The sequence below is a fragment of the Spirosoma fluminis genome (assembly GCF_054778895.1).
In genome coordinates this window covers 747,453-805,123 of sequence record NZ_BAAGZD010000041.1, presented here as the reverse complement: position 1 = coordinate 805,123, position 57,671 = coordinate 747,453, and the positions used below count along the sequence as shown (strand labels likewise).

General features: G+C 51.7%; 42 protein-coding genes and 1 tRNA gene (2 of these 43 cut by a window edge). 23 read left to right on the top strand and 20 right to left on the bottom strand.

Annotated features, from left to right (window positions below; all coding sequences use genetic code 11):
- Window positions 1-642: the start of a gliding motility-associated C-terminal domain-containing protein gene (locus tag ACYVBJ_RS25275; RefSeq protein ID WP_460985069.1), read on the bottom strand. It extends 1,686 nt beyond the left edge of the window; the window shows 642 of its 2,328 coding nt (coding positions 1-642); its start codon is at window positions 640-642; its stop codon lies off the left edge, out of view.
- A gap of 536 nt (window positions 643-1,178) precedes the next feature.
- Complete coding sequence (locus ACYVBJ_RS25270; protein ID WP_460985068.1) at window positions 1,179-2,672, bottom strand: S41 family peptidase; 1,494 nt, start codon at window positions 2,670-2,672, stop codon at window positions 1,179-1,181.
- A 624-nt stretch (window positions 2,673-3,296) separates the two neighbouring features.
- On the opposite strand from ACYVBJ_RS25270, the gene ACYVBJ_RS25265 reads away from it, so the two are divergent.
- From ACYVBJ_RS25265 to ACYVBJ_RS25190, 16 genes are all read left to right on the top strand, one after another.
- The gene (locus tag ACYVBJ_RS25265) at window positions 3,297-3,644 is read left to right on the top strand and encodes a LytR/AlgR family response regulator transcription factor (protein ID WP_460985067.1); all 348 of its coding nucleotides are present in this window, start codon (window positions 3,297-3,299) and stop codon (window positions 3,642-3,644) included.
- 334 nt (window positions 3,645-3,978) lie between these two features.
- On the top strand, window positions 3,979-4,875 hold the full coding sequence (locus ACYVBJ_RS25260; protein ID WP_460985066.1) for a glycosyltransferase: 897 nt from the start codon (window positions 3,979-3,981) through the stop codon (window positions 4,873-4,875).
- A 121-nt stretch (window positions 4,876-4,996) separates the two neighbouring features.
- Window positions 4,997-6,457 (top strand): right-handed parallel beta-helix repeat-containing protein, encoded by a 1,461-nt coding sequence (locus tag ACYVBJ_RS25255; protein ID WP_460985065.1) that lies wholly within the window; start codon window positions 4,997-4,999, stop codon window positions 6,455-6,457.
- Between the two features lie 992 nt (window positions 6,458-7,449).
- On the top strand, window positions 7,450-8,253 hold the full coding sequence (locus ACYVBJ_RS25250; protein WP_460985064.1) for a polysaccharide biosynthesis/export family protein: 804 nt from the start codon (window positions 7,450-7,452) through the stop codon (window positions 8,251-8,253).
- Window positions 8,254-8,286: 33 nt separating this feature from the next.
- Window positions 8,287-10,584 carry a GumC family protein gene (locus tag ACYVBJ_RS25245; RefSeq protein ID WP_460985063.1) on the top strand — a complete coding sequence of 766 codons (2,298 nt, stop codon included), beginning with the start codon at window positions 8,287-8,289 and terminating at the stop codon, window positions 10,582-10,584.
- A 74-nt stretch (window positions 10,585-10,658) separates the two neighbouring features.
- Window positions 10,659-11,336 (top strand): sugar transferase, encoded by a 678-nt coding sequence (locus ACYVBJ_RS25240; protein WP_460985062.1) that lies wholly within the window; start codon window positions 10,659-10,661, stop codon window positions 11,334-11,336.
- A 29-nt stretch (window positions 11,337-11,365) separates the two neighbouring features.
- Entirely contained in the window at window positions 11,366-12,139 is a 774-nt protein-coding gene (locus tag ACYVBJ_RS25235) for a WecB/TagA/CpsF family glycosyltransferase (RefSeq protein WP_460985061.1), read from the top strand.
- Between the two features lie 70 nt (window positions 12,140-12,209).
- Window positions 12,210-13,568: a flippase gene (locus ACYVBJ_RS25230; RefSeq protein ID WP_460985060.1), complete on the top strand. Its 1,359-nt coding sequence runs from the start codon at window positions 12,210-12,212 to the stop codon at window positions 13,566-13,568.
- Window positions 13,569-13,639: 71 nt separating this feature from the next.
- Window positions 13,640-14,830, top strand: a complete 1,191-nt coding sequence (locus tag ACYVBJ_RS25225; RefSeq protein WP_460985059.1) for a glycosyltransferase family 4 protein — start codon at window positions 13,640-13,642, stop codon at window positions 14,828-14,830.
- Window positions 14,827-16,086: an O-antigen ligase family protein gene (locus ACYVBJ_RS25220; RefSeq protein WP_460985058.1), complete on the top strand. Its 1,260-nt coding sequence runs from the start codon at window positions 14,827-14,829 to the stop codon at window positions 16,084-16,086. Before ACYVBJ_RS25225 ends, ACYVBJ_RS25220 begins: the two co-directional genes overlap by 4 nt.
- Window positions 16,083-16,967 (top strand): glycosyltransferase family 2 protein, encoded by an 885-nt coding sequence (locus ACYVBJ_RS25215; RefSeq protein WP_460985057.1) that lies wholly within the window; start codon window positions 16,083-16,085, stop codon window positions 16,965-16,967. Before ACYVBJ_RS25220 ends, ACYVBJ_RS25215 begins: the two co-directional genes overlap by 4 nt.
- A gap of 3 nt (window positions 16,968-16,970) precedes the next feature.
- On the top strand, window positions 16,971-18,233 hold the full coding sequence (locus tag ACYVBJ_RS25210; protein ID WP_460985056.1) for a glycosyltransferase family 4 protein: 1,263 nt from the start codon (window positions 16,971-16,973) through the stop codon (window positions 18,231-18,233).
- A gap of 22 nt (window positions 18,234-18,255) precedes the next feature.
- Window positions 18,256-19,440: a glycosyltransferase family 4 protein gene (locus ACYVBJ_RS25205; protein ID WP_460985055.1), complete on the top strand. Its 1,185-nt coding sequence runs from the start codon at window positions 18,256-18,258 to the stop codon at window positions 19,438-19,440.
- Between the two features lie 150 nt (window positions 19,441-19,590).
- A complete protein-coding gene (locus tag ACYVBJ_RS25200; protein ID WP_460985054.1) occupies window positions 19,591-20,508 on the top strand; it encodes a glycosyltransferase family 2 protein in 918 nt (305 codons plus the stop codon).
- A 134-nt stretch (window positions 20,509-20,642) separates the two neighbouring features.
- Window positions 20,643-21,788: an acyltransferase family protein gene (locus ACYVBJ_RS25195; RefSeq protein ID WP_460985053.1), complete on the top strand. Its 1,146-nt coding sequence runs from the start codon at window positions 20,643-20,645 to the stop codon at window positions 21,786-21,788.
- A gap of 137 nt (window positions 21,789-21,925) precedes the next feature.
- Entirely contained in the window at window positions 21,926-23,623 is a 1,698-nt protein-coding gene (locus tag ACYVBJ_RS25190; protein ID WP_460985052.1) for an IPT/TIG domain-containing protein, read from the top strand.
- A gap of 98 nt (window positions 23,624-23,721) precedes the next feature.
- On the opposite strand, the gene ACYVBJ_RS25185 is transcribed toward ACYVBJ_RS25190, so the two are convergent.
- The 10 genes from ACYVBJ_RS25185 to rpe all read right to left on the bottom strand — a co-directional run bounded on the left by ACYVBJ_RS25185 (window position 23,722) and on the right by rpe (window position 39,329).
- A complete protein-coding gene (locus ACYVBJ_RS25185; RefSeq protein WP_460985051.1) occupies window positions 23,722-24,720 on the bottom strand; it encodes a hypothetical protein in 999 nt (332 codons plus the stop codon).
- 35 nt (window positions 24,721-24,755) lie between these two features.
- Entirely contained in the window at window positions 24,756-27,521 is a 2,766-nt protein-coding gene (locus tag ACYVBJ_RS25180; RefSeq protein WP_460985050.1) for a hypothetical protein, read from the bottom strand.
- 75 nt (window positions 27,522-27,596) lie between these two features.
- On the bottom strand, window positions 27,597-28,988 hold the full coding sequence (locus tag ACYVBJ_RS25175) for a protoporphyrinogen/coproporphyrinogen oxidase (protein ID WP_460985049.1): 1,392 nt from the start codon (window positions 28,986-28,988) through the stop codon (window positions 27,597-27,599).
- A 72-nt stretch (window positions 28,989-29,060) separates the two neighbouring features.
- A complete protein-coding gene (locus ACYVBJ_RS25170) occupies window positions 29,061-29,822 on the bottom strand; it encodes a glycosyltransferase family 2 protein (RefSeq protein WP_460985048.1) in 762 nt (253 codons plus the stop codon).
- A gap of 337 nt (window positions 29,823-30,159) precedes the next feature.
- On the bottom strand, window positions 30,160-31,323 hold the full coding sequence (locus ACYVBJ_RS25165) for an acyltransferase family protein (protein WP_460985047.1): 1,164 nt from the start codon (window positions 31,321-31,323) through the stop codon (window positions 30,160-30,162).
- An 83-nt stretch (window positions 31,324-31,406) separates the two neighbouring features.
- Window positions 31,407-33,200: a hypothetical protein gene (locus ACYVBJ_RS25160; RefSeq protein WP_460985046.1), complete on the bottom strand. Its 1,794-nt coding sequence runs from the start codon at window positions 33,198-33,200 to the stop codon at window positions 31,407-31,409.
- Window positions 33,201-33,215: 15 nt separating this feature from the next.
- Window positions 33,216-35,009 carry a glycosyltransferase family 39 protein gene (locus tag ACYVBJ_RS25155; protein ID WP_460985045.1) on the bottom strand — a complete coding sequence of 598 codons (1,794 nt, stop codon included), beginning with the start codon at window positions 35,007-35,009 and terminating at the stop codon, window positions 33,216-33,218.
- Between the two features lie 62 nt (window positions 35,010-35,071).
- On the bottom strand, window positions 35,072-37,111 hold the full coding sequence (locus ACYVBJ_RS25150; protein WP_460985044.1) for an OmpA family protein: 2,040 nt from the start codon (window positions 37,109-37,111) through the stop codon (window positions 35,072-35,074).
- Window positions 37,112-37,201: 90 nt separating this feature from the next.
- Entirely contained in the window at window positions 37,202-38,611 is a 1,410-nt protein-coding gene (locus ACYVBJ_RS25145; protein WP_460985043.1) for an alpha-amylase family glycosyl hydrolase, read from the bottom strand.
- A 46-nt stretch (window positions 38,612-38,657) separates the two neighbouring features.
- Complete coding sequence (rpe, locus tag ACYVBJ_RS25140) at window positions 38,658-39,329, bottom strand: ribulose-phosphate 3-epimerase (RefSeq protein ID WP_460985042.1); 672 nt, start codon at window positions 39,327-39,329, stop codon at window positions 38,658-38,660.
- 209 nt (window positions 39,330-39,538) lie between these two features.
- On the opposite strand from rpe, the gene ligA reads away from it, so the two are divergent.
- Complete coding sequence (gene ligA, locus ACYVBJ_RS25135; RefSeq protein ID WP_460985041.1) at window positions 39,539-41,626, top strand: NAD-dependent DNA ligase LigA; 2,088 nt, start codon at window positions 39,539-39,541, stop codon at window positions 41,624-41,626.
- A 2-nt stretch (window positions 41,627-41,628) separates the two neighbouring features.
- Here the strand turns inward: ligA and ACYVBJ_RS25130 are convergent, their stop codons facing one another.
- A complete protein-coding gene (locus ACYVBJ_RS25130; protein ID WP_460985040.1) occupies window positions 41,629-42,231 on the bottom strand; it encodes a hypothetical protein in 603 nt (200 codons plus the stop codon).
- Between the two features lie 64 nt (window positions 42,232-42,295).
- Here ACYVBJ_RS25130 and dapA point away from each other — a divergent pair, with 64 nt between their 5' ends.
- Window positions 42,296-43,192, top strand: a complete 897-nt coding sequence (dapA, locus tag ACYVBJ_RS25125) for a 4-hydroxy-tetrahydrodipicolinate synthase (RefSeq protein ID WP_460985039.1) — start codon at window positions 42,296-42,298, stop codon at window positions 43,190-43,192.
- A 63-nt stretch (window positions 43,193-43,255) separates the two neighbouring features.
- Here the strand turns inward: dapA and ACYVBJ_RS25120 are convergent, their stop codons facing one another.
- From ACYVBJ_RS25120 to ACYVBJ_RS25110, 3 genes are all read right to left on the bottom strand, one after another.
- Window positions 43,256-43,447 carry a hypothetical protein gene (locus ACYVBJ_RS25120; RefSeq protein WP_460985038.1) on the bottom strand — a complete coding sequence of 64 codons (192 nt, stop codon included), beginning with the start codon at window positions 43,445-43,447 and terminating at the stop codon, window positions 43,256-43,258.
- A 99-nt stretch (window positions 43,448-43,546) separates the two neighbouring features.
- Window positions 43,547-45,808 carry a carbohydrate binding family 9 domain-containing protein gene (locus tag ACYVBJ_RS25115; RefSeq protein WP_460985037.1) on the bottom strand — a complete coding sequence of 754 codons (2,262 nt, stop codon included), beginning with the start codon at window positions 45,806-45,808 and terminating at the stop codon, window positions 43,547-43,549.
- Window positions 45,809-45,959: 151 nt separating this feature from the next.
- A complete protein-coding gene (locus tag ACYVBJ_RS25110) occupies window positions 45,960-48,533 on the bottom strand; it encodes a M14 family metallopeptidase (protein ID WP_460985036.1) in 2,574 nt (857 codons plus the stop codon).
- A gap of 182 nt (window positions 48,534-48,715) precedes the next feature.
- On the opposite strand from ACYVBJ_RS25110, the gene ACYVBJ_RS25105 reads away from it, so the two are divergent.
- Window positions 48,716-48,787, top strand: a tRNA-Glu gene (locus tag ACYVBJ_RS25105).
- Window positions 48,788-49,252: 465 nt separating this feature from the next.
- Window positions 49,253-50,023 carry a YciE/YciF ferroxidase family protein gene (locus ACYVBJ_RS25100; RefSeq protein ID WP_460985035.1) on the top strand — a complete coding sequence of 257 codons (771 nt, stop codon included), beginning with the start codon at window positions 49,253-49,255 and terminating at the stop codon, window positions 50,021-50,023.
- A 78-nt stretch (window positions 50,024-50,101) separates the two neighbouring features.
- Here ACYVBJ_RS25100 and ACYVBJ_RS25095 read toward each other — a convergent pair whose 3' ends face one another.
- Genes ACYVBJ_RS25095 through ACYVBJ_RS25085 form a run of 3 tightly spaced genes read right to left on the bottom strand, consistent with a single transcriptional unit; the run spans window position 50,102 to window position 51,702 of the window.
- Window positions 50,102-50,434 (bottom strand): hypothetical protein, encoded by a 333-nt coding sequence (locus ACYVBJ_RS25095; RefSeq protein ID WP_460985034.1) that lies wholly within the window; start codon window positions 50,432-50,434, stop codon window positions 50,102-50,104.
- A 17-nt stretch (window positions 50,435-50,451) separates the two neighbouring features.
- Entirely contained in the window at window positions 50,452-50,892 is a 441-nt protein-coding gene (locus ACYVBJ_RS25090; protein WP_460985033.1) for a hypothetical protein, read from the bottom strand.
- Between the two features lie 60 nt (window positions 50,893-50,952).
- On the bottom strand, window positions 50,953-51,702 hold the full coding sequence (locus ACYVBJ_RS25085) for an SDR family oxidoreductase (RefSeq protein WP_460985032.1): 750 nt from the start codon (window positions 51,700-51,702) through the stop codon (window positions 50,953-50,955).
- Between the two features lie 228 nt (window positions 51,703-51,930).
- Here ACYVBJ_RS25085 and ACYVBJ_RS25080 point away from each other — a divergent pair, with 228 nt between their 5' ends.
- Window positions 51,931-52,833, top strand: coding sequence for a histone deacetylase family protein (locus tag ACYVBJ_RS25080; protein WP_460985031.1), 903 nt, complete (start codon window positions 51,931-51,933; stop codon window positions 52,831-52,833).
- A 225-nt stretch (window positions 52,834-53,058) separates the two neighbouring features.
- Here the strand turns inward: ACYVBJ_RS25080 and ACYVBJ_RS25075 are convergent, their stop codons facing one another.
- Window positions 53,059-53,286, bottom strand: a complete 228-nt coding sequence (locus tag ACYVBJ_RS25075; RefSeq protein WP_460985030.1) for a DUF892 family protein — start codon at window positions 53,284-53,286, stop codon at window positions 53,059-53,061.
- Between the two features lie 367 nt (window positions 53,287-53,653).
- On the opposite strand from ACYVBJ_RS25075, the gene ACYVBJ_RS25070 reads away from it, so the two are divergent.
- Together ACYVBJ_RS25070 and ACYVBJ_RS25065 are read left to right on the top strand one after the other, a co-directional pair.
- Entirely contained in the window at window positions 53,654-54,415 is a 762-nt protein-coding gene (locus ACYVBJ_RS25070) for an HpcH/HpaI aldolase family protein (protein ID WP_460985029.1), read from the top strand.
- Window positions 54,416-55,850: 1,435 nt separating this feature from the next.
- Window positions 55,851-57,671 carry the 5' portion of a hypothetical protein gene (locus tag ACYVBJ_RS25065; RefSeq protein ID WP_460985281.1) on the top strand. 192 nt of this gene lie beyond the right edge of the window, so the window shows 1,821 of its 2,013 coding nt (coding positions 1-1,821); the start codon lies at window positions 55,851-55,853; its stop codon lies beyond the right edge, outside the window.

Here is a 57,671-nt window from a genome sequence, read left to right as displayed (position 1 = left end):
ATAGGGGGCAGGCGATACGGCGTTTACATCCCGGCTATTGCCTTTTTGGTCGAGCGGGGTCACCAGCGAGTACCGCAGTTCGTCGCCGTCGGGATCGGTTGCCCCGAAGGGATACGAGAAGGGCTCACCGAGGCAAACGTATTCGCCATTGATCGGACCAAAGCGAGGGGATGAGTTTTCGAATAATCGACCGTTTTGGAGGAGCGCCGGGAATTCAAGATAAAACGTAAAACCCGTCTGGCTGGGATTACTGACATTGTTGATACCCCCGTTGCGATTGCGGGTCTGGTAGGAGATATAGTACCCCTGCGGATCGTCGTAGGCGGTCGGGTCGAGCTGAATATCGGTCTCGAACGTAGCGACAATAAACCTCAGGTTCCGTTGTTCGGCGCAGTACTCATTTGCGTAGATGATGGGCTGGCGCTGGCCAGTCTCCTGAAGCAGATAGCTGCGCATCAACGTATTGTCGCGTTTGCGAAAAATACCAAATTGCCCGCCCCGCTGGTTATCGGCCCGCGGTCCACTCTCCATGTAATTGGTGGCAATAATCCGGAAATGACCTGGTCTGTCGCCAACGGCCCGCATTTCAATTTGCCCGCCTACGTGGTGGGTCGCTTGCGCACGGACGGAAATTGCCAACATTCCAATCAGGAATAGCCTGGTAAAAACGCGCATAGGCCAATACGGTTACTGCTGTTAGAAGTCTCTACAAATCAATTTCAGGTATGCGTGGCTTGGTACTGTATCGTGTGCTGGGTGGGTAATCTGAGCAGAATTCAGGGGCTGCTGATTCGCTTTTATTTAGCTAATACGGGTAAAGAGCAGCCTTCGTTGCGTCGCTTTTAAAGATACTACCTTATTACTTAACTATAGTAAGTAAGCCGCTTAAATTTAGGCAGTTGCGGGGAGGGTTTGGACTGGCGCCCCGAAAGATAAAGTGCTGGTACGTTGCCAGGCGATAATACCGCAATCCGTGGCCCCGCACCAACGCCGGTCTGTTCCCCACCTGCTTCCAGTGGGGTTTGGCGAAGTCGGGAACGACTGCAGAAACAGTACAGGGTGTTCAAATCAATTCGGGGAATACCGTTCAACAGATTGGCAGCCCACAACTCTCCTGATCATACACCGGAGAATTGTGAGCTACGCGTTTTTGGTTATGAGGAGGGTATTGGTAATGCTTACAGGTGAAACGACTTAAGGGCTTTAACCATACGGCCACCGCCCGCTTTCCGCTGGATCGAGGAGCCTACAGCTAGTAAAGGGTTGCTGTTGATCGCACCTTGCCGCCCTACCGAAGTGCTGCCGGTGATCTGACCGATCGCTGTACCCAACAAGGCTTCGCGAGTATCGCCAAGGGGTAATAAATTAATCGGCTCTTCTACTTCGATCGTTGGCGTAAAGCCAGTTGAGTAGTCAGATTGATCAGCGCTGTTGTACGACCTGAACACAATCGGCTGCATACCCCAGTTAATTTTGCCGGTGTCATCCGTGATCGTGATTGATCCTACGTTTTTGCCGTACGTGGTCGTGCCAATGGTGATTACGTTCATGTACGGACGTAGACCATTGATGATCAGCTCGCTGGCAGAAGCCGTGTGTTCGGTGGTCAGCACAAAGACCCGCGACAGGTTCGCGCCGATGTTCTGCGATTTGTCGACGAAGTTCTGGATGAAAAAGTTGTTGCCGTACTCCTGGCGCAGGGCGGGGGTAATCGTCGCGTTCCATTCCTCGCGGAAGTACAGTTTACCGGAACTAATACCTTTACCGATCAGGCTGGCCAGGTTCGCCGATGACGACGTATAGCCGCCGGGATTGTAGCGCAGATCGAGGACCAGTTCATTGACGCCCTTCGCTTTGAAATTGCTGAAGATGGCATCCAGCTGCGCATCATATTCGTTGGCCTGACTGCCGTTCGCGCCCGGTACAAACTGATTATACACCAGGTAGCCAATTGTTTTGCCGCTAACGGTATACACCGAGTCGAGGAACACCGGATTTTCCTGGAATACCGTTGCCGTTACGCTGCGGGTCTGGTCGGTGTCGACAATAGATTGAGCGCCTGGAGTGGCCAGTCCGAACGTAAAGGAAGTGCGGCCCGAATACAGAAGACTCTCTACATTCGTACGGGTGAGCGCCTGACCATTCACCTTCGAGATGATGTCGCCCCGTTTAATACCGGCTTTCTGGGCGGGCGAACCCGGCAATACGTAAAGGACCTGCGCGATGACATCATCGGAGCCCGACGAGCGGAGATACAAATCATATTCCATACCCGTGGTAGTCGTCTGGCCACTTAAACTGGCTTCCAGTTCCTGACCGCTTTCTTCAATCCACGAAAACCGGTCGCCGTTCGGATTGGTAGTCGCGTCGTACTTATTCAGGATAGACTCAAAGAAATCCGCGGGCTTCAACGTTTTGTCGGGATTGGCCGGAATCTTGTCATTCCAGTAATAGAGGTCCTTCATATTGGACAGAATCCAGTCGTTCACCGTCTGGTTTTCGTTGGTTGCCGTCGCCGTGTTTGGCTGGGGAGCCACTACGTCGGTATCTTTCTTACAGGCTGATAGCGATACGATGAACCCTGCCAGCAGCAATCCTGTCAACGAGCTCTTCCCCAGTCGTCGCTGACGAGAGAAGCCCCGAAGCGCATCGTTCATAACGTGTTTTTCCATGTTAATCTAGCTGATAAGACGGTTTGTTGATCCGTCTATACTTGTTACGTATTTAGGAAGCTGAATGTTGCAGATTGACACCTATATTATCTTGATTTAATAGGCATTTAATGGGCTTTTCCGCAACACTTTTTCTGGGTTAACCCCATCGATATAAAGAAGATGTAAAAGCAGAAAAATGCCTGATTTGACTGGGGCAAAAAAAAAGGTACGTCCGGGTACCTGTAAACCCCCACAACAAAAGAATAAAGGTCTGGCTGCAGCCACTTCGGAGGAGGAGCCAGCTTTTGAAAGATCTGTCTGATTCGGGCGCTCGCTCCAGGACGCAGGCAATTTTACGGGCCGAACTGTTAAACTGGGTAAATCAATTAAATAGTACTATTCTTAGAAATAGCAAAAAAAATTCCATAGCCGTATTATAGGTTTTACGGGCCATTGAATAAGTAAGCCGGCTCTGTAATTACCGGATAGGGCCTATACGACTCGAAATGGTCGTTTACCGTCTAATCGGTTTATACACAAGTTACCAAAACAAATAACATTTAAAATAATGCATTGTAGATTCAGGTATTGTATCGTACTAAGAGCGTACGACAAGTCCAACTACATCCTATGATTATTCCGATGAGTACTATTAATCTGCCGGGGCACCGTTACCCAGTTCCAATCGACTCGGTCGTGTGGCTGGAGGGGGACGCGAATTATACGCGGGTGCATTATCAGGATGACTCTTTTTCGCTGGTTTCGCAGCCTTTACAGTGGTTCGAAACCCAGTTGAATTTTGTTCGGGTGCATAAGTCAGCCATTATAAATCCCCTGTACATCCGTGAGTTCCGGCAGAAAAAAAGCCGGGCGGGGTGGGTGCAGTTACAAAATGGGCTGATCCTACCCGTATCCCGCAGTCGACTGGAGCAAACCGCTACGCAGTTAAGTGTAACCAATAATTCCTACCACCTGAGCGCCGATTTATAAAAATGAGTGCTTCATCTATCAATCACCTGGCTATAGCTGCTACCAAAAGCGACCGGGTATCAAACAAACTTATAGGCTAAGGGTAGACGTACTATCGATCAATTCTTTCTTTAATATATACTAATTCTACAGACATAAGCTAGGATTATAGAAAAATGATTTATTCGTGCACCAGTTGTCCTTACGTTTAGCCGCCTTCACAAGCCACACGAACCCGAACCGGCTGACTATCTCGTTTGCATTTGCGCGGCCAAACGAGAGTCTATCTGAACGCAGTTTGTGACCCATTCCTTCGATCAGGGGCCTGCATAACGCCCTGCCTAATCACTCAACAATGAACGCACCCGTTATTCTCTTTGCTTTCAAACGTCCGAACGAGTTGAAAGCCACCCTCGACGCCTTACGGGCAAATCACCTGGCGCCCGAAAGCGACCTGTACATTTTTGTCGACGCTCCCAAACGCCCCGAAGATGCACCCAAAGTAGCGGAGGTGCACAAATTACTCGATGACTTCAGCGGGTTCAGAACCATCCACCGGACGTATGCCAAATCGAACATTGGGTGCGCCGACTCCATTATCCGGGGTATATCGTCTGTACTGGGGCAGCATCCGGCAGCCATCATTGTGGAGGACGATTTAATTACTGCCCCGAACTTTCTGGATTATATGAACCAATGTCTGCGCACGTATGCGTCCAATCAGAAGGTATACTCGATTGCAGGATACACCTTTCCGTTCGAGCGCCCGGCCGGATACACTTACGACGCTTATTTCGTGCCCCGGCATAGTCCGTGGGGCTGGGCGACCTGGGCTGATCGCTGGCAGGCTATCGACTGGACGATTGCTGACTACGAACGGTTCCGGGCGGATAGTCGGCGGCAGAAGGCGTTTATGCAGGGCGGCTCAGATCTGTATGGCATGCTGCGGAAGCAGATGGAAGGAAAAATCGACGCCTGGGATATTCGGTTCTGTTACAACCGCTTCAACGCCAACGCCCTGACGATCTATCCCGCCGTATCAAAAGTGCAGAACATTGGCTTTGGAGCCGAAGCCACGCACACTAATATTTTCAATCGTTACCAAACCCAGCTCGATAGCGGACTGATACGCGAATTTCAACTGCCCAGCGTCGTGGAAACTACCGACTATTATCACCAGCAAACATTACGGCGTTATAGCGTTCCTACCCGAATCTATAATAAGTTAAAAACGTATGCTGGTCTACGTTAATGACCGACTCTCAGTTGCAGGTTAATCCGGGCAATCGGGAGCAACATCTGCTTACCTCGGACCTCGGTTCAGGGCTATCCACGTACAACTAGTTTTTATATCTGAATTGATTCGCATAGCTATGAACGATTCCATTTTGCTTCGAGTAAGCGCGTTATTGTTTTTTTTAGTCTTTACTACGTATTGCAAGTCGACCGACGATCCGGTACCGGAGGTGATTGTGCAGCGGGAAGATGCAATGAGTATCTCCCAGGTCCGGCAGTTCACTACGTCATCTATTCCGACGAGTATCCGCATCACCGACCCCGGTCTGGAAGGCGTATTTCGGTTGGATAGGAGCGACCGCCAGACGGCCGACAATATGGGAACCGTTCTGGTAACCGGCAACGGAAAACGCTACAAACGGGAGTATACAGGTCCGGCCATGCTAACCTGGTTTGGGGCAACCCCAACAAACCCGGACATTGGGCCCCGGCTGCAGGCTGCCGTAGACGCCGTGAGCAGTATTCTGATCCCCGCGGGAACCTACACGCAACTGACGCCCGTTCGGCTGCGGAGCGGATTAACCATCAGAGGGGAAGCGAATACGGTGATTACCCTCGGCGATTCGCACGTATCGCTCCAGTCGTTATCGAGCGCCAGCGACACCACTTCGCTGCATAACGTTATAATCGACGGGCTGAGCTGGAACGTAACGACGGCCAAGAACAGCCAGTACGGAGTCATTTCGATTGACGGGCCAACAGTCGCCAACCTGACCGTTCAGAACTGCAAAAGTACCGACCGGACCGGAGCCAATACAAACTGGTTCACGTTGAATATTGCCGCCGGGAAAGCCGCCAGCAACGTAGTGGTAAAAGGAAACAGTATTCAGTCAAAACGTACAGGCTGCGAGATTCTTAATCACGATAACGGCGATAAATACACTGCGACCAGCATCCTGGTTGAAGACAATACCTTCTTGGATTGTGGCCGTTCGGGCATCTCCTTATCCGGCACCATGGACGGCCTAACGGTCAACCGCAATACGTTGAAAAATTGCGCTGAATATGGCGTAGAAATTGCAGATGCGGCCCGGAACGTGAAGGTGACCAACAATACGTTCGAGGGTAAATTCGACAAGTTCATTGCCGGAACCGACGGCGACAAACGGAGTCCGGTAATTGGCGGGATGCTGATTTCGGGCAACACAACGGTGGGCCGGGTAACGGGTGGGGTTCAGTTGTTCAACGGTGGCCAGATTACGTTTACGAAAAACAACCTGAGTATGACGGGAATGCTGGAAATCGCACACGCGACTCAGGGCGGCATGTTCTCCGAAAATACAATCGACGGTCTTACCAACAAGGCCGTTATCTGCGATAATTCACCCAACAACACGTTCTCGAACAACACGATCTCCAACAAAGAGAGTCTGGAAAATCAGGCTACGTTTATGGCTTACGGCAGCCAGGCAACGAATAATGTGCTTACGAACAACCGAATTAGTAAAGGGCGGGGAGGGAAGTACTACGAGGCCGTATTGGGCGGCAGCTATACGGCCAGCAAGAATGTTGACGAAGCTGGAAACCCACTTCCTTAACAAACAGCACGGATCCAAGCTCCCGTAGCTTTTCGTGCGTACAGACACGTAGCGCCGATAAGTAATGACAACCTGGTCATCACTTATCGGCGCTACGTGTCTGTAAAAAGGTCGGCCTGGGTTGCGTAGGTTTGCAGGAGATCGCAAGCCGGACAGGCAAGTCACTTCATGGACGAGAATGGATCGTTGTTGCACGATGCAGCTGGTATACATACCAGACAAGCTGTAAACTTAAGTCGTTTATACGTTTTCTTTAATTAAATCTTGGTTCCTCCAGGGATCTACACTGAGTGTGATTACTACGTCATTTTATGGGATAATTAAGCGATTGGGAAAATTGCAGAAACTACCTTTCAATCAACATTGAATTGGTTAAGTAATAGGATTTATTGAAAATAGATAAATTTTTTGGTTTAAAAAGCTGCCTATTGACTACTGCACCCTGCTACTTATCCATTGATTAATTGGATATAATTGAGCTTATGGCCTTAAGTAGATTTGCATAAATGAGGCTAAAAATTGAACTATTCATATTACCTATTTAACTCATAGAGTAATTGTATAAGCTGGTATTTATTAGGAGCAGTATATTTTATACCTGAAGAGTGCAAGAGCTAATTTAGTGATATAATAAAAATTATTACTAAGAGTTTATAAAAATAAAATATAGTTACTTTAAAAGTACATTAAGTTAACTATACGATTTGCGATCAGCTTCCTTCCTATTGTATAGCGGCAAGCTAAATACATACCTTTCATAGTTAATTTTCTGGCCGGAATGGGCTGTAAGCAGATACCTCGCTCGGCAGAAATACTCCTCCGTAACGACTTCATAAAATTACCACGCTGACGTTAAAACGCCGTTTGGCCAGTATAGTAAGCCGTCAGGTCTGTTGTCACTATCAACTAAAAACTGATAACCAATTTGCAGCTTCATGACAAAAGCATGGGACTTGATGTCGGCAACAAGAAGCAAGAATACAATACGTAAAATGACAACTAACAAGACAAGTGAACGCCTGAAGTTCGGGTTAATGCTGGGAGTAATCGTGATCTGGGCTGCATCACTGGAAGGCTGTACGTCGGCGAAACGGCTGGCGTATTTTCAGGGGGCTGAAGTCGGCGACGATACCGTAGCGATACCCGAACCCTTTATTCCTACTATCAAAAAAGGTGATGTTTTATCAGTTCAGGTCAGCAGTTTAAATCCCGAAGCGTCGGTGTTCTTCAATCCGGTCTCTATGGCTGACAACAGTACGGTTGCCAGCCAGAACAATCCGCTCGTCCGGACGTCGGGCTACTTGGTCGCCAATGACGGAACTATTAAAGTGCCCTTGATTGGTCAGGTGAATGTGCTGGATATGACCACCGCTCAGGCAGGTGATTTTATCAGCAGTAAACTCAAAACCTTCCTGAAAGAACCCACCGTTACGGTACGTAATCTGAACTTCAGAATTTCCGTACTGGGCGAAGTCTCGCGTCCGGCCCTGTTCACGATCCCTAATGAGCGGATCACCATTCCCGAAGCGCTGGGACTGGCTGGTGATCTGACCGTGTACGGCCGTCGCGACAACGTACTCGTGATCCGGGAAGAAGGGGGTAAGCGCATCTTTAGCCGCATTGACCTGACGCGCCGGGATGCGTTTCGGTCGCCTTATTACTCGCTTCACCCCAACGACATTATTTACGTGGAACCGGGTAAAGCGCGGGCTACGAGTGTCGATCGGGCGTATCAGTTTGCGCCGATTGTCACCGGAATCCTCTCACTGGTCGCCATCATCGTAACTCGTCGGTAAACATCTCAACTCTCAACGTTATCCTTAATTGATATGGCTGCAAAATCTGCCTCTTCTTACGTCCCCTATCAGGTTATCGAGCCGGGTACGCCTACCGTAAAGGCTCATATCGTGCCTTATCTGCAAAAGTGGCCGTGGTACGTGCTCTGCCTGATCCTGTCGCTGGCGGGCGCTTATGTGTATCTGCTGTATAAACAGCCCATCTACCGGATTCAGGCCAGCCTGATGCTCCAGGATGAAAAGAAAGGTACTGGGCAAACCAATCCGCTGAAGGAACTGGAAGTATACACCCCCAAAAAGATGGTGGAAAACGAACTTGAAGTGCTTCGTTCGTCGACACTGATGAAGCGGGTGGTTCGGAACCTCCATCTGGAAACGCGTTATTTCCAGCAGACCGAATACGGAAAACGGGAAATCTACACGGAATCGCCGGTTATCCTTCTCGTTGAAGAAGCCAACCGGGAGTTGTACAAAAAGCCGCTCGAACTCGCTTTTGTAAACAGCCAGACCGCGCGGATCAACGGCATAGCGTATCCGCTCAACAAAAGCATTCACACGCCCTACGGCAAGTTACGGGTACTGACGCGCAAAGAAGTTGGGGCGAAGTCGGAGCCGTTGATTGTGCAGGCGATGCCCGAATCGGCAGCGGTAGGTACGTATCTCGGTAATCTGAAAGCCGAGCCGACCAGCAAAACCTCGACCGTGGTGCACCTGACCCTCGATGATGCCGTGCCCGAAAAAGGCGAAGCCATCCTGAACAGCCTGATTAACGAATACAATCAGGCCGCCATTCTGGATAAGAACAAAGTAGCTGCCAATACGCTGCGGTTTATCGAAGATCGGCTGCGGATGGTTTCCGGTGAACTGGCTTCGGTTGAGCGAAACGTAGAAACGTACAAGTCGAGCCAGGGCATTACCAATCTGGGCGAACAGGCGCAGGCTTTCCTGCAAACGACGCAGCAAAACGACGCTCAGCTCAACCAGGTGACGATTCAGCTGGCCGTTCTGGACGATTTGCAGCGGTTCATTACCGACCAGTCCGATAAGCGCGGCAGCACGCCAGCTACCGTCGGACTCAATGATCCGGGCTTACTGAACCAAATCGACAAACTGTCGCAGCTGGAGTTACAGCGCGATCAACTGGCGCAGACGACCTCGGAAGAAAACCCCCTGCTTCTGTCACTGGATAAGCAGATCCGGGCGACAAAGAGCAACATCGGGTTGAATATTAAGACGATGAAGTCGATGCTGACCAGTTCACAGAAACACTATACGGCTCAGAACGAGAAACTGGAAGGCATCATCCGGACTATTCCGCGGCAGGAGCGGTCACTGATGGACATTACGCGCCAGCAATCGATCAAAAACAATCTGTATACATATCTGCTTCAGAAACGCGAAGAAATGGCGGTAACCTTCGCAGCGGCCATCTCAGACAGTCGCACGATTGATGCGGCTCAGAGCAGCATTGCTCCGGTGAAGCCCGTGGGCGTGGTCATCTATGCCTTGTTTGCCCTGGTAGGTCTGCTGATTCCGACCGGTGCCATAGCGGGTAAGGGGGCGCTGAATACGCGGGTTATGCGTCGTCATGATGTGGAGGAAGTAACCCAGGTGCCTATTTTGGGAGAGGTGATGAACAAACGGCAGCGCGACGTACTGGTGGTGGCTCCGCAGAGTCGTTCGGTCATTGCCGAGCAGATCCGAACCATCCGCACCAATCTACATACGGGTATGATCGACGGTGAGCAAAGTCAGGTGATTTTGTTTACCTCAAGCATCAGTGGCGAAGGCAAGTCGTTCCTGGCCCAGAACCTGGGTGCCAGTCTGGCTCTGTTACGTCAGCCGACGGTCATCCTGGAAATGGACCTGCGTATGCCGAAGCTGCACCAGGCCTTTAAAGTCGACAATTCCGTTGGACTGAGTGATTACCTGAACGACGAAGCTACATTGAGCGACATTCTTAAACCGATTCCGGGGCAGCCTAACTATTTCCTGATTCCGAGCGGACCATTGCCCGAAAATCCTTCGGAGCTGCTCAGCGGGGCTAACGTAAAAAACCTGATTCAGACATTACGTGAACAATTCCGGTACATCATTATCGATGCCCCTCCGGTCGGTATTGTAACGGATGCGCAGGTCGTTGCTCCGCTGGCCGACTCAACGTTGTTCGTTGTGCGGCATGGCGTTACGCCCAAAAACTGCCTCAAGATGCTGGACACCCTGCACCGCGAACAGCGCTTCCAGAACCTGAACGTCATTCTGAATGCCGTGGGAGGAAATGATGCCTATCATTTCAATACTAGCTACAAAAACAGCTACTCGTACAAATAACCGCTCACGTAATGAGACTGGGTAGTATCGTCGTAGCAAAGTCGTACGATTTGCCGCCCATAACTGGTAATCCAATGCAAGTATCTACTAATAATGAAACGGTTCAGTTTTACCTGAGCCATGAGACCGAAGCAAGGCCGTTTGCGGCTAAGCGTAGCGTTTCGGATTGGCGGAAGCGGGCGTTCGATCTGGCGGTATCTGGTTTGGTAACGGTCACTGTTTTAGTATGGTTAATTCCAATACTAGGTCTATTGATTGTAGCTAGCTCGCCGGGTCCGATCTTGTTTGTTCAGCTCCGTACAGGCCGGAACGGGCGCCCGTTCCGCTGCCTGAAGTTTCGCACCATGACCTACGACCGCAACGCCGAATTTCGGCAGGCGGTCAGAAACGATATGCGCATTACGCGCATCGGCCGGTTTCTCCGGAAAACGAATCTCGATGAGATGCCCCAGTTCCTGAACGTCCTGACGGGGCACATGAGCGTTGTGGGCCCGCGTCCGCATCCGCTTCCGCTCGATGCGCAGCACTGGCACACCTTGCCTGGCTACAAAGAACGGTACGTGGTCAAGCCGGGCATTACGGGCCTGGCGCAGGCCCGCGGAGCCAGGGGCGAAACGGGGGAAGTGTATAAGATGGTACAGCGCGTTCGCTACGATCACCTGTACATCCGTCGGCAGTCGACGCGGCTCGATGCTACCATCTGCTGGTGGACGGTCAAGGCCGCGTTAAATGGCAACAAAAACGCCTGGTAATCTTCTCAACGACTCATAAACTCAACGCCATGACTAAAGTATTGCAAGTCGAACTCTTCGATCAGGGGCTGGATGCCGCCGTTCAGGGCATAATCAGGCAGTGTGCATTACCTGTTGCGCAGCAAAGCAAATGCATCAGCGCGACTGACGCTCACGGTCTGGTTACGGCCACCCGAAATCCGGAGTTCAAACAGTTGCTGGATTCCTTTTACTGGGTGTTGCCGGATGGCATGCCCAGTGTCTGGCTCGGTCGCCTGAAGGGAGCTAAAGCTATGACCCGCTGCTACGGTCCCGATCTGTTCAAGCAGGTATTTCAGGCCAGTGTCCCGACCAGCATCAAGCATTTTTTATGCGGGGGGAATGAAGGCGTCGCCGATCAGTTAAAGGCTGCCGTAGGCCATAAATTTGGCAACTACCAGGTTGTCGGTACGTATTGCCCGCCGTTTCGGGAGCTGTCGGACGAAGAGGTCAGGGCTCTGGCCGATCAAATCAACCGCTCCGGTGCCGACATCGTCTGGCTGGGGCTCGGCTCCCCAAAGCAGGAGCGGTTTGCCCGTCGGCTGGCGAAATGGACGAAGACGCACTTCATTATCACCGTAGGGGCCGCCTTCGATTTCCATACCGACCGGGTAGCGCAGGCACCGGCCTGGATGCAGAAGCTGTCGCTGGAATGGTGTTTTCGACTGATGGTGGAGCCCCGGCGGCTTTACAAACGGTACCTGAAGGTCGTGCCGCTGTTCATTCTGTTCAACCTGAAAGAAGCGCTGTTGCCCGTCCGGCACTCGGCGCAGGCCCGGGCTTGAACCCGCGGTCGGATATATACCGACATGTTACCAGCCGGGAAACAATCTTAACGTAACACGACGAATTTACATGGTCAGCAAAAATACTCTTTCGGGTCCATCACCGATTTTATCCCGGTCGGTGATGAAACGGTTCGCCATCAACGTAGCCTCCCTGTTCAGCGTCCACGTAGCCAATATGCTCCTGCCGCTGCTGACGGTGCCTTACGTGGTGCGGATCATTGGACCCGAGCGATTAGGGCTGCTTAATTTTTCGCAGGCCTACATTGCGTATTTCACTCTACTGATCAACTACGGATTCGATACCGCAGCGGTACGGATCATTGCGGCCAATCGGGACGATAAACAACTGGTAGACAAGGTGTTCAGCGAAGTCGTCGCGGGTAAAGCGTTACTGTGGGTAGTGTCGACGCTGCTGTTCAGTGGACTGTCATTTGCTATTCCTGAGTTTCGGGCCAACCTGTGGCTGCATATCTGCACGTATATCAGTTGCATTGGCGTCGTGCTGTTTCCGGTCTGGCTGTACCAGGCGATGGAAGACCTGGGGCGGGTGGCGGTTTTTAATACGGTCGTTAAAGTCCTGTTTACGCTGACTGTGTTTGTCGTAATCCGGCAGCCTCAGGATTACGTCTACCAAAATCTGTCGCTTAGTATCGCGCAGGTGCTGGTGAGCGTTGTCGCGTTCGTTGTGGCTATCCGACGCTTTTCGCTGACGTTTCGCTGGCCGAGCGCCGGGCAACTGATCACTCGATTTCGGGATGACAGTACGTTGTTCTTTACCTCGGTCGTAGCAACGGTGTATGCTGGTTCCAATATCTTTCTGCTGGGCTTGTTTTCGACTGCCTACAGCGTCGGCATTTTCGCGGCCGGGACCCGAATTGCCGGTATTGTGCAGGCGTTTGTTTCGCTCGCGATTAACCAGGCCTTTTTTCCAATTGTCGCCAATGCGTTCGGGCAGAGTCGGGAGCAGGGGCTGAAGATCGTCCGGACCATCTTTTTCCCGGTCGTCTTTTGCATGACCATCGTTTCCGTCGGTCTGTGGATTATCGCGCCATACTTCATTGCGCTTTTTTACGGAGATAAGTTTCAGGAAGCGGTTCTGGTGCTGCGCATTGTATCGCTTTTACCCATCACGCTGGGACTCAACAATCTGCTGGGCGTGCACACCATGCTAAGCCTGCGCATGGACAAGGCGTTTTTCCGGATTTCGGCGGTGGCTTCAGTGCTGAGCCTGCTGCTCAATATGCTGCTGATTCAAAAGCTCGGCCACGTTGGCGTTGCCTGCTCCTGGATTATCACCGAAGTCTACGTCATCATCGCCTTTTACGTATACCTGCGCTCGAAAGGTATAGAAATTATAAAACGAGACAGTTTACGAGAGGCCGTCGCCTTCAGCAAAGAGCGGTTCTCAATGCTGATCAATCGATAAAATAGCCGGCAACTACGTACTGGAACAGCATCCGGGACGTAACACTCGGCAACTAACACGAGATTAAGACCATGAAAATTCTGATTGCAACCTTTCTGGTACCAACGTCGCCCTCTGGGGTCGTCACGGCCTACAAAGCGCTGGCGAACGATCTGGTAGGCGAGGGGCAGGATGTGCATGTCGTCGACTCCTCCGATACGCCTGCGCTCTGGCGGAAAGCACTGGGCGTGCTGAAACGGATCATGCGCCCGCTGGGCGGAGCCGCTTCAGTTATCTACGACGAGTTTGCCTATTTCACGGGTTTGTATCTGGCCGTACGGAAGCGTAAAGCAATTGGGTTCGATGTGATTCATGCGCAGGACGTTCGGTCGGGCGTGGCTGCCTATCTGGCTTTGGGTCGGCAAGTGCCTGTGGTACTGACCTGCCATTATAACGGCGATCCGGTAACCGAATTAGTGACTCATTTTAACCTGAAACCCTGGTTTACGCGGCAACTGACGGCCTGGTATGCGTACCTGTTCGCGCACATTGAGCATTACGTATTTCCGTCGAATTATTCGTATGTAAAGTCAAAACACTTATTGCCCGGCTCCATCCATAAGCTGGTTCTGTACAACACAATCAACCGGAAGATGCTGACCGGCCTGAAAAGCCGGGAGGCTTCCGATCGGGTGCTGATCAGTAATGTAGGGTACATTGACGAGCGTAAGAATCAAAAGCTGCTGATTCAGATAGGTCATGAGCTTCGCAGGCGGGGTATTGTCAACTTCGCCATCTGGCTGATTGGCGACGGACCCAAACGGGCCGAATACGAGGGGCTGGTCGAGGAGTATGGATTGACGGAACAGGTCAAATTCTACGGTCGCCAGGCGACTCCCTGGCAGTTGGTCGCGCAGTCGGATCTGTACGTCCATACGTCTCTGAACGACAACTGCCCCTATTCGATCGTCGAGGCCATGGCGGTTAAAACACCCGTGCTGGCTCTGCCGGTGGGCGGAATCCCCGAAATGCTGCCGGAACAGTATGGCCCCCTGCGGGGAACGGACGTAAGTGACATTACGAGCGAGGTCATCGGGTATTTCGATCCGGAAAAGCGGACTGGCCTAATGAGGGCGCAATCCGTCCATGCCGATCAGCTATTCAATCACCGGAAAGCACTTGACCAACTGATGTCTTTTTATCAATACGCCTTACAACGTACCACCGAACCGGCAACCGCCTACCAGGGCCAGCCAACCGGCGACATGCTCAACCCGTTATGATAGCCTGGATCTACCGCATACTCCTGTTCGTTCTGCTGTTTGGCATCAGCCCAATTGCGTTTGGGGGAAACCAGACCCACGCCCTGCTCGACAAAGTCGTTAATCTGGCGGCCCTGGTCGGCATGCCCGCGCTGGTGCTGTGCTACTTCCGGTTTCCGGGCTTATACAAAGTGGTGAGCTGGCTGTTGCTGCTGGGTGTCATTCTGCTGGTGCTGGAGTCGAAATACGAATACAATCAATACGTGTACTCGTACTTTGTCATCAAGCGCTTCGTGTATTGCGGGCTGGCCATGAGTGCGTTCTTCGTGGCCGCCCGCGCCGAGCCCTTTAAGCTGAAATACATTGTATACCTCATTTTCGCGTTCTACTTCCTTAATCAGATTGTACTGGGCAATATTTTCAGTTACAACCTGACGTCCGAGAGTCGCACAACCAGCGCGTTCGAAGCCCTGTACCTGGTTATTCCGTTTTTGTATTACCTGGTTAACTACCTAAAAGAGCACAAGATTGTCGACCTGTTGATTGGCTTGGCCACCTTCGGGTTCATCGTGTTTCTGCTGCACCGCTCGGTCATTACAGCCGCCGTTGGGGCGGCTGGCATCGTGGTCGGTCTGTCGATGGTCGGTAAGCTTTCGGCAACGAGCCTGCCGATTGGCCGCACCCTCGTTACGTTGACGCTGCTGGCTCTGATCATCGCGCCGACGTTTGGCCTGCTGCCTCAGAAGAAGATGGAGGCTTTCCTGGAGAATATCGGCGGTATTGTGTCGCCGAAAGAAGACGAAACGGGCAGCTGGCGCTACGAGCAATCCCAGTTTTACCTCAGTCTTATTCCCGACCGGCCCGTGCTGGGGTGGCGCTACGAAGGCTACGATCGGGGCGAAATTATGGAGAACGAAGATTTTCCGGAGAAGGGCACCATCATCCATTCGCAGTACATCGACATGCTCTACAACTACGGAGCTGTCGGTCTGGGGATTAACCTGCTGATTATTCTGGGTACGCTTATCACGATCTATCGCCGGAACCAGGCATTAACGACCGAACAAGTGGTGCTCTTTGGCTTTATCACCAGCGGCCTGGTGTTCGCGATTTCCTACCAGCTGCCTCCGTTTTTCTGGGGCTTCGTTGGGCTGGGTATGTATTACGGGCTCAACCCGCAGGCCAGTCAGGCGGAGCCGATCGAGACCGAGGACGCAGATAAACTTATCTATTCACTAGAGCCCGATGGGCTGTATAAACACCAAGCTGACGTATGATTACCATTGTTATTCCGGTTCACAATCGGTTAGCCTTCACCCGCCAGTGTCTGGGGTGTCTGTCGGTGCAGACGTACCGTAACTTTCAGATCATTATCGTCGACGACGGTTCCACGGATGGCACCGACGCCATGATCCGGGCCGAGTTTCCGGAAGTTATTGTTCTGAAAGGCGACGGAAATCTGTGGTGGACAGAAGCCACCAACTGGGGTGTCCGGTACGCGCTCGAGAGGCAGGACCGTCGGCAGGAGAACTTTGTCCTGACGTTGAACGACGATACGCGGGTTGAGCCTGATTACCTGCAAACCATGCTGGACGCCTATCAGCAGCACCAGCCATGTTTGGTCGGGTCGGTGAGTGTCAACAGCGACGAGCCAACCAAGCTGGAGTACGCCGGTACATCGCATGAACTTTATACGGCCAGCGGCAAGCACCTGGCCGCAGCCTACAACTTCAGTTACCCGCAACTCCTCCGGCAGACCGACTATGTCGAGTCCGATTCGCTGCCCGGCCGGGGAACGCTGATTCCAGTACGTGTATTCGAGGAAGTGGGGCTGTTCGATTCCAAAAACTACATTCATTACATGGCTGACATTGAGTTTTCGGTGCGAGCCCACAAGGCTGGGTACCGCCTGATCGTCAATGCGCGGAGTTTGGTATACGAATACATCACCGCCACCGGGATTCAGGTGGAGCGGAAGATTACGCTGAAAGAGTTTATCAATGGCTTTACGTCGGTGAAATCGCCGACGAACCTGCGGGTTCGCTACAACTTCGCCATTGATCACTCCAAAACGAAGATCATTTACTTCTTCTTTGATGTCGCTCGCATCTGCGCTGGCTTTATGCTGCGTAAGGCCCGGCTGATGAAACCCCTTTAGGTTATGAAAAAAGTCTTGCTGTCGGCTTACGCCTGTATTCCTAACCACGGTTCCGAGCAACGTACCGGATGGACATTCGCGACTACACTAAGCCGGAACGGGCTTGAGGTGCATTGCCTGACACTGATTGATGGCAAAGAAGCCATTGAGCCGGTGCTGGACGATGGTTTCTATCCGAACCTGACCGTTCATTACGTTACGGTGCCGGAATGGGTAGATCGTTTTTGCCACAAAGGGCTGATCGGTATGTATTTTCATTACCTGTACTGGCAGTGGAAAGCATATCTGGCAGCCCGTCAGCTCGACCGTACGCACCGCTTCGATCTGGTACACCACGTTACGTATGGCAGTATTCAGCTGGGCAGTTTCATGTATAAGCTGGGCAAACCCTTCATCTTCGGCCCCGTTGGCGGAGGGCAGCGGGCACCTAAAGTTCTGAAACGATACTTCGGAAAACACTGGACCCGGGAGTGGATGCGCGACTGGGTCAGTATTTTGTTGCAATACACGAATCCGGGTTTCTATAAGGCGGTCAGCACGGCCGATCGAGTGGTCGTAACGAATACCGATACGTATAAACTGGCGCGTCGCCTGCGGCCTACGCTGCCCATTGATCGAATCTGGGATGCTGGGCTGGGCGCTGCTTTTCTACCCCCACACCCCATCGATCACCCCGCTGGCGATACCCTGAAACTCTTGTGGGTAGGGCGTTTGCTGCCCCGCAAGGCCCTCGAACTAACCATCCAGGCGCTGGGTAAGGTTGATCGTCGCATTCCGGTAACGTTGACGGTTGTTGGCGGGCAGGGTGAAATGGCCGAACACGTACCGCAGTACATCGAACGCTACCAGGTTGCCGACCGGGTGAACTGGGCAGGCCACGTCACCTTTCAGGAGACAAAGGCTTTTTATGAGCAATCGGATGTCTTTTTCTTTACCAGCCTCCGCGATTCCTGCCCGCACCAGTTACTTGAAGCCATGGCTTATTCGCTGCCGGTGGTAACGCTGGATCTGCACGGACAAGCGGAATTGGTCTCCGAACAAAGGGGCATTAAAGTGCCCGTAGCGGACGAAGAACGAGTTGTGGCCGATTTAGCAAAAGCGATTGAGTGGATGTACACGCATCCCGAGGAACGGCAGACAATGGGGAAAGCAGGCTATGCCTTCGCCAAATCGCTGGTGTGGGAAACGAAGATCAAAACGTTCATCGATGAGCTGTATCCGGCTCTGTTGACCGAAGTCCCCGACGAAGCCGTCGTTAAAGCGTAATCCAAAACATAAATCAGACATAATGTATATTGGTGTATTAGCTTCGATTGCAACCGACGATCTGCTCCCCGACCTATCCCGGCAGCGGGTCGGCCGCTGTCCTAAAGGGCGGGGCGGAGCGCCCTTGATCAGTAATCTGGTTAAGGAATACGTTGCCCGCGGTCATCGGGTGCTTGCCATCACTATGGATGATGAGCTGGCTGATGACGAACCTCCGTTTGTCCATCAGGAAGGGCTGCTCACGTATATTGTGATCCCCTGCCGAAAACACACCTTTCGATTTAATGGCAAACGGCCCGGCCGCACGGCTGATTTCTACCAGTTTGAGCGGAAGCAGATTTCAGCGCTCCTGCAGCAGTATAAGCCCGACGTTGTACACGCTCACTGGACGTATGAGTTCGCCGTAGCCGCTCTGGCGTATAATCCGAATGCCCTCATTACGGTGCACGATAATGCGCTGACGATTCTGAAATATGTACGGACGCTGAACCGGCTGTTTCTGACGATTATGGCCCATTACGTATTCAGGAAAGGACGCCGGTTTACGGCCGTTTCGCCGTACATGGCGGAGTCGATTGGCAACTGGGCTTCCCAACGGGCGCTGGTTGTGCCGAATCCGGTGGAAATACCCGAGCAGTCGAGCGTGCGGTCGCTATCGGCCCGGCCTGTTATTACTACCGTAGTCAATGGATGGGACGACCGGAAAAACTGCATCAATGCGCTGCTGGCATTCAGGCGAATTCAGCAACTGCATCCCGAGGCCGTTCTGTGGGGTATCGGAACCGCTTTTGTTCCCGACGGAGAAGCGGCCGCGTTTTGCGAGAAGTATCAAATCGAAAACGTCATTTTTTACGGCACCATGCCGCACGCTGATGTTCTCCGGAAAATCGCCCAGAGTACCGTATTGCTCCACACCTCGCTGGAAGAGTCGTTTGGCATGGTGCTGGTAGAAGCTATGAGTTACGGCGTACCCGTGGTGGCAGGCATATACAGTGGTGCCGTGCCCTGGGTAGTGCAGGATGCCGGCCTGCTGGTGGACGTAACAAATGTGGATGACATCGTCAAGGCTACCCATCGGCTGCTGGCCAGTCCGGAGCTTTACGAGCAGCTCTCGGAAAAGTCGATACAACTCGTTGCCGAACGGTTTCCGATTCAGGTCGTGGCCGATCAATACCTCGAACTTTATCAGATGCAGAACGTGGCCTGATCAACCACCGGCATCGCTCCCTGATTGAAATCTGAGCGCCTGTGTCGCTTAGTGCTTAGTGACGAAGACCGCTTTTACCGCGGTTGCTTACTGCCCAGGTCGGCACCCGTAAAATACAGCTCTCAGACAACCTGATATCAACGTTAAATTATGAAAACTAAGGAAACCGTAGCCGCTGTAGTCGTTACGTATAATCGGCTTGCCGATTTAAAGCTGTGCCTGGATAGTCTACTGCGACAGACGCACAAGCTGGACGGTATCGTCGTTGTCAACAATGGCAGCACCGACGGAACGGATACATGGCTGGCTCAACAGCCCGACCTGACGGTGATGACGCAGGCGAATCTGGGCGGTGCAGGGGGCTTTGCAACCGGTATCGACACGGCCGCGCAAGCTGGTTATGACTGGCTATGGTGCATGGACGACGATTGTCTGGCTACGCCCACTGCTCTTGAGGAATTAATGAACTCGCCGAATATTGGCCCCTGCATTAAGAACTCCGTATCCATCAGCAGCAAGGACAGCGACGAGCTGGCTTTTTACGTCGACCGGCCCAATCGCCAGTACCGGAAGGTGACCGACATGACTTCGGTCGATCTGGTATACGGCGTAGCCTCCTTCTTCAATGGTACGCTCATCAGTTCGGAAGTCGTTAAACACATTGGCATACCCGACAAGAAACTATTTATCTGGGGCGATGAGGTTGAATACATGACGCGGGCCCAGAAAATGCATTATCCCGTCGTGACGGTGCCCCGATCGGTGTTTTACCATCCGCCCTCCTTCGATCGGAATGGTATTCCGTGGCCGGGTGCCTGGAAACAGTACTACGCCGTACGTAACCAGCGCCGGGTGTTTCAGAACATCCACGGCAGTAAATACGGCATATTCGTGTTTCTGCGCTGGTCGGTACGTGCTACACTGGAACAGATCATTGCCCGGCGAAAAAATCGGTTCTACAACTTCCTGATTTTTAGCGAGGCTTCACTCGACAGCCTGTTCAACAACTTCCGGAAACGGCCGGAGAGTATTTACACGGTGCGGCTGTACAAGCTGCTGAATAAGTAAGCGCAGGATTGCCGCGCTGAACAGGCTGGCCGAATGCGGGCCGTTCTGGGGACAGATCCGCCCGTTCCTTATAAATACCGAGGCCGGAAAATCAACGGGTAAGGTAACTCCACCTTCATCATTACGCTACATGTATGGAAGCCGTTATTGAAACACCACCACAAACCCAGAAATCGAACCGGCGCCATGATCTGGATTGGCTCCGGGTGATTGCGTTTGGGTTACTGATTCTGTTTCACGCGGGCCTATTCTTCAGCCATTGGGATTGGTTTATCAAGAACAATGTAGTCAGCTATTCGATCAATTACCCGCTGATGTTCCTGATTCAATGGCGTATGCCGTTGCTGTTCATGATCTCCGGGGCAGGCGTGTACTGGTCGCTGGGCAAACGATCGGCGGAAACCTTCGTGAGTGACCGTACTAGTCGGCTTCTGCTTCCGCTGGTGTTTGGCGTGTTTGTTCTGGTGCCTCCGCAGATCTACATCGAGCGGCTTACGCAGGGCAATACGTACTCGTACGCCCAGTTCTACCAACAGATGCTGACGTTTGACCTCTATCCCGAAGGGAATTTTGGCTGGCATCACCTGTGGTACCTCGGTTACATTTTTGCGTATTCGCTGGTCGGTTTGCCGATTTGGCTCCAGCTTCGGAAGCCGTCGGGTAGACGGCTAACCGCCAGGTGGGCTCATTTTTTCAATAACCCGTTCTGGCTGATCGGCATACCGGTCGGCTGGTTTCTGTTGGGGGAGTTATTAAACCTACCAGAAAATGAGCGTGGGTTTGTAAACGACTGGAAGACCCATTTTCGCTATTTCAGCTTCTTTGTATTTGGCTATATTCTGTGCAGCCAGCCCCTGTATTGGGGCACACTGAGCCGATACCGGCGCTTGCTGCTAAGCGTTGCGGCTGTATCACTGGGGGGGCTGCTGGTCTTTTACTGGGCGAACTGGCATGAACTGGCAGGGGCCGAAGTGGTTGTTTACGCGGCTATTCGGGTTACTAATTACTGGTGCTGGCTGTTGACCTTCTTCGGGTACGCCTACCAGTATCTGAATTTCAGTAACCGGTTCCTGCGCTATGCCAATCAGGCGGTTTATCCATTCTATATCCTGCACCAGACCATTTTGCTGATTGTCGGCTACTACCTGGCTCCGCTCGCCTGGCCCTGGCAGGTAAAATTTCTGGTCATGATCACCCTGACGTTCGGCGGCTGCTGGGTGATTTACCACGTTCTGATTCGCCCCTTTCGGTTTGTTCGCCCGTTTTTCGGGGTGAAGTGAAGCTGTTCTGTTCCGGGTACGAGCGATCAGCCGGCTGTCCATTGCGATAAAGGGTCACCAGCTTCCGGAATACTTATTTCAAGGGCAATGGTTGCTCTATAGTTTCTCAATTTCAATATATAACTCGCTTATCAACTATGAAACGCTTCAAACATTGGTTGTACGTATTACTGTTGCCGCTTAGTCTGTCGGCCGGGTTTGTCGCCTGTAAGAAAGATGCGGTCCAGGATGACCCCCAGCCGCAGGCTGTAACCATTAGCAGCATTGACCCGGTTACCGCCCCGGTGGGCAGTACCATTGCCGTCAACGGTACAAATTTTAGCGCAGCACCCGGTAGTAACACCGTTACGGTTGGGGGCGTAACGGCTACCATTGTCTCGGCTTCGCCTACACGCCTGGTTGTTGTTGTGCCCGATAGGGCGACCAACGGACCAGTAGGTGTTGTGGTTGGGGAGCAGACGGTGCAGAGTACGAACGTGTTTACGGTAACACCTAAATCCGCCAAGCCCGTTGTGGAAGTACAGGGCACTACGTTTGCGAACCTGAACTGGACAAAGGGCAATGTCTATCTGTTGAGAGGGATGGTCTATATCCCGGCCGATTACACGCTGACAATTGAACCCGGAACCGTAATCAAAGGAGCCGGGCCGGAACAGGACCCGACCGGAAAAGGCTATGCTGGTACGTTGATTGTTGAACGGCGCGGAAAAATCATGGCCGTGGGTACGGCGGCTCAACCTATTGTTTTTACCTCGGCAAAACCCGCCGGCCAGCGGAATTACGGCGATTGGGGCGGAGTGGTTCTAATTGGGAAGTCGCCGATCAACCAAAGTGCCACAACGGCAAACCCCGGTGGTGTGCGCGGCACGGTCGAACACTATGGCGAGCCACTCGACAATTCCGGTACGTTGCAATACGTGCGTATCGAATACGCCGGGGCCGCACAGCCGAACGGATCAACTGCACGGCTCAGTGGGTTGTCGATGTATGGGGTCGGCAGTGCTACTGCCATTAACCACGTTCAGGTATCGCACAGTGGCAGCGACGCATTTTCCTGGTTTGGGGGCACCGCAAATCTGAAGAACGTAGTAGCCTATTACAGCTTCGACGATGATTGGAGTGCTGATTGGGGATACGTAGGCAACCTGCAGTTTGGACTGGCCATGCGAAACCCCGAAGTCGCCGATCAGTCGGGGTCAAACGGGCTTGAACTAGAGAATTTTGACTCAGCAGCTACCACTGATGTAGCGCCGGTTACGTTGATAAACGGACTTACGCGGAACTTCCCTTTGTTCGCGAACATCAGCAGTTTCGCATTTAGTGATACGCCCGTTACTACGAACAGCGTCAAGGGAACAGGGGCGTATCGGGCGGGATTATCGCTGCGCCGGAACGCGTCCGCTTCGATCTATAACTCGCTGTATTATGGCTATCCGGAAGGGGTTAGACTGGAAGCCGCCAGTACGGCCAGTGGCCTGACAAACGGTATGATCGATTTGAAAGGAATTGTGCTGGCCAACGTCTTAACCCCGGTGGTAGGCGTCGGGGCCATAACGAACGAAGAGGCTAACGCTTACTTTTCGGCCGCTGGCCGGGCAAATCAGATCGTTCCGACATCCGCGCTGGCGGCATTACTGGTATCTGGCTTCACGAGTACTACGGCACCCAGTTTTGCGCTACAAGCCGGATCACCCCTGCTGACGGGAGCCGTGGCGGATGACAAGTTGAACAGTTCGTTCTTTGTATCGACACCGTACCGGGGAGCGTTCGGCACGGAAGACTGGACGAAGGGCTGGACAAATTTTAATCCGCAGGCAACCGATTATGATAAGTAAGCGGATTAGGTTATTGTCGTAATCGGCAGAACAAATTAAACGGGCGAGGTGGGCTTATGCAGCTTACCCCGCTCGTTTTTCAGTTGGTGAGGAGCTGATTATACGCCTAGTTTCTGCCGGACCAGGCTGAGCCAGATGGCCCGGCCTTCGCACGTCCAGTGGGTGTCGCTTTTCAGATACGGCGACGGCGAAGCTTGCTTAAAGGCTCCATACGTATCAATCGTTGGAATTTGCAGATTCGGGTGCTGCTGAACGCGCTCGATCAAGTGGTTATACGGCGCCCGATTGGGTTCCACAATGCTCGCTTTATTGGGTATAATCGACAGATAAACTTCATCGAAACCGAGCTGGCGGTAACGGGCCGCCACCGAATTGACACTGTCGATCAGCGTATTGACCTCATTGTCCGGGAGCCGCGAATAAGACGACAGGGCGCTGGACGTATCCGTGTCCGAGTTTATAAAAATGTGTTGCTGATCGCGTGATAGGCTGACACCTGTACTCCACCGGTTAAACCAGTTCAGGGTGAGCTGAGCCTTCAATTCCTTAAACCAGAACGCCCAGTCCTGGCTGAACAAGGCCGATTGCAACCGTTCTTCCATGTCGGTTCGGTGCAGGTCGTTATACAACCGACGGTACCACGATTGGCGGGGAAGCGGGTGTTGAGCCGTGTCGGGTACGACGGTCAGTTCACGAACCGGACGCGCGAAAATACCGCGAAAATGGCGCTCGACCGTTTCCAGAATGAGTACGTTCCGTTTTGTGGTGTCGAGCTGGGCCCGTTGCGTAAAGTCCCATTTTACCCGTTGAAAATGACTCACCCGAAAATCGCTCCGGCTAATTCGCTGCTCTTCCGAAAAACTGTCGCCAATGATGTACAGGTGGGTAGATGCGGTATCACTGGCCCGGTTCGAGGTCGGGCAGACAGGCTGGGGTAACTTGAACTGGGGTAATGCAGAAATGCGGTACAGATCACCGTACCGATAGTCATCGACGATGACATTGATCTGGTAAAGCCAGTGAGCGACGGTCGATGACAGACCACCTGCCCACAAAACGAGCGCGAACAGGAGGACGCTATAGCGAAGAATACGCATACGTAATACAAACTAATGGACTGCGGTTAGCAAACTTACCGCAATCGGATACTAAATACCTGCACAGCCTGTTTAGCGCTACTCAGAATGTATAATTCGTTCGTGCGCTCGTCGAACTGTAGGGCAAGGGGAAAGTCACTCGGAATCGGCCGATCGCCAACGATACGTCCGTTGAGGTCGTACAACGTCGTGAAACTACCGGATTTCACGCTGATCAGTTCAACGCCAGCGCCGAGTCGGTGGTAACGAACGTTGTTACGACCCGATTGCAGGGCGCGTACATCAAATCGGCGCTGCCCCTGCTGATCCAGAACGGCAACTTCGGTGTCGGTGGTACGTAGCAGCAGCCAGTTGGTTTGTTCTTCATCCGGAAACAGGCGGAACGATCCGCTACGTACCGGCCGATACAACTGCGTACGTTTGGCAATCAGGCCGTTCAGGTTTAAGGTCAATAACTGGCCTTCTTCGCTGATGGTGTGAATGGTTTGAAGTCCCACCGGCAGCAGAGCCGGGCCGACGAAGCGAATCTCGGGCTCTTCGATACTGCTCCGTTCAATTCGGGCCGGAAAATGAGGAAGCTGAGTACCATTCTCGCGCCAGTGATTCAGTCGGCCATCGGCCTGAATGGCCAGCACCTCCATGCCCGTTGGTTTGTTGATGACCTGAAACGGCAACTGCAATGGCCCTTTATGGGGAGGACTCAGGAGTCGGACAAAGGTTCGCCGTTGGCGGTCAAGGGCGTAAATGTGACCTTCTTCGTGCGCGGCCAGCGCCACCAGATTCCGTTGCTGACTCCCTCGCGGACGAGCCAGATACGTAACGTCAAGACCCTTAGGAAGCTGAATACTTTGCAGACGCACCTCGTTTCGCCCGTCTGGGGTAAGACCAGGGTCTGCTATATACAACCTCCGATCGGTCATGAATAAATACTGGAGCCGACCGTTGTTCAGAAAGTCAACCGCCAGGGCGTTGCTGCGGATTGGCCCGGCAATCGTATCCTGCACAATTTTTTCGCCTTCGGGGGTCACGAGTACGAACTGCCCGGCATTGGTTTGCGCGTAGAACTGCGGAGTGGCATCACTCAGGCTACCCGCCACTACGGGTGCTGAAATCAGGGCGTTATTAAACTCCGTCTTTTTTTGCAGCAGCAGCTTGTTGAGCACGGCTTTGCTGGCCCGGCGGGTGGTACGGCCCAGAATCACCGTCGACTGAATATTTTCATTGCCGTAGCTGGCCTGATACGCCATGTTCTCCAGATTCGCCAGGGCCGCCTGCGGTCCGGCCTGACCCAATAAGTTCTGCCAGGCGACAGGCCAGGTTTTCGGTACAGTGGTTTGGGTGCGGTTCAGGCGGGCAAATGCGGTGAAGTTGGCCGGACGCAGGGTCGACTTTACCAGTTCTGCCTGCCGTTCGTTTGAAGTCCAGACGGCTCCGCGCTGCATCTGCTGAAGATATTCCTGCATGGCATCTTCGCTGTTTGCCACGATCAACGATGAGCCGTGCTGCGTAATCCAGCTCTGCGAAAATCCCGAGAACAGACTGCTGAACAAGGAAGCCGGTAACTCGGACACATTCAACAACAAAATCTTGTGGCCGAGAAATTCTTTTAGCGGAGCAGGCGCTGTCGCTCCAATCCGATACGCTACTTTTTGATAAGCACTCGTCAAGGCTTTACCATCTTTTGCCGTCAGAATGAGCACCTGCCGAAGCGCATTCGTTGGTGACTCCATCCGGCACAACATAATATCGCTTCCTAATGCCTTATATAGGTCGCCAGTAGCGGGTTGAATCTGATCGAAGCGTCCACGCAGAAAATCGCTGGATGCAGAGCTAAGCAGCCGACTCAACGACCGGCCAAAGCGAGGAGCATCGCTAACGGCAATGTGGTAAAGCGTAGCCGTCGTTTGCGGAATTAATTCGGCATGTTGAATACGCTGTGGTGTCTGCCCCGCGAACAAAGCGGCTACGTCCCGGCGGGCACCGATCTGGTCAACGGCGTAACCAATCAGGTGGGAGCGAGAGGCCGAGGGGCGGAACTGCAAATTCAGTTCCTCCGGTAAGAAAAGCCGTACCAGCGAACCCACGTTGCTAAATAACGATTGAAGAACCTGCGGACGAACCGACAGACCGGCCAGGTGATCGGCGTCGACTCGAAAATCGGGTTCATCCTGTGAAAGCTTCAGCGACTGGTGCATTCGCTTGGCTACGTTCTCGGTCAGAATGCCCGAAGCGCTGCCAATCAGAAAATCGTCCGTCAGAATAAATGACCCGATGGGCTCGTTACCTCGGGCAACCAGATCGAGAATTTTTTCGCCGGAAAAGGTATGATTGAGTACCCGGTACTGGCGCGGGTCCGGATTGGTAAGCTGGTCAATAAAAGGCTGATCCTGATCCGAAATCGGTATATAGAAGATAAAATCGAGCCGCGTCTTCGAAACGGGATGCAGCGAGTAACGGATGTTCCGTCGCTTCACAAAGCGGAGTACACTAACCGAGTCGGCCGTTGCGTACAGAAAGCGATCGAGCCGCTGCCGGGCTTCGTCGAAGATCGGCATTTGCCGCAGCGAAATCTCGGTTCGCAGGGCTCGGGCCGAAACCGTATCCTGCAACCGGTCGCTGGCCAGCACGAGCAGCGCACCGGGCGGCACTAATGACCCAACCGAAGGGGCTGACGCAAAAAAATAGCGGTAGCCCAGCCAGCTACCAATCAGCAGCGCCACTAAGCCAATACCAATTCCAATGCGTTTCGTAGCCAAGGCAAAAGGGTCTGTAGTTTTAGCCGGATCGACGGTGCTGTTCATCGGTAACGTTCGTGGTTTATTGGCCTACAAACTACGAATCGCACCGGCGATCCGGCCCAAATTACAAACTAACTCTTATTTTCCCCACATCGCATTCGCCGTTTCCGGGAATGGCATGGTTAGTTCGGGGACGTTGGCGGCCACGCGGTTCGCCCATTCAACCCCCTGCATAAGCGAATGGTCCTGGTTGCTGACCTCGTATTTCCAGGCACCGAAACGTCCCCGAGAATAGATGCCGAACGGCTCCAGTTTTGGCAGAACAGCCTTCAAAATCGCATCGCGCTCGACGGAAGGCGTCGGATAGCCGTAGTCAAACGCCATGTGCCAGGTCGAAACGATTTCGTCGTCATCCTGAATCAGCTTGTCTTCTTTCAGGGCGCGAATGGTATCTTCAATCAACGTCTCGCGGTTCACCGGTTTAGCCGACGATTCGCTGGTTTCGGTCATTAGTGACCAGTTCTGGTTAATGTCCGGAACGTTGTTGGGGCTGTAGTTTGAGAAGACGGTTACGCGGTAATAAGGGCTGTTGTATTCCGGGAAATACATCCAGCACATGGTTTTCAGGCTTTCTTTGGGTTGCCCTTTCAGCCCAACGCCCACTACGTTGGTCGATGAATGTTTCAGACCCTGCGCTGTTTCGATGGTCTGCGAGTCGAGTCCTTCCACCTTGCGGGTGAATATATCGAGCGGCACGGTACTCATCAGGTATTCGTAATTGATCTCTTCGCCACTCGCCAGAACGATCTTTTTCTCAGGCCCGATAACTTTTTCTACCGTAGCGTTGAGCTTCACGTACTCGAGGCCGATCAGGTTACCCACAGCTTCCCAGATACTACCGGTACCGCCCTGCTTTGGAAACTTGAACGTACTGTTCGGCCCCCACGAGAAATCGTCCTGATTGAAAATAATATTTTTGGTGACGCGCTGAAGGTCCGTTACGGCAACCCGCTCGCCAACCCAGACCGCGTTCATTTCTTCCGGCGGGAACGCCCATACTTTAAAGTTGTAGGGAAACATAAACGTTTCCGCCAGACCCGGACCGAACGTCGCCAGAATCCACTCGCGGAAGTTGGCGGGTTTCTGATTCGTCGGAAATTTATAGTTGTGGATAATACCCTCCAGGCACTTCCACATCGTTTCGGGCTTAAGGTATTTAATGTTGTTCTGGAACGGGTAGGGGACAAACCGATTTTCGATCCAAACCCAGGATTCGCGCTGGTGACTGAGCCAGCCATCCTCACCCAACGCCTTAAGCATCAGGTCGTCAAAGTACTTATAATGCGAAAACTGTACGTGCCCGCCTACATCCCACGTAAACCCTTTATCATCAACGAAGCTCTTGGACAAGCCACCGATGCGATTTTCTTTTTCCAGGATGATGAAATCAGTAATGCCTAATTCTTTCAGGCGGTAGGCCGCTCCAAGTCCTGTCGGCCCAGAGCCGATGATAACGTATTTATAATTCATGATTGTGAGCCCTAACCCCATCGGGGCTTTTTAACGAAGAGTCATACCACTGTTGGGGACAGCAGGTTTATTTTAAGCCGCTACCGGTTCGGGCGCTTTTAACGCTTTCATCTTGTCGCTGAGATCAAAGCGGAACTGCGCTAACTCCTTAAAGCTTTGAATGCACACCTTCAGCAGCTTCCATTTAAGAATCGACACCGTACCAGTCAGCCGTTCTTTATGCGTAATTGGGATGTCGAAGAGGTTGCAGCCTGCTTTCTTGGCCATAACGGCCAGGAAAATGTTCGGCGCAAAAGGAGTGGGCGTTGGAAGCTGAGCCAGCAGCTTGCGCAGGAACGTACCCCGAATGAGCCGGAACGGAATGTTGCTATCCATGATATACGTACCATAGATAAACGCAATGCTGAGTCGCAGGATGCGCGTAATTATCAGTCGTGCCGGGGCATCATACCGCTCTTCGCGGTAGCCGAGGATAAACGGTGATTCGCGTCGTTTATCCCAGAGCTTCTGGAAGTCCTCGGTAACGAACTGGTCGTCGCTGTCGGTCTGGAAAACGTATTCCGAGTCTAACGCAACGGCCTGGCGATAGCCATTCACAACGGCGTTACCGTGACCACCGTTCGGCTGATGCACCACGATTAATTTGGGATAACGCGCTTTGATCTGATCGAGAATGGCACCGGTATTGTCGCGTGAGCCGTCATTGACGACAATCAAACGCGTATTTTCGGTAGGAAACTGACGGGTTAGTAAATCGGTCCACTGCTTGACAACAACTTCAATAACTTCTTCTTCGTTGTAAGCCGGCATTACGATTGACAGCAGGAGGCTCATGCAGTGTACTTTAGGTGGTTGGCGATACGTCGGTTGATGACCAATAGTAAAGGAAAAGCTGAACAATTCCTTTAGTCCGACGTAGATTGTTCTTGCCTAATAAACACCACAAATATACGTAATTGTTATGGGTACCCACTGTATAGGAATAGGACTTTATTAACCGGGAACGCATACGGATGACCCAGCCGCTTTATTTAATTGCAAATAAGCACTATCGAATGATGTTGATAAAGAACGACTGATTAGAGAATGGGGCAAATAGCTGTTCTGTATTTCCAATACGTTCCTTCCGGATACAACGACAGTTCAAACCCCATACCTGGCAAATACCAGATCAGTACGAGTAGCGATCTTTGAGACTGTTAATTGGTTTTTCAATCAGGAACCAGGAAACGGTGGCAATGGCGACTGTCAGGGCTAGATAAAAGGCGAACTGGAACACGTATGAACTGTGCAGAAACGGCAGGACGTCCGTAATCCGTCGCCAGGCACGTACCGTGAAATGCGTGGGCTGGGTATGATAGACGTTGAATACAAAATTGTGGAATAGATACAGCCCGTAGCTGATGCGGCCCATATATTGACTGACCGGATTTTCGAGCAGCCATTTTATCGGCCCCGTAAAGCCCAGCACCGCCCGGCCAATCAGGAAGAAACCAATTAACGACGCGGCCAGTCGCTCCCACACATCCGACATGATGTTGTGATGACCCGGTAAACCGGTAACGTCCGGGATAGCCGGTAATTGCTTATTCATCCAGGCGACAAACGCCAGGGCAATAATGCTGAGCCAGAGCCAGAGGGTAGGGGTAAACACCCGCTCAAACCGGTTTCGCTGGTATAGCCACCAGAAGGCCATAATCGCGCCCAGCCCAAACGAATCGAGACAGGCGGGCATGGTTACGTACCCGATGAACCAGGGCATCCGGGCGCGGTAAAGGACGTATCGTAAGGCAACGGCACCGATAATAAGTAAGGCGGCCGTGAGCGGAACCCACCGCCGGGGCACAAAAAACAGAACCAGTGGGAAAAATAAATACACCTGCTCTTCTACCGCCAGGGACCAGAGGTGGTCGACTGTCCCCATCCAGGAGGTATAATAAGCCATGTATATGTTCGTGGCATACAAGGCCAGCCAGGCAAACGTTCGCCTAACGGGCGGTTCGTTGATGGCGTACAGGACAAACAGCGTCAGGTAATAAATAGGGAAAATGCGGATGGTACGGCGCATGTAAAAAGTTTTCAGGTACGTTCCTAAACCGCCGTTTGGCTGACTACTCAGCTTGTCTTTACTCGAAAGCAGAATCCGGGTAATCAGAAAGCCACTCAACACAAAGAAAATCGTAACGCCCAGTGCGCCGAGGGGTAATTCCACGCGCCCCGCCATCCAATGGTCGAACAGGACCAGCCCAACGGCAATGAACCGGATCCCATCTAATTGTTTGAGGTGGTTCAGCGTTGGTCGGACAGATGTTGTTACGGGCGCGTTCGTTTGCATGATGAATGGTCGTGAATAAAGCAGTTCGTTGGTCTGAACCCATCAGGTCGGGTAATTTTGAAAGCCCCCCGGCCCGATGTGCATTACCAGTTCTTTTTAGTTGTGTCTACAGGTTGCCCTTCCGATACAATCGTTTGATTCGTTGGATGTAGGTTTACCTGCGTAGTGCCGTTGATGGTTAGTACAAACAATTGATACGTACCCGCTTCGAGATCCGCTTTGGGAATCGTCGCGTCGAATCCGGTCGCGAACGAGCGTGATGGAATCAGGCGGGCCTGAACAGGGGATGTCTGATGTTGCCATACCGGAAACAGATACGTCCGCTTGGTCGATCTGGCCAGTACGTAGTTGCCTCCGTTCCGTAGTGGCTGAGCCTGGGTTTGGTTATCCGTTACGTTAAAACTGGCTGCGGTTACCGTTACGGTAACGGGCACTGGCTTCTGCTGACCAGCCCTGAAAAGTACAGGAGCCATCCTATCGTAAAAAGCGGGTTCTGGTTGGGTATAGCGTTCGGTAATCGGATCAAGTTGGGCTACCGGACGATTGGTCGTATACGTCCAGTTGAACTGACTGGTCAGCAGCCAGTCGCGCCACCAGCTCGTTTCGTTCAGGAACGAGTAGTAGGAAAGCCAGGCCAGAAGCAGCCCGCCGATGTATCCAGCAACGCTTGTCCACCGTTGGTACTGAGGCTGAAATTGTACGACCGCATACGTATACAGTAAGGCCAGTAACGTCAGCGAATAGATTTTGTACCGGCTCGTTATCAATAAATCGGCTCCGAAGCCGGTTCGGGCCAGTGCTACTATGGCCGCCGTTCCCAATATAAATGCCGCACTACACCAGAAGAATAAGACAACAGGCGCCAAAGCGGGGCTATTTGGTGAACTCAACGAATGACGCGTGAACCGCTGGCGAAACTGACGGGTCAGTGGGAGCCAGTTTGACAGCACCTCCCAACCCATGCTGATTAACGTAACAACGACCAGTAGCCCACCGAGCAGTACGCTGTTCTGGAGCGTTCGCCCAATGGGAAAAGCTTCGGCCGATGCACCCACCACCGCAAACCAGCCTTTTGTTAAGTCGAATACACCCGGCCGAACGTAGGCTATACCGCCGGGTTTTTCAAACCGGAAAAAATATAGTCCAATGACGAGAACAGCGCTCAGCGTCCAGATCACTATCGGCTGGCGGAGTCGGAGTTGGCGAAACGGCATCCGTTTAACGGGCGCGGGTTGCAGCAGCAAGAGCACAAAACCGAGTGGCCACACCAGTAAGCCATTGCCACTAGTGAGCGTAGCCAGTACGGCCGAGGCAATGGCTAAACCCAGCCGGTTGGTATAACTCAGGAGGTAGAACGCGCCTAACACCCACAACACAACTGAGAAGTTTTGCAGGGCGGCCATGCCCCAGAACATATTTTCCCACTGCGACAGATTGAATAAAAATAAGGCGATCGGCACGGCATAAAACATTGACCGATTGTCCCGCCGTAAAATGGCGATGAACAGGAACAGCAACCCAACGAGACTAAGGTTGCCGATCAGCATCAGGTGGGTGTAATTCAGTTTGCCGAACAGCCAGTAATCGAGCGCAGTAATAACCCGGTCATACACAATGCGGTGCTCGTTGTGCTGACGAAAAAGCTGATGGAATTTGCCGGATAAGGTAGTTTCCTGATCCGAATAATACAGAAAAGCCCGTAGCGCATGATCGTCCCACTTAGGAACATTGACCGCATATTGCTGCCAGATCAGCCCGAACGCCACGACGGGAATTGCCACCAGAATCCAGGGCCCCGCCGTCTGCCACCCCCCAACGCGTGAACGCTGACTTAGAGCAGTAGGACGAGTATAAACGGATTGACTACGAGGCATCATCGGGTACAAATGGGCTTAATAACGGTATTTGGTGCCTTCGAAGTCGAAGAGTACGACCCGCGAACCGGTTTTTCCTTTCACCAGAATAATCTGGTCGGTCTGCGTCGTATCCAGGCGTTGGTAATACGTAGCGTCTTTCGGTAGGTACAGGTTCGTGTACTGCGCATCCATAATGGAATGAGTGCTGTACGTTTTTTCGATCTCGTCGCGGGGGGTTGTGCGCGCCGATGGATACAGGATCGTGTCGCCAGGCGCGTACGACTTAATGATCCGTTCGGCCGCCGTCATGTACGGATTCGCAATCCGGTAGCGACCGTAATAGGTATATTTAGGCGATTGGTCTTCGTAGATTCGGTACAGCAGATCGCCGACAAAATAGGTCTGAATAGCCAGCACAACGCCTAGGGTCAGGCGGAGGTAAGCCGGTTGTCGGAAAATCTGCTGCACCGCGATACCCGCCAGAATGATGGCATAGGGAAACGAGAAGCTGGTGTAGCGCTGGGTGATGCCATAGGTGTGGCCGTTCCGGAAAGCCATGACCAGAATAAACAACGTTGGCAGAATACTCAGCAGGCCGATAAATACTAAAAAATGGCGTTTGGAGCCAACCGTGGTCTGGCTGGCCGCCTGGTAAAACAGATACACAAATAAAGGAAACGCGGCCGCTACGATTAACCGGGGAGACGTAACGGTATACAATGGAAACGCAGCTACCAACAGCAGTGGTACGGCCACTTTAATCCATAGTGGGGTGGCTTTGATCCGTTCCGACCAGTGAACCAGGCCTACTGCCAGTGTGCCGAATCCGAGGGCGAGTACCAGGTTTCGAAACGCCAGCGTCTCGTTCGACAACCCGTTGGTCAGCAGAAATAAGTCGCTGGTAATAGGGATCATTTTTTTGACAACGTTCGCGAGCGTAGCGGGCAGAATAATGCCGAACCCATTATCGTAGGGATTCGTGTACGCCAAACCCCGGTAGAGCTGGGCCTGGTAGGCCATCGTCATAAAGATATATTTTCCTCCCCCGAAAACGAACCAGGGCATAACCAGCACCAGGGCCGACACAAACCAGGTTATCGCCAGGCCTAAGTACGTCTGCCAGTTTCTGACGTACAGCAGTAGGTACAGACCGTGACAAACATAAACCAGCGCCCCGAGGTAGTGGCCCAAGATGGTCAGCGCAAAGCACAGGCCGTAGCCTATATAAAAACCGATTGGGTGCTTTCCTTCGGCTCGCTTATCCAGGATTCTGAGGAAAAGATACGTAGCGAGTAACGAAACGAATATCGTGGTGCAGTAGCTGCGGGCCATGTGGCTGTAGGAAATGAAAAACGGCTCCACAGCCGCCAGTAAGGCGCATACTAAGGCGAGTGGCTTCGATCGCAGGTAGCGGCTAACCAGTAAATAGATGATGCCGACGATGAACGTACTGAATAAAACGGACGGAAACCGGATCGAAAAATCGCTGATGCCAAACACCTCGATCCAGCCCGACAGCATGGCCGTGTACGCAGGGCTATTGCTGATGTCGCTGCGGATGATGGCTTCGTTATAATCGCTAAGCGTTTTGGGTTTCCAGAATTCTTTGGGGGTAAAATACATTTTGCCCGGTGTAAAGAAGACATCCCGCTGATTGGAACCTTCCAGCACGACGCCCTGTGTGCACACCAACGTCAGCTTTTCGTCAAGGTAAATGCCATGGACCCCCGACTTGTAAAGCCGCAGCCCAAAGGCAAATAGCAGAATGACGAAAATGGTGATGCGTGAACGACTAATGGCCGTAAAAAAACCAGAACGATGGTCGTTCATTGGGCGGTCAGTAACGAGTGAATTCGGCATACAGGCGCAAAGTAAGCCAGTGCCTGCTGGTTTTACAATTTCAGGATGGTGAATTCTACCCGCCGGTTCAGTTTCCGTTTCTCTTCCGTCTCGTTACTGGCAATGGGTTTGCTGGGTCCCCAGGCTTTCGTCTGAATGCGGGTTTCGGCGATGCCTTTGCCGGTCAGGTACTCTTTTACGACCCGGACCCGGTCAGCCGCCAGCTTCATATTCGGCTCCCAGTCGCCCTGATTATCCGTATGGCCCTCTACCAGAAGCTCCATAGCCGCGTACTTCTCCATCATCGCCACCACCCGGTCCAGCTCAACGTTGGCACCGGGCATCAGCTCGAACTGGCTCTGCTGAAACAGCACTTCACGCATCACTATTTTCTGACCCGGCTCAATTTTAACCAGGTACAGGTTACGTTTGATATCGCGAAACCGTTTGTCTTTACTCAAGTCAAGCGTCTCGGTAGCCGGGAAATAGCCTTCTTTACGGGCCGTCAGGGTATACGTTTTCTGGGTGGGTAAAATGATCTTGTATTCGCCGGTCTCCGGACTATACTCGGCTTTGGCTACATCTTTCTGTTCACCTGACACCCCCGAAACCACCTCTGAGGCAACTGGTTTTTTTGTCTGAGCATCCAGCACCTGGCCCGAAATAATGGCCACCGGATCGGGCTTGATCGCCGGGTATAACTTCAGGCGAAAGATGTCATCTTCGCCCATTGAGCCGTCCCGTGAGCTGAGGTAGGCGTAATCGCCCGAAGCTGGAATGGTAAAATAACCATCCCACTCGGGAGTGTTGATGGCGGGCCCCAGATTTTCGGGCTCGCTCCAGTTGCCCCACGATTCATCGAGCCGGCGGCTGACGAAGATGTCGCCGTTTCCATAACCCGGATGACCCATCGACGTAAAATACAGGGTGCGGCCATCGGCAGCCAGAAATGGCGAACTTTCAGCATCAGCAGTGTTGATCATTCGACCCAGTGAAACCGGTTCCGACCAGGTCCGGTCCGACTGTTGCAGCGAAACGTACAGGTCACGATTACCGCGGCTGTCCCGGCGCTGAACCGCCAGAATGATGGCCTGTCCGTCCGGCGAAACGCAGAACTCCAGCTGATTTTGCTCGTGCAGATTGTAGTTGTTGGCAATCTTGCACTCAGCGGGCTGCGACCAGCCTGCCTTAGTCCGGATGGATTTTGAGATACCAAACGTTAAATCGCCGTTCGGATGATACACGTTAATCAGGTAGGCGGTGCGGCCATCGGGAGCCATGCCGCTGATGGCGTTGTCGCCCGTGGTATTGATCGGCGCGCCAATATTTACCGCTTCGCTCCAGCTGGGGGGAGTGCCCGATGCGCCTGATTGAAGGGTCGAGAACCAAACGTCCTGATGATCAGGAGATCCTAGGTTGGCTTTGTTGTAATTGCGGGTAAAATACAGGGTGCGGCCATCGGGGGAGATCACCGGAGCCACTTCCTGGCCGACGGAATTAACCGTTTTTCCCAGGTTTTCTTTCTGAATGTCTTTAGGAATATTTTTCGATACGTTGATGGCAACCGAAACGGGTTTGGTATCCTCAGAAATGCCGATCGCATCAATCTGGTTCATGCCCTTGAGGGCCGCTCCGTTGATGAACACTTTCACCTGCTGGCAGACGTAGCCCGAATCTTTGGGGAAGATATGCAGCAGCGGATCGGGTCGTGACTGGGTGCCGGTTGCCTGGTAAACCGGGTGTTCGGTTCCTTTCTCATCAATAACGACCACCTTGATTACGGCTCCGGGATTAACATTTTCGGCAACCACGATCTGGCGGGCACGTACTGGTTTTCCGAAACCAACCTGAATCCATTCGTCGGCTGTTCCGTCCGGATAAAAGGGCGCCCAGGCACAGGGCGTTTCGCCTAGTTGCGGCACTTTACTCGGACGGCCCAGCGCCTGCGAAGCTTTATACTGTTCGCCGGTTACCTCTCCTTTTTTCTCCGATGATACCCCTATAACCTGACTCGCCCACTGAACGGTCTGGGCCGAACCACCAGTAGTAACATTCAATAAGCTGATGCAGAGTAATAAACGTAGTAGGCGCATAAACTTCACTCGACAAACAACTCTAATTTAAGCAGCATGCAGAACTATTGCAATGAATAATGATGAATGGTAAGCGTTCCGGCATTCAGGCTAGTTGGTCATCACCCGGTATTCCCAGGGCTTCAACGTAACGGCCATATCGGGTTTTAACTCCACCGACCGGTGACTGAAAACGTCCGTGTAGATTCCCACGAAACCGTCGCCCGCCAGTTGAAAGTTCTGCGTCTTATTACTCAGGTTCAGCAATACCACAACCCGGTCGGAATCACGTTGCCGCTGAAAGGCGTAGATCTTGTCGTCGTGGTCAGTGGCAATCTTCTCCACTTTGCCACCGGCCAGCCCGTTCCAGAGCGCGCGATTCCGGTGTTTCAGCGTCAATAGGGCCTTGAAGAAATTACTCTTTTCATACGTACCCCAGGCAATCGTGTCTTTCTCAAAAAATGCCAGGCGCTTGTTCAGATTGGACTCCATCCCATTATAAACGAGTGGCATGCCTTCCAGCGTACTGCTCAGGACAATAAAGGCGTCAGCGGCCGGGCCGAAGGATTCCGCCAACGTACCATTCCAGGAGTTTTCGTCGTGATTCTGCGTGAAAATCATCTGGTAATACCAGGCGGGGAAACGCTTCTGATTGGCGTCGCGTACAGAATCGATTTTGTCGGCAGAACGCGCGCCTTTGGCTACGGCTCTCATCATGGTATGCATACCCCAGGCATAGTTCATGTTGAAGCAGCTTTTAAACTGATCGGGTTCGTCTTCCCACTCCGACAGCATGAATACGGTTTTAATTTTATCCAGTTCGGGGCGAAGCTGCGCCCAAAAATCGTTGGGAACAAAGCCCGCTACGTCGCACCGATACCCGTCGATGTCACCTTCTTTCAGCCAGTATTGCATGGCTTCGATCATGCCTTTGCGCATGTCCGGGTTGTCGTAGTTTAGGTCGACGACGTCGCTCCAGTCCGTAGGCTTTCCGGTTTTGGGGTCGATGGGCGCGGTCATCTTGCCGTTCACCTGCGTGTACCAGTCCGGATGTTCCGTTACCCACACATGATCCCAGCCCGTATGGTTTGGCACCCAGTCGAGAATCACCCGCAGGCCTAAGGCGTGGGCACGCCTGACCAGCGCTTTGAAATCGGCCAGCGTGCCGTATTCCGGATTAACAGCTTTATAATCGGCAACGGCGTAGGGGCTGCCGAGTGTTCCTTTTTTGTTTTTTTGACTGATGGGATAAATCGGCATCATCCAGATGATGTCAACCCCCATTTCTTTCAGGCGGGGGAGCTGCGCTTCAACGGCTTTGAAGGTTCCTTCGGCCGAAAACTGGCGGGTATTTACTTCGTAAATAGTGGCGTTCTTAGCCCATTCGGGCGAGGGGGGGGCGGTCGAAGCCGTTGTGTCGGATGGAGATGTGGTAGGTGGAGATTGATTCGATTTATTGTCGCGACAGGCCGTTGTTAGTACAAACGCACTGAGCACAACGACCAGCATGGATTTCTTCATAGGTAAGTTCTTGTTAATGAACCTGGATTAAGCGTTTCGGTCTGGGTTAGGCAATCAATGGCGAACGGCTATTTTTCAACTGCCGGATGGCCTCCGACGGATTGTCGGCTTTGAACACCGAACTTCCCGCCACTAATATGTCGGCGCCGGCCGCGAGTAGGGCCGGCGCATTACTCTGGCTAACCCCTCCATCAACTTCGATCAGGGCCGACGACTGATTGGCGACCAGGAGGTGTTTTAATTTAGCTACTTTCTGAAGCGTATGCGGAATGAACGACTGCCCGCCGAAGCCTGGATTGACCGACATAATCAGCACTACGTCGATCTGCTCCAGTACGTCTTCCAGGCCCGATACCGGCGTGTGCGGGTTGAGTGCAACACCAGCCCGGCATCCCAGCTCGCGAATGCGGGTGAGCGTGCGGTGCAGATGCGCACAGGCTTCGTAGTGCACGTGAATGACGGAAGCTCCACCTTCGGCGAAAGCGTCGATGTACCGGTCGGGCTCAGTAATCATCAGATGCACGTCCAGCGGTTTCTGACAATGTTGACGCACGGCTTCCAGTAGGGGAAAGCCAAAGGATATATTTGGGACAAATACGCCGTCCATTACGTCGAAATGCAGGTAATCGGCTTCGCTCTGGTTAATTAGGTCAAGATCACGTTGCAGGTTTGCAAAGTCGGCGGCTAACAAAGAAGGAGCGATCAGGGGCTGGCTCATAGATAATAGCGGCAGTTTAACGAATGAACTTTGCAGGTAAGGGCTGTAAACGGCGCTTATTTATCCTGTAAAAGTACATTTTTTTAGAGAACCAAGAAACAAAACCAAGAATGGCTGCTTAGTACACCGAATGGGCTTGACCAGCACCGGCGAATTGGTCATTTTGCCTTCCGCTCGTTTTCTTTGCAACAGATTGCCGCTTTATAATTATGACACCACAGGAACGTATCGTTGAGTTAACCAACCAACTGAATTATTATAATCACCAATATTATCAGAACAGTGTCTCGGAAGTCGATGACTTTACGTTCGATCGGCTGCTGGCTGAACTTACTGAACTGGAAAAGCAAAACCCGGAATTCCGGCGGTCCGATTCACCGACGTTACGGGTAGGGGGTACGGTGAGTAAGGAGTTTGCGACGGTATACCACCGGTTTCCGATGCTGTCGCTGGGCAATACGTACTCGGAAGAAGACCTGATTGAGTTCGATAATCGCGTTCGCAAGGGACTGAACGGGCAGGAATACGAGTACATCTGCGAGCTTAAATTCGACGGCGTAGCGTTGAGTATGACCTATGAGAATGGATTGCTCGTGCAGGGCGCTACGCGGGGCGACAGCGTCCGGGGCGACGATATAACCCATAACATACGTACCATTCGAACGGTGCCCTTGCGCGTCAATGCGGCTGAGGTTCCGGCTCTCTTCGAAGTGCGCGGGGAAGGTTTTTTACCGTTGGCCGAGTTTGAGCGAATTAACAAAGAGCGCGAAGACATTGGCGAGCCCTTACTGGCCAATCCCCGGAATGCTGCGTCGGGTACGTTCAAGCAACAGGATTCAGCGATGGTTGCCAAACGGCGGCTCGATTGCTATCTGTATTCATTTCTGTCGGAACCGGAAGTGTTTCAAACTCACGAAGAGAGCCTTATTGCCCTGAAAAAATGGGGATTCAACGTATCGCCCACCTGGCGGAAATGCGCCGACATCCGGGACGTAATGCTGTACATTAACGAGTGGGAAACGAAACGCTTCGACTTGCCCCTGGGCACGGATGGTATTGTGATCAAGGTGAATCGGTACGATCAGCAGCGCGAACTGGGTTATACGGCAAAGAGTCCGCGCTGGGCCATTGCGTTCAAATACAAAGCGTTGGCCGCCAGCACAACCCTGAATGGCATCAGCTACCAGGTCGGCCGGACAGGAGCCGTAACGCCGGTTGCCTTACTGACCCCCGTGCTGCTGGCCGGAACGATCGTTAAGCGAGCGTCGCTGCACAATGCGAACGAGATCGAGCGCCTGGGCGTCATGCTGCACGATACGGTGTATGTCGAAAAAGGAGGGGAGATTATTCCGAAGATTACGGGCGTCGATCTGAGCAAACGGACGGGACAAACCGAGCCGATTGTCTACCCAACTACGTGCCCGGCTTGTGGCACTCCCTTAATCCGGAAAGAAGACGAGCGGGGTGCGGCCCAGGCGCATTTCTACTGCTCGAACGAAAAAGGCTGCCCACCGCAGCGGCAGGCGCGGTTCGAACACTTCATTCAGCGCCGGGCTATGAACATCGAGAGCCTGGGCGAAGGCAAGATTGAGCTGCTTATCGAACGTGGGCTGGTACAGACCCCCGCCGATCTGTATGACCTGACCAACGAAAAACTGCTGGGTCTGCAAAAAACATACCCGGCCAGCCCGGTTATCAACGAAGACGGTTCCGAAGAACCGGGCAAAGCGCGCACGGTGAAGTTTGGTCAGAAAACCGTTGACAATATTCTGACCGCCATCGAACGCTCGAAAGCGCAGCCATTTTCCAGCGTGCTGTTTGCCCTCGGTATTCGGTACGTTGGAAACACCACCGCTGAGCGGATAACCGACTATTTCGGATCGATGGATGCGCTGATGAACGCTTCGCTCGAAACACTCGCCAACGTACCGGATGTCGGCCCGCGGATTGCGCAAAGTCTGGCCGACTGGTTTGCTGATGTGGAGAATCGGGAGCTGGTCGAGCGACTCCAGGCGGCTGGGTTGCAGATGGTCGGTCAGCGTAAGGTCGTTGAGGCCGAGAGTGATTCCTTAGTGGGTAAAACGTTTCTTTATACCGGTACCTTTCAGCACTTCAGCCGCGAAGAATTGGAAGACCGTATCGCAGCTAACGGTGGTAAAGTCCTCAGCGGCATTTCGAAAAAACTCAACTACCTGATTGTCGGCGAGAATGCGGGTCCATCTAAAATCGAGAAAGCGCAGAAACTGAACGTAACGATGATCGGTGAAGACGAATTTATGGCGATGCTCGAAGTATAAATTTATCGGGGCTGAATGGTCTGTAGTATGCCTAACACTTCGCTGTGTAAATTAAAAGTATACTGTATACTCAGGGATTGTTTCAACACACCTCCATGCACATCCTTTAGATACACTACGCCCAGTGCCTGCGGCTCCTTAGTAAAATAGAAAACGGCCTGAAGCTGATTGTCGCGCATGATAGCAACGGCTTGATCGAGCACAGTATTGGCAAGTGTCAGGGTTGGTGGATAAGATACTGACGGATAAGGGATGGGTATTGCAGGTCCATACGGGCTACAGCTGAGTGAACTACAAAATGAGTAGGTAAAAGTCGCCTGTTTATCCATTCGGTTCTTAACAAAGACTGGCCCTTCAAACCCAACCATGCCGTTCCCCTCGTATCCGGGCGGAAACTGAATGGAGTAGTCTCCGTTTAGTGGTTCGGCTTTCCTATGGGGATGACTGGCCACCGTGAGCGTGGAACTGGCCGGATCAGGCAAGCCGATGTCTTTTTTACAACCGGCGGCAAAAAGCAGTAGGAATAAAGCGAGCCGTTTTTGCATACACATATCTTTCTTCCCAAGACCCGTCAGCATCCGTGCGGGTTGTATCAGGAGAACCAAAATTGACGAAGTTTTCACAACTAAATTCCCGTAACTTTGTAAGCATAAATTCTTGTTTCCGCTGATGGGTACCAATTTTCATGGCGTGGGGGTTGCAATTGTAACGCCGTTCAACGCTGATCATACGATTGATTTCGATGGCTTCGGCCGCATTATCCGGCACGTTTCCGAAGGGGGCGTCCGGTACATTGTCCTGCAGGGCACCACGGGTGAATCGCCGACGGTGACTAAGCAGGAAAAGAAACAGTTGTTGCAATACCTGAAAGAAAACAACCCGAAACAACTCCCGATCGTCTTCGGCGTGGGCGGTAACGTTACGGCTGACGTAGTGTCGGGTATGAAGGATATTGATTTTGAAGGCGTAGACGCGATTCTGTCAGTTTGCCCATACTACAATAAACCCGGCAAACGGGGCGTAATCGAACATTTTACCCGCGTTGCCGACGCGAGCCCGGTGCCGGTTATCCTGTATAATATTCCCTTCCGGACGGGGATAAACATGAGTGCCGAAACGATCTGCGAACTAGCTCAACACCCCAATATTATCGGCGTTAAAGAAGCTTCCTGCGTGATTGAACAGTGCATGGAGATCGTGCGCGACAAGCCCGATGATTTTCTGCTTATTTCGGGCGATGACGTACAGGCCGTGCCCATTATCAGCATCGGTGGGGTAGGCGTAATGTCGGTGATTGCCAATGCCTTTCCGGCAAAGTTCTCGGCTATGATCGACGCGGCCCTACAAGGCGATTTTTCGTTTGCTCACAAGGAACTGGGTCATTTCTTGCGTATTGATCCATTGCTCTACGAAGAAGGAAATCCGGTTGGCGTAAAGAACATTCTGGATATTATGGGGCTGAGCTCCAGCGAAGTTCGGCTGCCGCTGATGAAAGCGTCGGACGACTTAAGCGAGCGCCAGCGGGCCGTGCTCCAGCGCGATGGGTTACTGGAACTCGTTGCTTAAACAGACTCGGTATTAACCAGAAGAGCCGCTCTAGCTAGAGCGGCTCTTCTGGTTAATACGTGGTTAGCTGTTTCGGCCCCCACCAAACAACTTGGAGACGAGCCAGATAACGACTCCGATGCCGACGACCACGAGGATCACCCCTGTCCAGACACCTGTTTTGAAAATATCACCAATTACTTCGCAACTGGTCAGAAACAAAGTCATGAATACGGCCACAAAAGCCATCGGGAAGAAGCGCGATAAGGTTTTCATAAACGTTGGTTGGTTTAATGTGTAGTAAACAGATATAGTGGCCTTGCCACAAATGTTTAATTAACCTAAGCCTTATCGCTTTGTTTTAAATACTGAGTATCAGATGTTCCACCAGTACGTCCACTTCAAGACCAACGCCCGGTTTTTGACCGAAAAAAGCCCTGGTACGTCCTGGCCGATCTGAGCTGAATTAGGCAAGTAGTTGTCGGTATAAACCAGGAAAAAATCAGAAGCGGGTTTGTAACGCCACTGAATCCGGGCGTTCACGTTCATATTATTCTGCTGCTCGTTATACTGCACGAACGTAGTGAGATAAAGTGTATTCGTCATTGTCAGGTCGAAACGCGGACCAACGAGCCAGAACGTAGTACGTCCCCAGGGCTGCGGTAAACGAATGTCGTTGTAATTGGCACTGGCCGCTAAACTGACGTACGGCTGAAACCGGTAGCCAATATCGGCGGTGAGGTTCAAACGGGTACCATTGGTATAATAGCCGCCGTACCGCGACGTAAAGGCATACGTGAATAAACTCTGTGGTTTCGACGTAAACTGCGTTCCCCAGGCTTTCCAGCGGTGCTCGGTGCCGGTTTCCAGCGTCTGGCGGCCAGTGTTGGTAGGATCGAAGGGTTGCAGCAGGCGGACGTAATCGGTGGCGACCCAGGCCGTAAAGGCACTTCGGCTGCGAAACGTAAGCGTATACGATGCGTAGGTTTCGTTATCACTTTGACGTCCCGTAGGATCGAAGAAATAAGTAGACTGCACCAATGGACCGTGGCTCAGTATGCCGCTGCCCGTGGGAAAGAACGTATAGCCCAGGTTGCCCATCACCCGCGCATAGCCCCGACGCGGTACGTAACCCGCTTCAGCCGTGTAATTCTTTCCAACCGATTCTGCCTGAGCGCCTATCAGCCACTGGCGACTGGTGTATTGCAGATTCGCAGCATATACGGCATCATTACCCGATTGGGCGGCTGTGGGCTGTGGGTCGCCCGGTTGCCCGCTGTTTATTACGGCAGGGCTGAAGGATCTGATGTACAGTGCTTTACCACTCCAAAGATTATTGGCCGAGGCCAGGTTATATTCCAGTCCAAGGTTTCGGTTGTAGCGGGAATATAAAGACTTGTCGGCCACCGCTTCGTACTGGATCGACTCTTTATTGACGAACAGTACGCCGATGTTCGAACGGGCAAACACCCTCCGTTGTAAGGCAAATACCGCGAAGTTCTGGGCGGGCAGACCAGTTTCATCTACTCGGCCGGTTTGCATATCCATGACCCCAAGTCGCCAGTCTTTATTGAGCTTCCCACTTAGTCGGGCCCCGAACCGAATCGGAACACCCCCCAACCCAATCCGGCGGCTGAAGAAGGGGCGTATGGTGGCATAGCCGAAGTTAGTGAACTGGTCGCCGTTCTCCAGAAAAAATTGGCGACGTTCGGGAAAAAACAACTCAAACCGGTCAAGGTTCGTTACCTGCTGATCAACATCGACCTGCGAAAAATCGGGATTAACCGTAAGATCAAGGTTGAGTGATGATGTAACGGCCACTTTAGCATCCAGACCGACATCCAGCCGCCCTTTGTTCGGAATGTTATGCTGGTAATCGCGGGTCAGACCTGTCAGCGCGTACGGAATAATTGAAATATTGGGACCCGGCGATGGCGGAGCCTGATCCCAGACCAGCACGCCCGTATACGCCAGTGACGCCGTCGCAAACTGCCGGGGTACGGGCGTCCAGGAGGATTTTTCGGTCGTCTTTAAATCCTGCCGACTAAAGTTTATGCCCCACCGGGTGATGCCCTGTTTGTAACGGATGGTTTTAAACGGTATCGCAAGTTCGAGTACGTATCGGTCGTGATAGTTTCGGACCATCGACGTCCATTTGTTGTCCCAGCTGAGATTCGCTTTACTGCCTTCATACAACAAACCATCCCACTGGGCTCCGGCGGCATTGGTACCGAACGTGAAGCCATTGGTCTGGTCATCGAAGGTATCCATGAAGAAGATAAAATTGTCGTTTTTGCCGAAGGCCCAGTCCCGCCGAAGCGACTCGACGATATAGGGGCCGGATACGTCGCCATGATAGCAGACGGCACTCAGGTACACGTTTTGGTCGTCGTAGGTCATGCGCACGTCCGTCCGAACCCGCGCCCGGCTGGTATCCATGGGCAACACCATCCAGAAGTCGGAAGCTACCTCGGCTGCCTGCCAGGCCGGTTCATCGACATTACCATCAATCACCACCGGAGACGTAGCGCGGTTAATGTGCAGTTGATAGCCTTCGTTAACCTTCTGCTTTTGGGCCAGCAACGGAAAAGTGCTGATCAGAAACAGCGCAATGCATAAACTAGATAGATGTCTCACCAAATAAGGAAGTTATGAGTACTTATCCTTAACGAAAAACGAACAGCCGGTTTGCTTAGGCTACGTACACAAAGACGCAACAGCCCGAAGAGTGTTGCGTCTTTGTCTAAGATTTGTAGTTCATTAATTTTTTAATAATCAGCAAAACTACTTAATTGCCGACCATGAACACGGCATTGCCAAATAATAATTTGCCGCCGTACCAGAATCCACGGAATAATGGATCATCAGCGAGGTAAACAACGCTTCCTTTTCCCAGGCTCTGAACGCCCATCAATAAGGTATTCTTCAGCTTCTCTTTGGCATTTTTGCCGGAGAAACCAGCTACGTAATTATCCGTTTTCAGATACCCCACGTTCCAGCCGTTTTTAAGGAAATCGAAGTTATAGGCGTTCTGCACCAGAGCGTAATAGCCCCCGGCCAGCCCGAAGCCCAACGGGTGCGTTGCATCCATTGTCACGCGGTAGATGCTGCCCGGTATATCGTCGGAAATAGCGGTCCGCTCCCGATCGCCGTACAATTTCAATGAGTCAGCAGAATTGGTTTTTTTCGACTTATCGTCCGACTTGTCGTCTTTTTCTTTCAACTCAAACCCTTCTTTTCCCGCCAGGAACGATGCGGCCCGCTCCAGAGCAATGAGTTTACCGCCCGATCGAATCCATTCCCGGAGGGTTGTCAGGACTCTGTCGTTCAGGAATCGGCTATAATTGTAGTTAGTTGGCAGAATCAGAACGTCCAGTTTGTTCCATTCGACACTGGCGAGCGTATTACCATCCAGCAACGTAACGGGGTAGTTTAACTCCTGATCGAAATAATGCCACACCTCACCGGCCGCGGGCGGAAGCGTTCCATCGCCTACGACCAAACCAACGCGGGGCGCTTTTAATCCCGTCACGAAATCTGAACCAAAGTCTGACCCTTTGGCCACAAAACCCGTTTGCACCGCAACGAACTCCGCACCTGACTGGGTGGCAGCCTGTGTAACGAGGGCATCCAAGCGGTCGCTGAAGCGTTCGTTGCCACCCCGCGTTACGATCAACGTACCGGATGGGTACGGTTTATTCTCAATTTCAAATGGCTTTTCGGCTACCCGGACTCTGATTTTTTGCTTTAACAAAGCGGCAAGTGTCTGCACCGCAGGCAACGACTGCCACTTAATCAGATACGCGTACGGGCGTTGGGTCGATGCTGAAGTGCTTTGAGGCTGGGTCAAACCAGCGCCGGTATCTGACGCTGAATTTTTGGGCTCAAGACGGGTGGTCAGGCCGTACGTTTGCAGACCAAAGGCATAAGGCAGCGACCAGGCCGTAATATCGTACGTGACGGAGTCTTCCAGCGAAGATTTCGGCTCAAACAGGATTTTTAACAGCGTTGATTTTGGCTGATACGCACTAATAACTACATCTTCGGCCGCGATAGCTACGCTTTTTTCGTTCTTCTGGCTCATGTAATTGAAACCCGTTAGCGTCTGGGCTTTGCCTGCATAGCCGTAGCTGATTTTGTTACGTTCCAGCAACTGCGTTAACGCTTTCATCCGACCGGCATCACCACCCGATTTGATCACGTAACTCTTGTACGCACCAACCGGCGTATTGCGTGCTTTGTCGAAGAAGTTACCAAATTCTTTTACAATCTCGGCTGGCCGATCCGCTACTGATTCCAGCGTAGCGATACTTGCGGCTACGTGGTGATCGATCCGCTGCCGAAGCGTTAGCGTATCGCCGTCGTCTTTTTCGATGGTTAACCCAGCCCGGCTGTTGCCGCCCTGCTCATAGGTCATGCCGATGGCTCCGTTATAGGTTGGATACGTATCGCCATAGCTGGGATAGAAGAGGTCGAAGCGTTCACGGGTGTAGTATAGCCAGCCGTTTCTGTCGAAATAGCGGCTGCAGTACTGACCAATAGTTTGCTGAAACTGACGTTGATACGGCGTAATATCTTCGTGATACGGTTTGGCCGAAGGGGCGAAATAATACGGGCTGTTGTACCCCATCTCGTGGAAATCCCCGTGTAGATGAGGCATCCACTGCTGATACAGCGCCATCCGTTGCTGAGTAATTTCCTGCGTTTGCCAGGCCCAGTCACGATTGGGGTCGAACAGGTAGTGCGTATACCGCCCGCCTGGCCAGGGTTCGTTATGCTCACGGGCCGACGGAGTTGGGTCGCCCGCGCGGCCCATCATCTGGTTATACCAGTTGACATATCGGTCGTGACCATCAGGATTCAGACCGGGATCCAGGATCACGACCGTTGTGTTCAGGATTTTCTGCGAAACTACGTCGGAGGGCGTCAGTAGTCGATACAGTACGTCCATGAACGCTTCTGAGCTAACCGCTTCATTGCCGTGGACGTTGTAGCTGAGCCAGGCGATGGGAGGCTGAGCCGCGCTGGTTGACTGGCCATCGGCTAAACCAATTCGCTTCAGATTATTGGTACGAATTTCGTCGAGCCGACTAATGTTTGCTTCGGAGGCTACCGCTACCACCATCAACTGGCGACCTTCGTGGGTAGTACCGTAGGGAAGTAGTTTTACTCGATTCGGGACCTGGCGGGCTACCTGCTCTGCGTAAGCGAGTACGCGGTGGTGCGGAGTATAGCGCTCTCCGACCTGATACCCTAAAAACTGAGCGGGTGATACTACGGTGGTTGATACAGAACTGGTTGTCTGCGCCGAAACGGATAGTGACGCCACAAACAGACCTGCTAACAGGACGATATGTTTCATGTACGGGGTTAAAAAATAAAAACGCGAACACGTTCAAAAATAGCAGTAAAACAGTCGTAAACCCTTTTTTTGAAAAATTTTGGCGTTAGGTATTGCATTATAAAAACACGGCCTTACCTTTGCACCACGATTCGCCAACGCAGCGGCACACAAGCTAAAACGTTGGGTCTTGGTAACAAGACGGCCGATTCGTCTAGCGGTTAGGACATCGCCCTTTCACGGCGGTAACACGGGTTCGATTCCCGTATCGGTCACTAACAAAACAAGAAAGCCACCTCAGCGAGGTGGCTTTCTTGTTTTGTGGCATATCAAGCAAAAAGTACTATTTAGGAAAGTGTTGGGCCTGCCTTCAATCAGGCTTCAATACATGTACTGACAAAAACGGCTTTTACCTAATCGAGAGTGATGACCCATAAAAGCTGGGCTTTGAGCTGTTTCCTGATGTCTGATCGCTTTGAGAAGATAGATTAAGTGGGGCTTGTTCGTGCGTCTGGATATCCTGGCTACAAAGTCAGGACTTCTCAGGTTGTTTGTCAGCGGGGATGGCAATCGAAATGCCGACGAAGTTTAGCTCTCTTGAGATTACTCTACAATATCTGTGGAAAAAAATAAACACAATTTTATATTACAAATGTGTAAATAACAGAAAATCAGTGGGTGGCACAGTTTTGGCTAAACGGGCAGTGTTATATCACAACATACACTAAACAACAAGAGACATGGCTTCCTTAGCAGATCGTATTTCGAATTTTTTCAGTGGTAACGACGCAGACACTGGCGAAGGCCTGAAAAGTTTATTCGTTACTGAACTTAAAGATATTTATTATGCCGAACGGCAAGCGGTTGACGTATTAGGAGTGCAGGCAGATGCCGCTACTACCGATGAGGTACGTAACGCCTTCTTACAGCACCAGGAAGAAAGCCGCAACCAGATTGCGCGCCTGGAACAGGTTTTTCAGTCGGTTGGCATTGATGCCGAAGAAGGAACCTGCGACGCAATCGATGGCCTGGCCGATGATGGCGAACGCGTAGTTGCAAATACGGAGTCTAACTCGTTGACCCGCGATGCTGGTTTAATTATGGCTGCTCAGAAAGTGGAGCACCACGAAATCGCATCGTATGGTTCAGTGGTGACGCTGGCGCGGGTACTGGGCTATAGCGAAGCCGCAAGCCTGCTGGAACAGACGCTGCAGGAAGAGAAAAATACGGACCGGAAGTTAACTCAGCTAGCTGAATCATTCATCAACCAACGGGCGGCTTCAGAGGGCGATCATTCAAATTCGTCGTATAGCAATTCGAATGATGACAACTACGGCAATAGCGTAGTTAATCCGGATGGAACGCTGTATAGCGACCCAGGCAGTGTAGGACAGACCTATCAGTCGGGCCAATCGTATTCGGGTAGCCAGACATCAAGCAGCGATCGGGAATCTACCCCGCGCTATCGCTCCGATAACGACGCTACCTTAGGAGGTACGTTAGGTATCTAAAAATGAATTTCCCAAGCTATAATAAAGGGCATCTTCTAATCGAAGATGCCCTTTATTAGTTTAAAACTAAAGTTGAGATTAGGATTGAACGGTATAATCATCAGCTTCTGGACTGGTCTCGGTACCGTCATTGTTGCCGAGCGTATCGCCGTTTCCGTAGTTTCTGGGATCAAGATCGGGTTCCATGTTCGGGCTGCCCGATAAAGCGCCGGTTCCATCGCTGCCCGTTGCAGCTTCCTCCTCGTCGGTTGGCGTCATAGGCATGCCATTGGCGTCGCCCGATAAATCAGTTGGGTTATACGCCTGATTCATGGTGAGGGCCTGATCGGGTACCTGAGCTGGTCCTCCGGTTTCGGGGGTAAACGTCTGCGATTGTTGGTTCAGCATCGCATCCTGGTTTGTGTTTTCCATACAATTGATTTCTGAAGTTATCCTCTGGTAAAAGCTTCCCACAGCCGACTGTACAGTTTCTGGGCGTACGTTGTTACGTCGAGATGCGAAGCATGGATGGTAAACGGCGCAAATTGAGTTGCCGCTGATGGAAGCGGTTCAACCCGAATGGTACGTCCGGTGGTCCAGCGACCCGCCAGCCGACGTACTGAGCCCGTTAAGCGAAGACCGGCATCAACCAGGTCGATTTGGCAAGTTTCCGGAAACCGGGCACTGGCCAATTGTTGCGAAAATCGTTGCAGCTGGCTGGCGTCGAACCAGGATAAGGTCGGCATTAGCAGCCGGTTGGCCGCACCCTCGTTGCGGCATAGAAAACAGAGCGACAATAGCGACCGCCCAGCCGATGGACGTAATGAGATCTGTAAATCAAGGACTTCGAGAGGAGCGGTTTTCGATGCGGTAGCAAGTTCTATATTCATACGTGTGTTGATGGCTCTGTGATAACTATAAACAGGAAGTGGCTGATGATGTTTGAGCCTTTATACGTAAATCATTTTACGTGTCATGCCACCATCTACGACAAAATTCTGACCTGTGATAAAGTTGTTTTCTGGCGCTATCAGGAACAGAATCATACGGGCAATGTCATCGGCCTGACCAACCCGCCCCGCCGGATGCTGCCCATGATCTTCAGGACGAAGCTCGTCAGCCTTTGCTTTGGCTTTCTTTTTCAAAACGGATACGTCGATCCAGCCGGGACTAATGGCATTGACGCGGATGTCGGGCCCCAGACTAACCGCCAGCGAATGCGTTAAGGCCAGTATGCCTCCTTTCGAAGCTGAATACGGAAACGTATCGGGTTCCGACTGAAACGCTCGGGTGGAGCACATGTTGATGATGCTCCCTTTTTGAGCTGCCAGAAAAGGGGCCGTATGCTTTGCGCACAAAAAAGCGCCCGTCAGGTTTGTGCCAATGACCCGGTTCCACTCGTCCAGGGTGAGTCGATCAAGCGGCTTTTCGATCATAATTGCCGCATTGTTGATAAGCGCGTCAATTTGCCCAAAGTGGCTAATGGTCTGCTCAGCCGCTTTGCGGACGTTTACTTCGCTCGATACGTCGCAGGAAACAAACAAAATCTGGGCCGACGATGCTTTGAAAGCTTCTCTCAATTCGGCGAGCGCATCGGTGTCGGCTTCCCAGATTGCTACCCGATAGCCATGCGTAAGTAAATACTGCGTTGTAACGCGACCAATGCCCTGGCCACCACCGGTGATAATTGCGGTCTTCATAAAAGCTGGATATAGCGTATTAAGTACTCATAAGTTGTGTTTGGTAGAGATTAAGACATAAGCGCTTTATAAACAATGAATTAGATGTATATAATGCAGCCGTTTCAACAAAACGCTGCTTTGCCGGGAGGGGAAGGTAGAGTAAGATAGAACACAACAGCCAGAAGCTCGGTTTAGCAGGGAGTATCCTTATCGAACGGGACGAATTCGCAAGTCCCAGATTAGTACATGCTGCAGATTGCCTTCTCGCCGGTTTACAGGCTGCGGTTGCCCGAAGGGCACCGGTTCCCAATGCTCAAATACGAACTGATTCATGAGCAGTTGCTCTACGAAGGAACCTGTACGGACGCTAATTTTTTTGCGCCCGCTCCCGTTGACGACCGATGGGTACTAGGCGTACACACGCCTGATTACGTTCAGGCGCTGAAAACGCTGACAGTCGATCCCAGAATGGTACGTCGGATTGGCTTTCCGCTTACCACAGAGCTAATTGAGCGGGAATGGATTATTACGCAGGGCACCATCGACTGCACACAGAAAGCCCGGCGCGACGGCGTAGCGATGAACGTTGCCGGTGGCACCCACCACGCTTATCCCGACCGGGGCGAAGGGTTCTGCATCTTGAATGACGTAGGCGTGGCTGCCCATTACCTGCTCGAAACCGGTATGGCGAAAAAAATCCTGGTGATCGATCTGGATGTCCATCAGGGAAATGGCACGGCCGTTATGTTCCAGCATGAACCGCGTGTCTTTACGTTCAGTATGCACGGTAAAGACAATTATCCACTCAAAAAAGAGCAGTCTGATCTGGATATTGAATTGCCGACGGGAACTGCCGATGAAGCCTACTTGAATCAGCTAAACGACGTATTGCCAGCGCTGATTCGTCGTTGTCAGCCCGACTTTATGTTCTACGTAGCGGGAGTTGATATAATAGCTTCCGATCGGTTAGGCAAACTGGGCGTAAGCCGCGATGGATGTAAGCAACGGGACGTAATTGTATTCGAACAAGCCCTCCGTGAGGGGGTACCCATTGCCGTATCTATGGGTGGGGGCTATTCTCCCCGGCTTACCGATATTGTGGAGGCTCATTGCAATACGTTCCGTACAGCGGCCGACCTATTCTTCTGACCGTTTGGTACGTACTAAAATACCCCAAATGCGCAGGCAATAGGATCCGCATTTGGGAGGCTGAGTTAGGCAGATATTAAGCTTGAGCGGCCTGATTTTACCCTGCTTGTTGAGCCAGCGTCCGGGCTGTATCATACGAAGCAATTTCGCAATGTTCCATTTTTGGGCTGCGTCAACGATGGCTGCATCAGCTAACTGATTACCTTCGAGTTGGATCAATAAGTCCTAGGCTTCTTCAATTAGGCCCTGCATGGTCATACAGGTTTCTCCGCCTGGATCAACCCCAGGTTGCCTGGCAATTTGCCCCATCCGTTCTACCTGCTGCTCGGTTTCACGCTGGCGCGTTTGAAAAGCCTGATGTAACTGACCATTCTGAACGCGTTGCATCAGTTGTGGCATGGCCTTGAGGGCTTGTTTTTCGGCAGAGTAGAGGTCCTGGACCGTTTGCGCCATAAATTTTTCATAGTTCTCATAACACTGTGCTTGGGTCCATGTAGTATTTTCTATCTATGGGGTAATTATTCTAACGTGGGGTAAAATATATCGTCAAGAAATTTTCGGGCAAACCGAGAATGCGCTCTCTCCGCTTTAGATGTGTAATCGACGGATAGATTGAGTAATTGCCATGTATTATCAGTTGAAAATATACTCTAAGGTTAGGTGATTAGAGGGATTAGATAGGAAAGGAAAGTTTTAGGATAATGAAACATCTTGTGCTTAACTTGTCGCAACATAAACTGGGCATAAATCGAGTCTCGCTTACGTCGATAGTCCAGCAACCCGAAGCCATTGATTAAGCTGGCTGGTAATAAATCAGTTAATGAAACAAAATATTGTTAAGACAAGGCTCATAAATGGCCAACCCGTTCTGGGCGTTCTTTCGAACAGTACTGACCCCACCGTTGCTGAGCTTTGTGGCTTCTCGGGTCTTGATTTTTATATGATCGATGGTGAGCACAGCCCAGTCACTACCGCTCAGGTACAGGAGATTGTCAGAGCTTGTGAAGGAAGTGGCATTACTCCGCTGGCTAGGGTACGTAGCAACGATCCGAAGTTGATTCTGCAATTTCTGGATGTGGGCGTGATGGGGATTATGATGCCGGGAGTTAAAACCGCCGATGAAGCACAGTCGTTAGTACAGGCGGTTAAATACCCGCCCCTCGGTAAGCGCGGTTTTGGACCCGTACGGGCAGCGGATTATTTGCTCGGTACCATGAATCAGGGCGAGTACGTGCAGTTCGCTAATGAGCAGACGCTCGTTTTGCCGCAGATTGAGGATCAGGAAGCTATTGATAATCTGGATGAGCTACTAGCCATAGAGGGCGTTGATGGCTTTGTGATTGGACCACGCGATTTAGCGATGTCAATGGGTTATTATGACGGTCCAGGGCATGACGAAGTAAAACGTACGATCGCCGGGGTAGTTGATCGGATCAGGAAAGCCGGGTTAATTGCCGGAACGACAGCTGCCACGGGCGAACAAGCTAAAGCGTTGGTTGACCGGGGCGTATTGTTTTGTTTGAATTCATTCGCTGGCTTATTAAAGTCGGCGGCCAACGATTTTATGAAAGGAAGGCAATAGCGCTTTCATCAATGAACGAAAGTTTTAAACTTTTTAAGACAAACCGATATATCTGAGCCGATTCTGTATTTGGTGAAAATTGCGGAGATACAAGCCAGCTATTCTATCAAAAACCAGACAGTTTTCCATTCATGACCTATTAAAACGTCTTGACATGATACGTCTCCACTCGTACACTGACCGCAAATGGTCTATGTCCATAAGCTTACGGAATAGATTGTAGAAACGGTTATCTCTTAACTCTGGAAGATGCTTTTGGCGAACCGTTCTCAAGTAGGTTAAATATTCGAGAACAGTTTGGGCAGTTCGTCTATTACTGGCAACTAGTTGTCCTGTTAGGCTTTACAACAACGGGCTCCATACCAACTTAACCGTATTAGCAGGTCTAATTCAGGCATACAGCTGGCAAACGCTTTCAATAAAGCACGCTTCATTCGCCCGGCAGATCTATTTATAAAGTTCAGACAACTGCGCCAGTACGGTCTACAATTATGAGGGCTCAAGTTTGTGGCAACAGCGCCGTTAGAGGATAGACCAACTTTATGTTTGTAGTTGCACGAAGTTTTGAAAGCGCGTACCAAAACATTTAACTGTAAAAATCCGTATGGGCGAATGTTCGGCATTCTCCAATTAATAGCGCCTGAAAGGACAGAAAATCAAGCTTTTTGAAAATAGAATAGACAAATGGATTACGACTATAGGAAATTACTTGAGTTAAACTGTTACTGACGTATTGTCAGGCAAAACGTGTAACAAGCTTTTATTGACATTTATCAAACCATAATTTTAAAAGCTTAAAGTCGAAATTATTTAAGCTTTTAAACAAATTTAAGATAATATTATATTATTTCATTTGTTCAGACTTAGAGTCGAAAGTTGTTTTTTAAGAACTTGCTAATCGCTATTATTGACCAGCCTTGTACAACCGGGACAGGCGGAGGTCGATTAAACCATAAATAACCTTTTAATTAAGCAACAGGTTACATAATGGTCTTTATCTGGATAGATACCTTCTGCTGTTCAGGGCACACGAAAAGATTATTCATAAATTTTTTCAAAGAATGAATTAAGTTTTCCAATTCACTCTTAACATTGCAGAAAAATCGTGGTTAAAGCATAGTGAAGGCTTTCAGAAGAAAGCAATGCACAGGCAAATCCATCTAAAAAGTTAATTTGTAAAGAATCCCTTGCTAGTGTGAGAACCCATGACCGGAGATATTATTCCTGAATTGGGCAGTATTCTGACATCGAAGTATTTAAACTTGATTAACTATGGAGAATCAGCTGACAGCATTAAAAATCCACTGTTTTAGTGGGATGACCGTTCCCTAAGTTTCCTTGACCGCATTTGGGAGAATAAAAGTTTAGTTAGAAACATTGCGTCAAAATTAACTCAATAAGTATGCGAACATTTATCCAACAACACCCCAAGCGGATGCTGGCTGGACTCGTGTTGCTAGGTTTTGCAATACCTTCTATAAGCCTTGCTCAACAGGCTGATACAGTCCGGCGGGACGCAGTTCAATCTGCCAGCCCGTCATCAAGTGCGCCGAGACGGGAGGACCCTCGCGAGAACATTTATCGTCTGGGGAAAGGTGTTTACACTGACACATTGCGTCGCGATGAGTTCAAAGCTCAGGCCAGTGATGTTGCCGAACTCGACGATTGTGACACGACTTTTCAAACATTCATTCTCGTTCGGCGTTTGTCGCCCTGGCGGATCGGTCTGTTTGCTGGTCCAAACTTTGCGTATTGCGGTACCTGGGAAAACACGTTTGGACCTACCAAGCGGGACAACACCCTCTACAACGGTGCCGGTTTTAACATCACAGGTAACGTAGATTATTATCTAACGCCAAATACCCGTCGACTGCGTTTCGGTTTGGGAACGGCGTTCGGGTATCAGAACTACATTACGCGGGGTGTTTATCGGGACTACCTGTATGGTCTGGCTGCGGCACGAGGAGTTGGTCGTGATCAGGTGACCATCCGGCAGCGTGCTTCTGAAGACATGTTCCTGACAGTTGGACCTGTCCTGCAATTTACGCTGGCTCGCAGCCGTCGCAATCCAGATGCCGCGACGTTCCTTGAGTTAGGACTGAGGGGTGGTTTGTTCCGTACAGAAGCAGCAACGATTGCCGCGTTTACTACGCCAAACTTTCAGCCGAATGGACCGCTGGTTCAGGGTGGACCACTGCTTCGTACGGTGAATCCTAGCTACAGACTGTATCATCCAGGGGGATTGCTGTCGTTGGGGGTATTTTTCCCACTACGTAACAACTGGAATATCGGTGTGCAGGCGCAGGGATTCTTCACGCAGTTGAACTACATCATTGTAAATGGTATCGATGATCAACTGTATGAGTTCAAGCGGAAGCATGGTGGTTTCAGTGGTGGTGTGGCTGTTCGTAAAGGATTTGTTCAGAAGAAGCTTATCCCCAAAACTCCTACTGTCTGCCCAACCTGCGATTCGATTCCTCAGTTGAATGTTCAGTTCAACGGCGCTTCATTGAAAGGTGCTTCACTGGCATTCGTAGACAGCACAAACGCGCAGCAAGCACCACCGGTTAATACGGCCGCTACAGCTCCGGTGATTAGCTGGCGCAGTACAACCCCGAACCCGAAAAACGAAACCTTCACAGCTCGTTTATACTACCGGGCTGATACGGTTGCCGCAACGGGCGGGGCTACGGCAGGTGATCAGGTAATCGCTCAGTTGGAAAACACGACCGATACGACGCTGACCTTCCCAACCGCTTATTTCTCGAACGGACAGCTTACACCAGGTTTCTACTACGTAACGGTTCACAACCGTCAAACCGCCAAGTGTGGCTCGTGTATGAGTGAAGTCGCAACAACGAGTTTCGCAAGCATCCGCCCAAGAAACAATGTTGTAGAATGCGAATACCGCCACCGTCTGGAGCGCCTGGAAGTTTACTACCGCACGCCATACACACGTGAAGTGGCTAATGTCTGCTACTGTAACGGTACGATCACATCGGTTGGTGACACCGTTACCCGTCTCCGTTACCGTGGTCTGAACCGTCGTCTTGCTACGAGCGCTATCGAGTTCGATACGAACACAGTTATCCTAAATCTTCGTGATCTGCCAGGTGGCTTAGCTCAACAGCTGCAAGCTGAGAAGGCTAAAATCGAAAGTGGTAACGCGATTCGTTACAAAGGCCGCCGGGTACGTCCGCAAGTTCAGTACTTCCGCGCTGTGTTCACGGTTACGAAACTGCCATGTAACGGTCAG

Excerpts from the sequence above, each read along its gene's own strand:
- ACYVBJ_RS25270 (WP_460985068.1), bottom strand. The coding sequence starts at position 2,672 with ATGGAAAAACACGTTATGAACGATGCGCTTCGGGGCTTCTCTCGTCAG.
- ACYVBJ_RS25240 (WP_460985062.1), top strand. The coding sequence starts at position 10,659 with ATGCAAGTATCTACTAATAATGAAACGGTTCAGTTTTACCTGAGCCAT.
- ligA (WP_460985041.1), top strand. The coding sequence starts at position 39,539 with ATGACACCACAGGAACGTATCGTTGAGTTAACCAACCAACTGAATTAT.
- ACYVBJ_RS25260 (WP_460985066.1), top strand. The coding sequence starts at position 3,979 with ATGAACGCACCCGTTATTCTCTTTGCTTTCAAACGTCCGAACGAGTTG.
- ACYVBJ_RS25195 (WP_460985053.1), top strand. The coding sequence starts at position 20,643 with ATGGAAGCCGTTATTGAAACACCACCACAAACCCAGAAATCGAACCGG.
- ACYVBJ_RS25095 (WP_460985034.1), bottom strand. The coding sequence starts at position 50,434 with ATGGAAAACACAAACCAGGATGCGATGCTGAACCAACAATCGCAGACG.
- ACYVBJ_RS25180 (WP_460985050.1), bottom strand. The coding sequence starts at position 27,521 with ATGAACAGCACCGTCGATCCGGCTAAAACTACAGACCCTTTTGCCTTG.
- ACYVBJ_RS25085 (WP_460985032.1), bottom strand. The coding sequence starts at position 51,702 with ATGAAGACCGCAATTATCACCGGTGGTGGCCAGGGCATTGGTCGCGTT.
- ACYVBJ_RS25210 (WP_460985056.1), top strand. The coding sequence starts at position 16,971 with ATGAAAAAAGTCTTGCTGTCGGCTTACGCCTGTATTCCTAACCACGGT.
- ACYVBJ_RS25185 (WP_460985051.1), bottom strand. The coding sequence starts at position 24,720 with ATGCGTATTCTTCGCTATAGCGTCCTCCTGTTCGCGCTCGTTTTGTGG.
- ACYVBJ_RS25165 (WP_460985047.1), bottom strand. The coding sequence starts at position 31,323 with ATGCAAACGAACGCGCCCGTAACAACATCTGTCCGACCAACGCTGAAC.
- ACYVBJ_RS25075 (WP_460985030.1), bottom strand. The coding sequence starts at position 53,286 with ATGGCGCAAACGGTCCAGGACCTCTACTCTGCCGAAAAACAAGCCCTC.
- ACYVBJ_RS25200 (WP_460985054.1), top strand. The coding sequence starts at position 19,591 with ATGAAAACTAAGGAAACCGTAGCCGCTGTAGTCGTTACGTATAATCGG.
- ACYVBJ_RS25235 (WP_460985061.1), top strand. The coding sequence starts at position 11,366 with ATGACTAAAGTATTGCAAGTCGAACTCTTCGATCAGGGGCTGGATGCC.
- dapA (WP_460985039.1), top strand. The coding sequence starts at position 42,296 with ATGGGTACCAATTTTCATGGCGTGGGGGTTGCAATTGTAACGCCGTTC.
- ACYVBJ_RS25070 (WP_460985029.1), top strand. The coding sequence starts at position 53,654 with ATGAAACAAAATATTGTTAAGACAAGGCTCATAAATGGCCAACCCGTT.
- ACYVBJ_RS25255 (WP_460985065.1), top strand. The coding sequence starts at position 4,997 with ATGAACGATTCCATTTTGCTTCGAGTAAGCGCGTTATTGTTTTTTTTA.
- ACYVBJ_RS25155 (WP_460985045.1), bottom strand. The coding sequence starts at position 35,009 with ATGAACGACCATCGTTCTGGTTTTTTTACGGCCATTAGTCGTTCACGC.
- ACYVBJ_RS25245 (WP_460985063.1), top strand. The coding sequence starts at position 8,287 with ATGGCTGCAAAATCTGCCTCTTCTTACGTCCCCTATCAGGTTATCGAG.
- ACYVBJ_RS25190 (WP_460985052.1), top strand. The coding sequence starts at position 21,926 with ATGAAACGCTTCAAACATTGGTTGTACGTATTACTGTTGCCGCTTAGT.
- ACYVBJ_RS25220 (WP_460985058.1), top strand. The coding sequence starts at position 14,827 with ATGATAGCCTGGATCTACCGCATACTCCTGTTCGTTCTGCTGTTTGGC.
- ACYVBJ_RS25215 (WP_460985057.1), top strand. The coding sequence starts at position 16,083 with ATGATTACCATTGTTATTCCGGTTCACAATCGGTTAGCCTTCACCCGC.
- ACYVBJ_RS25230 (WP_460985060.1), top strand. The coding sequence starts at position 12,210 with ATGGTCAGCAAAAATACTCTTTCGGGTCCATCACCGATTTTATCCCGG.
- rpe (WP_460985042.1), bottom strand. The coding sequence starts at position 39,329 with ATGAGCCAGCCCCTGATCGCTCCTTCTTTGTTAGCCGCCGACTTTGCA.
- ACYVBJ_RS25120 (WP_460985038.1), bottom strand. The coding sequence starts at position 43,447 with ATGAAAACCTTATCGCGCTTCTTCCCGATGGCTTTTGTGGCCGTATTC.
- ACYVBJ_RS25175 (WP_460985049.1), bottom strand. The coding sequence starts at position 28,988 with ATGAATTATAAATACGTTATCATCGGCTCTGGGCCGACAGGACTTGGA.
- ACYVBJ_RS25145 (WP_460985043.1), bottom strand. The coding sequence starts at position 38,611 with ATGAAGAAATCCATGCTGGTCGTTGTGCTCAGTGCGTTTGTACTAACA.
- ACYVBJ_RS25080 (WP_460985031.1), top strand. The coding sequence starts at position 51,931 with ATGCTGCAGATTGCCTTCTCGCCGGTTTACAGGCTGCGGTTGCCCGAA.
- ACYVBJ_RS25225 (WP_460985059.1), top strand. The coding sequence starts at position 13,640 with ATGAAAATTCTGATTGCAACCTTTCTGGTACCAACGTCGCCCTCTGGG.
- ACYVBJ_RS25265 (WP_460985067.1), top strand. The coding sequence starts at position 3,297 with ATGAGTACTATTAATCTGCCGGGGCACCGTTACCCAGTTCCAATCGAC.
- ACYVBJ_RS25170 (WP_460985048.1), bottom strand. The coding sequence starts at position 29,822 with ATGAGCCTCCTGCTGTCAATCGTAATGCCGGCTTACAACGAAGAAGAA.
- ACYVBJ_RS25160 (WP_460985046.1), bottom strand. The coding sequence starts at position 33,200 with ATGATGCCTCGTAGTCAATCCGTTTATACTCGTCCTACTGCTCTAAGT.
- ACYVBJ_RS25205 (WP_460985055.1), top strand. The coding sequence starts at position 18,256 with ATGTATATTGGTGTATTAGCTTCGATTGCAACCGACGATCTGCTCCCC.
- ACYVBJ_RS25150 (WP_460985044.1), bottom strand. The coding sequence starts at position 37,111 with ATGCGCCTACTACGTTTATTACTCTGCATCAGCTTATTGAATGTTACT.
- ACYVBJ_RS25250 (WP_460985064.1), top strand. The coding sequence starts at position 7,450 with ATGACAACTAACAAGACAAGTGAACGCCTGAAGTTCGGGTTAATGCTG.
- ACYVBJ_RS25100 (WP_460985035.1), top strand. The coding sequence starts at position 49,253 with ATGGCTTCCTTAGCAGATCGTATTTCGAATTTTTTCAGTGGTAACGAC.
- ACYVBJ_RS25110 (WP_460985036.1), bottom strand. The coding sequence starts at position 48,533 with ATGAAACATATCGTCCTGTTAGCAGGTCTGTTTGTGGCGTCACTATCC.
- ACYVBJ_RS25090 (WP_460985033.1), bottom strand. The coding sequence starts at position 50,892 with ATGAATATAGAACTTGCTACCGCATCGAAAACCGCTCCTCTCGAAGTC.